Genomic DNA, 57,671 nt, shown 5'->3' with positions numbered 1-57,671 from the left:
ATACGCATCCAGTCCAACCGCTTTCCTTATATAATTCACAGCCGCGTACGGTGCAAGTCTGCTTATCCTCTCCAGATCGTTCTCAAGGACATTTATGTTGTTGACTATCCTATACTTATCCTTATAATTCTGCCTCAGCTCCTCAAAGTTCACCACCGGCGAATCAAATGCATCCCTGCTTATATACCTGTTCGGCTTATTGATGATCCTGAGGACCGTTCTCCTGTCCCTGCTGCCCCTTGCAAGCCTTATATAGTCAAATATGTTCTCAGCTAGGAAGTGCGTGAAGATATTTGGTATGTTATCCTTCATCAAAAATGGTATGCCATTTTCCATGAGCTTTGAAGCCAGCGCCCTCGGCTCGGTATTCGTCCTGAATATGATCGCCATTTCACGGTATGGAATACCAGCCCGGTTAAGCTCTGCTATCCTGTCTATAATCTTCTTATTCTGCTCCGTCATGCTGTCCGTCTTAACTATATGGACTCTGTCGCTCTGTCCCGCGGCAAATGCCGACCTGAGCTGCTTCTCATATCTGTCCCGGTTGTTCTGTATTATCCGCTTCGAGCACTCAACTATATCGTAGCTGCAGCGGTAATTGACATTCAGGTATTCTATGACCGTACCATGGAAATCCCCCGGGAACTTCTTCATTATAGCCGGAGCAGCCCCCCTGAAGCCATACACCGACTGATCATCGTCACCCACGGCAAATACGTTCTGGTCCTCTCCGGCCAGCAGCTTCACAATGTCATACTGGATCATATTTATATCCTGGAACTCATCTATGAGTATGTACCGAAACTTGTTCTGCCACATCTTAAGTATGTCTGGTCTCTCCGACAATAGCTCATATGTGAACACCAGCATATCGTCAAAATCTATCTTCCCGCATCTTCTCAGGAAATTCTCATACTCATCGTACACAACTCGGAAATCCTCAGGCTTCATCGTTGTGCTCTCATAGTTCTCAAGACTCACTCTCCCGCTCTTGACATTGCCTATCTCCCCGACAACATTCTTGGCAAAATCCTCCTGACTGTCATACCTAAAGCCGTGCCTGTCTATGCTGTCCCTTATGACTCCATACTTTTCTGAATCCGTGACGATATTCGCCGCTGTGTAATTATATGCATTTCTGAGCATCCAGAAAAATACAGAGTGAAACGTGCCAAAGGTTACCCCGCGGACGCCCGGACACAGCTCCTGAAACCGCCCCTTCATCTCATTTGCCGCAGCCTTCGTGAAGGTTATGACCAGAATATTGTCAGGTCTCACACCATGTTCTTCTGTAATGTATTTTATCCTGTGGGTGATGACCGTAGTCTTACCTGAACCAGGCCCCGCTAGCAGCAGCATCGGCCCATCGCAGTGTCTCACCGCTCTCTTCTGGGATTCATTAAATTCCATCTGTATATCCTTTCACGCAAATATAAAAGGCGGTCAAAAGTTTACCCTTTAACCGCCTTCTCATATCTGCCAGTTATATCAGCATGATATATATCATTACTTACCGCAGCACTTCTTGTACTTAAGTCCGCTTCCACATGGACATGGATCGTTTCTTCCAACCTTTGGTGCCTTGATGATAGTCTTAGATGACTTCTGTATCTTGTAGAGCTCGTCTCTCTTTGCCTTGGAGAATATTCCATCCCACTGAGGAAGAGTGTAAAGCCACTCTGCATTGCACTCAACCATGTTCATATAAAGCTTCTCATAATCTATAGGAAGCTTAACCTCTGAGTCCTCTGTCACATCATCAAGATTGTTTGATTCTGCAAGACTGTCATCTATTCCGTCGAGGAATCCGATCATATACTGAATAGTGAGTCCGTACTTCTCAGCAAGCTCTTTTACAGTTCCATGTACAGGGTCTGCAAGAGGATTAGCAAGAAGCTGCTCATATACGCCCTTCTCTGCCTGGAAATAACTAACCCAGAATTCCTTTCCCTCAGGTGTTCTGTCATCTAATCCGTATGCGTAATCACGCCATTCTTTTAATAAACTCATTTCATCTACCTCTTAAGTATTTTTTGAACTTTAAAGAGTATATCAAATTATGTAATTTTTTTCAACATATTTGTACTGTTCTACTTGTTCTGATCTCTCATATCTTCGCCCTTGCGTCTGAGCACCCTGGCGATGAGCCATATTCCCCAGCACACAACAGGAATGACCACATCAAGGAATATCATACCCATCAGATTATCACTTCCGGTTATTCCCATTATAAATGTCGCAACATACATTCCGATGAGCACAAGTACAAGCACTATAGCTCCAATTCTCTTCAATATATCCATATCAGTCTCTCTTCTTTATCTTATCAAAATACGCCTTGATATCTCTCTCATAACCATTGTCCGACGGCTCATAGAATACCCTGCCTGCAATCTTATCAGGAAGATACTGCTGGTCAACGTAATTATTCGGATAATCATGAGCGTATTTGTATCCTGAGTGTCCAAGCTTTGCTGCACCGCCGTAATGTGCATCTCTGAGATACACCGGAACCTGACCCGTGTCCTCATGCTTTACCGCATCCATAGCCGCAAATATCGCATTCACCACAGAATTGCTCTTCGGTGCACACGCAACGTAGGAAGCCGCATGGGCAAGTATTATCTGTGCCTCAGGCATTCCGACTCTCTCCACAGCCTGTGCACATGCCGACGCCACCACGATAGCATTCGGATCAGCATTGCCCACATCCTCACTGGCACATATCATGATCCTTCTGGCAATAAACTTTATATCCTCACCTCCGTAAAGCATCTTTGCAAGGTAGAATATCGCCGCATCAGGATCTGATCCACGCATGCTCTTTATAAATGCGGATATTATATCATAATGATTATCTCCGTCCTTGTCATATCTTATAGCTCTCTTCTGGATACATTCCTCCGCCACTTCAAGTGTTATGTGTATCCTGCCATCCTCGCTTCTCTCCGTCGACAGAACTCCGAGCTCTATGGCATTTAACGCACTTCGCGCATCTCCCGACGCCATGTCTGCAAGAAAGTCCTCGGCATCCTCATCAATGTCTGCATCAAATGCACCCATGCCATTTTCTGAGTACACTGCCTTGTGGATGAGCTTCTTGATGTCCTCCCTGGACAATGGATTGAGCTGGAATATATGGGATCTGGATATGAGAGCCCCGTTAACCTCAAAATAAGGATTCTCCGTGGTCGCTCCTATGAGTACCACCGTTCCATCCTCAACAAATGGCAGGAGATAATCCTGCTGTGACTTGTTGAATCTGTGGATCTCATCGATGAACAGTATAGTCCGTCTGCCATACATAGCCTTGGTATTCTTCGCCTCTTCCACAACCTTTTCCATGTCCTTCTTGCCCGCCGTTGTGGCGTTGAGCTGTCTGAACTCCGCTTTGGTTGTATTGGCTATGACCATGGCAAGCGTAGTCTTGCCGGTCCCCGGAGGGCCATAAAATATAAGCGAACTTATCTTATCCGCTTTTATCGCCCTGTACAAAAGCTTGTCCTTGCCTATAATATGTTCCTGTCCAACCACGTCATCAAGGCTGGTCGGTCTCATTCTTTTTGCCAGAGGAGAATCATCCTCCGAGAAATTCTCCCTCATATATTCAAATAAATCCATCTTTATGTCCCTGCCATCTAATATTCAGTGTCATAAGACACTTCGAAGCCCGATATCTTACAATAACGGGCTTCGCATGTATCAATATCATATCATCTACTTGATAATGTCCAGTTTCTTCAGCATGTCATTAAACTTCATGATATCAATCGGCTTACATATGTAATCATCATAATCATCGCTGGCGAGATTGCTGTCAAAGCTTGCCTCGTCAAGTGCGCTGGTCATTATGACCTTCGATCTGAGCATCCTTGACACTCCGTGCTTTCTCTCTGCACTTCTTATGGATGCCAGGACTTTATACCCATCTATCTTTGGCATCATGATATCAAGACACACTAGCTCGAACAGTTCGCCCTTCTCAAGAGCATTTACAAATTCATCAACCGCTGCGATTCCATCAGGTGTTATGACCACATCACCAAACTTACTCAAATACTTGGATAAAAATTTTGCATTTGCAACATCATCCTCAGCTATTAATATTTTCATGACAATTCCTCCCTAATTTTACAACCTAAGTACTTTCTCAAGATGACTGAGCATCTCCTTGATCTCAACCCTGAAACTCTTCCTTGAGTATTGGTTTCTCCGTTCAAGCAATCCCTCTGTAAAAATTCCGTTGAACATGAGCGTAAGTTCCTTCGGTGAGAAAACCGCTCGTATCTCCTTGCTGTCAATCGCACTCTGAAATAATGTGCACACAAAATCATTACGCTTCAACATACACTCAGAGATGATCTCTCTCGTCTCTGACATATGAAGCAATTCTTCATAATGCAGCATTATCGCACCCATACCAATATAGTTATCATAATATGTTGCATATGTATCTGCATAATACTTGATCTTATCCAGGTATGTCCCGTCAAGTCTCTCAACAGTCCTCTGGATATTGACATCAAATGCCGCATATTCGTTCACAACCGCTATAAGTACCTCATCTATACCCCCAAAATACTTATATATCAGCGTATCAGATATATTCTGCTTTCGTGCAAGGTTCTTCGGTGTAAGAGCATGTAATCCCAAATCTCCAATTAGTTCGATAGCTGAAGCGACAATTTTATCTCTGCACGAAATATAACTATCCTCCAATGTCTGTTCCTCCCATTAAACATAATTTTTGCCCTTAGAACACTGGTTTTATTCTATGTCATGGGATATATTTTGTCAACATTTTAGACTATCAAGAGTTTTCCTTTTTCCCTGCTGTACATATACAGACTGTCAGACAGATAATCCATGGCAGGCACTGTTACCTTGTTCGCCTCTCTTATGAGATCCTTGTAATAATCCTCTGTGTAATCCGCACTTGCCCTGATAAACAGCAGCTCATGCACACTGGATGGCAGGATATATATGTCATCACCCACCATATTCGCACACTCCTCAAGCATTCCATCATACAGTACGGCCGTGGCCCCATTGATACCGTGCGTGTTTGACAACATGTACAGTTCGTCCACATTGTCACAGTCGTCATCGAAATCTATCCCTTCATATCTGCCCTTCAGCGCATCAAAAAGGTTCTGCCTTACACACGGAAACATTCTCTGGGTGTTCTTAAGTGCATTCTTATACAATGTATCCAGACTGACTCTCCACCTCTTCACATCATTATTGTTGACTATCGTGGTTGCCAGGCCGTCGTTATCCAGACTCAGCACCCTTCTGAAAGTTATCGCAAGATCATTAAACTCTATAAATGGTGCACTCTCAAGCAGCCGGCTATTTCGCTCCCTGTTGACAAGCCGCACTATTATGTTGTCCATAACCTTCGTCTCATCCACCACATCGCGTATATCAAGCTTCCTGCACCTGCAGTTCGCTTCTCTGAGCCTGCATATATCTTCCATGACAACATCAAAATCCATCCCCTGCTCATAATCCCTGTAAAACGGATCAAGATATATCGTAGGACACACCTCTTCAGAGCTCTTGCACACATTCATCGCAGTGAGCTCCACCCCATTATTCTTCAAAACCTTATTGACCCGGATGTCTGATCCATCTCCCTGTCTGAGAAGTCTGCTTCTCATTTCATCCACTACTCTGGCTATAAATTCATCAAAATTCATTCAATTCTCCTTTTACAAACAAAATCAAACGAAACGTCCCGATATTTTTTCCTGAAATATTTCATGGGTGAATTCTATAGAAAAACTCTGCCAAATTCAATAGTTTTGGTGCGCTTTATAGTGGAATCCTGCGCTTTATAGTGGAATCCTGGCACAGTTGTTGCCGCCATATCAAGAAAAAACCGCCATGCCTTTGGCACAGCGGTCTGTTTATTATCTCTCCTGTATATAATTTGTAAGGAACTCTGTGAATTTATCCATCTCTTCATCCGTACCAATGGATATCCTCAGATAATTGTCTATACGTGGTTTGTCAAAATATCTGACATATATATGGGCATCCTTCGCAGCCTGGAATATCTCCTTTGCCGGAATATCCTTATGCGTTGCAAATACAAAGTTTGCAGACGAAGGAAGACATGTAAAATCAAGTGGCTTTATAGCTTCCACGAATCTCTCTCTCGTGGCGACCACCTTTGAAACAGTCTCCTTAAAATACTCATCGTCCTTAACTGACTCTGTTCCCATTATCAGTGATGGTCTGTTCATTGTATATGAGTTGTATGAATACTTTACGTCATTGAGGGCCTTTATCAGAACCGGGTCGCTTATTGCATATCCTATCCTGAGTCCCGCCATGGATCTCGACTTTGAGAACGTTCTTACAACCACAAGATTGTCATATTTGTCTATAAGACCAAGTGCCGACTCGCCGCCGAAATCTATATACGCCTCGTCTACTATGACTATCGAATCTTTGTTGTGGCTGACTATATCCTCCACATTCTTTATGTCCTCGTATATTCCTGTAGGGGCATTTGGATTAGGGAATACGATTCCCCCGTTCTCTCTGTAGTAATTCTCCTTCACCAGCCTGAAGTTTTCGTCAAGTGCCGGTCTCTCGTAAGGGATACTGAAAAGCTCTGCCCACACATCATAGAAGGAATATGTAATGTCAGGGAACAATATTGGTTTGTCAGAGTTGAAAAATGTAAGAAACGACATGGCAAGCACATCATCCGAACCCACTCCCACAAATACCTGTGAAGGATCAACTCCGTGATACTCTGCAAGCACATCGACAAGTGCCGATGCTGTTGGATCCGGATATAATCTGAGTGTATCGATATCCATCATTACATTCTTCACTCTCTGTGACGGGCCGTACGGATTCTCATTCGTATTGAGCTTTATCACATCTGTATCCTTAGGCTGTTCACCCGGAACATAAGGTTCTACTTTTCTTATATTGTCACTCCACGCTGCCATATTATTCCTCCTCATTCACCTGTGCCAGCTTTGCTGTCTGGTCAGCCGCTATAAGACTGTCTATAAGTTCATTCAGATCTCCGTTCATGATCTGGTCAAGCTTGTATAATGTGAGCTTGATCCTGTGATCTGTAACTCTTCCCTCAGGGAAATTGTATGTTCTGATCTTCTCTGATCTGTCTCCTGTTCCTATCTGGCTTCTTCTGTCCGCAGCCTCTGCGTCATGCTGCTTCTGGAGCTCCATGTCGTACAGCTTTGATCTCAGAAGGGCAAATGCCTTTGCCTTGTTCTGGAGCTGTGATTTCTCTGTCTGGCTGTAGATCACTATTCCTGTAGGTATATGTGTAAGACGTACTGCCGAATCGGTTGTATTGACACACTGTCCACCGTTTCCTGATGCTCGCATTACATCTATCCTTATATCATTCTCATTTATCTCTACATCAACTTCCTCAGCCTCAGGCATAACCGCAACTGTTATGGTCGATGTATGGATTCTTCCGCCTGACTCTGTCTTAGGTATACGCTGTACTCTGTGTACACCACTCTCGTACTTCATCTTGGAGTACGCACCGTCTCCGGTGATCATGAACACAGCCTCCTTGAATCCTCCGATACCGTTCTCGTTGACACTCATAAGTTCAACCTTCCACTTGAACTGGTCAACATATTTCTGGTACATTCTGTACACCTCATATGCGAACAGAGCAGCCTCATCTCCGCCTGCACCGGCACGGATCTCCACGATTACGTTCTTGGAATCGTTAGGGTCCTTTGGAAGCAGAAGAATCTTGAGTTCCTGCTCTATGGTCTCGAGATTCGCCTTTGCCTCATTCATCTCTTCCTTTGCCATCTCGCGGAGCTCCTCGTCGCTCTCCTCCTCAAGAATCTCAAGACTGTCCTCTATGGTAGTCTTTGCATCCTTGTACTCATGGTACTTCTCAACTATAGGTGAGAGATCGCTCTGCTCCTTCATGAGCTTTCTGAATTTGTTCTGATCTGACACAACATCAGGATCGGTGAGCTGATTATTTATCGTATCAAGCTTATCTACAAGTTCTTCTAATCTGTCAAACATATCTATACCTCTCTATATTCATTCTGTCACGCTGTCTCCTGCAGCGTTAAATCTACCGGTTATCTTCTCTGTCATATCTGCCGTACACCACCCGGTCATTACCACTCAGATCCTGTACAACATGTATATCGTCATAACCTGAATCTACAAGGAGGTACTGTACATCTTCTGCCTGATCATTGCCAATCTCGAATACAACATATCCTTCATCCTTTATATATTCTCTCGCCTTATCGGCTATTATTCTATAAAAATACAATCCATCCGCCGTTCCGTCAAGTGCCAGATGTGGTTCATGCTCCCTGACCTCCGGCATGAGTGTCTCTATGACATCACTTCTTATATATGGAGGATTCGACAGTATGAGGTCATATTTCCCGGATATCTGCTCAAAGAGATCCGTCCTGACCACTTCAAATCTATCATCCCCTGCACACAGTTTCGCTACATTTCTCCTTGCAAGACCGATCGCTGCCTCAGATACATCGGCAAGTACGATCCTGCTGTTCTTGTTCCAGAGTCCAAACGATACTCCTATGCAGCCCGAACCGCAGCACATGTCCAAAACATCAACGTTATGGTCAGCGTCCTTTACAAGCTTCAATGCCGTCTCAACAAGAGTCTCTGTGTCCATCCTTGGAATGAGCACATCTTCTGCGGTATCAAAATCATATCCCATGAAATTCTGCTCACCTGTGATATACTGAAGCGGAATCCTTGTGCTCCTCTTTTCTATGAGCTTCATGTAGGCTTCCGATTTATCATCATCCACGTCATCTTCTCTGGCCATGATCATATCCATACGGTTCATACCCGACAGGTACTGCCACAATATATCAGCGTCTATATCCGCATCAGGAACATCACTTTTCTCCAGCCTGTCCCGTCCCATTCTCAAAAGTTCACACAGCTTCATCTCTATCGAAATCCTTTAATCTTCTATCTCGCCCTTGTGCATGGCGTCCTGGTATGCCTCCCAGTCTATAACTGCCTCCACGGACTTTATCGCAACTGCTATCATGTCAAGATCCGGCTCCCTTGTGGTGAGTCTCTGAACCCACATTCCCGGAACTGACAGCGCATTTGCAAGCTTTGAATCACTCTTGCCAGCAAACATTATAAATTCGTATGATATACCGGCGATTACCGGAACCAGCAGCAGTCTTATGACAAGTCTGAGCCATGCCGTATCTGCGCTTATAAACATGAAAACAATTATGCTTATTATCATTACGATGAACAGAAAGCTTGTTCCGCATCTCTTATGATATCTTGAATACTTCTTCACGTTCTCCGGAGTCAGTGGCACCCCAGCCTCAAAACAGTTGATCGTCTTGTGCTCTGCCCCATGGTACATGAACACTCTCTGTATATCCTTCATAAGCGATATGAGTGCCACATATCCCAGGAATATTCCAAGTCTTATAACTCCCTCTATGGCAGACATTATGATCCTGTTATCTATAACCTTGTCTATGAGTTCCCCGATAAATGCAGGAAGCATCATGAATAACGCGATGGCAAATACAAGTGAAAATAACACTGTACCTATCATCGCCGCATCGTCCGCTCTTTTCTGCTGCTCAGGTGTCCTCTCTTTTTTCTTTTCTTTTTTCTCTTTCTCCGCCTTCTCAGGCTCCTCGTCATCGTAAAACGATGCTGAGTATGTGAGGGTCTTCACTCCTATCACGAGGGATTCCACGAAATTGACAACTCCCCTGATTATAGGAACTCTGAAAAATACACTTCTCGATGCCATGGACACATAATCCACAACTTTCACTTCTATATCTTTATCCGGTTTTCTGACTGCCACCGCATATCTGTCGCCATTTTTCATCATGACACCTTCCATGACAGCCTGACCGCCTATTCTTACTCTCTTCACGCCAATCTCCTATCGGTATATTTAACTGGATAATAAAAAAACAGCTTGAGATTATTGTAAAATAACCTCAAGCTATCAACGTTTTTATTAGTTGGCCTGAACGCCATACTTCTTATTAAACATATCAATTCTACCACGTGCTTTGATTGCCTTCTGCTGACCTGTGTAGAATGAATGACACTTTGAGCAAATTTCTACGTGAATCTCTTCCTTTGTTGATCCTGTAACGAACTCGTTACCACAGTTACATACAACCTTTGCCTGATAGTAATCTGGATGTATTCCTTTACGCATTCTTTTTCACCTCTTTACATATATATTTATATATGAGAACAGGCATAAAGCCAGGGTTCTTCATAACACAACTTCTGTATTCTAACATAGTGACCAGTACAATGCAAGCAGTTTTTTGATTTTTTTGACAAAATCATCTCAACAATCCTGCTGTTATTTTCTGAGAAGTGACTGCTTTACATAGTGGATAAATTCTTTGTTGTTTCTGGTACGAACAAACAGCTTTCTGACATCCTCAAGAATATCCTCTGATTTACTTCCCATGAGCTCCTTGTGAATGGCTGTGACAACCTCCTGCTCTTCCTTGTTGAGCAGAAGATCATCTCTTCTGGTGCCGGATTTTGCTATATCTATGGCAGGGAATATCCTCTTCTCTGAGAGCTTTCTGTCAAGCACAAGCTCCATGTTACCGGTTCCCTTGAACTCCTCAAATACAACGTCATCCATCTTGCTGCCCGTGTCGACCAGCGCTGTGGCAAGGATCGTAAGGCTTCCTCCCTCACGCATGTTTCTGGCGGCACCAAAGAATCTCTTTGGCATGTGAAGCGCTGCAGGATCAAGACCACCTGACAGAGTTCTTCCGCTAGGAGCGACCGTGAGGTTATACGCTCTTGCCAGACGTGTGATACTGTCGAGCAGGATCACGACATCCTTCTTGGACTCCACAAGTCTCTTTGCTCTCTCAATGACCATCTCTGACACTCTCTTATGATGCTCTGGAAGCTCATCAAATGTTGAATAGATAACCTCCACATTAGGGCCCTCTATGGACTCTCTTATGTCTGTTACCTCCTCAGGTCTCTCATCTATGAGAAGGACGAGCAGGTGCATATCCTCATATCTTCTGCTGATCTGCTTTGCGATCTGCTTGAGAAGAGTCGTCTTTCCTGTCTTAGGTGGTGAAACGATCATGCCTCTCTGTCCCTTACCTATAGGGGCAAGAAGATTGATCATCCTGATAGGGATAGGAGCACCGTCTCCGTCAAGCTCTATCCTCTCATTAGGGAAGATAGGGGTCATCTCCTCAAAGCTCTTGCGGGCCGCTATGACCACAGGATCCTCATCGTTCACGCTTGCCACATATAAAAGGGCACTGAACTTTTCTCCCTGTGTCTTGTTTCTTATATTACCTGTGACTATATCTCCTGTCTTGAGACCAAATCTTCTGATCTGTGCCGGTGACACATATATATCCTGATCTCCCGGAAGATAGTTTGCACTTCTTATGAAGCCATATCCCTCAGGCATGACCTCAAGTATTCCGTGAGCCTGTCTTCCACTGTCGAGCTCCGGCAGATACTCGTTCACGTTCTGTGCCGCCTGATTTGACTGGACTCTGTCCTGATTCTGGCCTCTGTCCTGGTATCTCTCCTGGCTCTGACCTCTGTCCTGATACCTTTCCTGGTTTCTGTCCTGATTCTGACCTCTATCCTGGTATCTCTCCTGATTCTGGCTGTGATCCTGATATGTAGCCATTCTTCTCATACGTCTCTGTCCATTGTTCTCCCTGAAATCATCACCTCTTGAGCCCTCAGAGTGATGTACTATCCTGGTTTTTCTGTATTCTGTGTCTCCGGCTGTCTCTCTGACCACATGCTCGGTCTTAGGCTCTGACACATTTTTCTTATTTTCCACTGAAACCGCTGTCACATGCTCCTCCACATATTTTATGAGGAACTGCGCAAGCTCCGCCTTCTTCATTCCCGAGCAGCCTTTTATACCATTATCCTTGGTAAACTGACGCAACTCTGCAAGAGAAGCTTTACTAAAATCCATATATAATTGTCTCCTTTCACTGAAACCAATGATTAACAAATAAATTAAGTATTATGGGAATATAAACACTCTAAGAAATAAGTAGTGTCTCTCAATGATACATCAAATTCAATTACGGTAAAAAAATAAAAATGCGCTAAGCACGCATATTATTCTCGCTTATTATAACATAAATAGAACAATTGTAAATATATTGATTTTAAATTTTACTAATGTTATCATATGAATGTTGTCCGTTCATCAGCACGGACAAACATTTTAACAAAGGATACACGATATGGGAACCGAATCTATTGTATTATATAAACTCATAGTGCTCTATATGCTTGACAGAGTTAACTTCACTCTGACCAATTCACAGATTTCAGACTTTGTTCTGGAGAAGGGCTACACCAATTATTTCACTCTTCAGGAAGCCATAAACGGACTTATAGAAAGCGAATTTGTATATGTATCAAGCATAAGAGGCGCATCCCATTATAAGATAACCTACAAAGGTGAGGAAGCCCTGAGCATGTTCGAGAACAGGATCCCATATGCCATCAAACAGGATATACTGGATTTCTTTGAGAAACAGCAGATCAACCTCAAAAAGGAAACTGAGATACAGTCTGACTACTACCTCAACGATTCCAATGAATATACCGTCTCCTGCGTCATCAACGACAGGAACGAGCCGCTGCTGGATATAAAGTTCAGCGTGCCTACCCAGGCCGTGGCTGTTGCCATATGTGACAACTGGCGTCAGAAAAGCACTGAGATATATGATATACTCGTAAAACAGTTATGGGCATCCAACACATCCAGCTAATATCAGCATAAAAATGACTGAGAATACCGAAAAGAATTATACTCCTCGATATTCTCAGTCATTTTTTTGTCTATTTATCTGACTATATGTTCATATTACTTTACTGCTGCTCCTGTGCCAGTGTCTCCTCTATGAGATTCCAGATCTCATCTCTTCCCTGCTTTGTCTGTGCGGAGAACGGTATCATCGTTGTTCCAGGAACAAGATCCAGTTTCTCACGTATGAGCTTCAAGTTCTTCTGAACCTGGCTTCTCTTGATCTTGTCCAGTTTTGTGCAAATGATCACCGGCTCATAGCCATTGTCCACGATCCAGTCATACATCATGCAGTCATTCTCCGATGGCACATGTCTTATGTCTATCAGCAGGAATACCTTTTTGAGCTGCGGAGAACCGTGAAGGTATCTCTCGATCATCTTGCCCCATTTTGCTCTTATCTCCACCGATACTTTTGCATATCCATATCCCGGCAGATCCACAAAGTACAGATTTTTATTTACATTATAGAAATTGATCGTCTGTGTCTTACCTGGCTGCGCGGATGTTCTGGCAAGCGACTTCCTGTTAAGCAGCCCATTTATCAGAGATGATTTTCCTACATTTGACTTGCCGGCAAATGCGATCTCCGGGAGATCGTTATCAGGTAATTTACTTGTAATTCCACACACAGTCTCAAGCTCAGCGCTCTTTACTATCATACACTTCTCCTTATCTGACAAGGGCAAGGTCAAGCACCTGCCTCATGTCTTCCACTAAATGAATATTGACTCCCGATGTTATCTCTTCATCCAGCTCCAGATAATCGCTCTCATTTTTCGCCGGTATCAGTATATCTTTAACACCGATCATCTTGGCTGCAAGGAGCTTCTCCTTCAGGCCTCCAATAGGAAGCACCTCTCCTCTGAGAGTTATCTCTCCTGTCATCGCTATTCTGCCATTAACCGGCACGTTAAATATGGCTGAATACAACGCTGTCGCCATGGTTATTCCGGCAGACGGACCATCCTTTGGAACTGCCCCCTCCGGTATATGGATATGGAAATCGTGCTTTGCAAAGTAATCGTCTCCAAGCGCCAGTGATTCCTTGAGGGATCTGATATAACTCATTCCCGCATAAGCGGATTCCTTCATAACATCGCCCATCTTACCTGTGAGCTGAAGAGTTCCTGTCCCCGGAAGCACATTGACCTCTATCTCCAGAGTGACACCGCCAACCGCCGTCCAAGCAAGGCCTCTGACAGCGCCAATTTTATTCTTCAGATTTCCATTCTCATCTTTATATTTGTATGGGCCAAGGAAATCCTGGATATTCTTCTTTGTGACTTTGACCACATCCATCTCACCGGTGAGTATCTTGCGGCAGGCCTTCCGACACACCTTGTCTATATTCCTCTCAAGACTTCTGACTCCCGCCTCTCTCGTGTAGTGGCTTATGATCTCCCTTATGGCACCGGCATCTATCTTGAACTGAGATTTTGTCAGTCCGTTCTTCTCACGGGTCTTCTCCACAAGGTACAGCTTTGCTATATGATACTTCTCATTCTCCGTGTATCCCGATATATTTATGACTTCCATTCTGTCGAGGAGCGGCCCCGGTATACCGGAGATGTCGTTCGCCGTTGCTATGAACAGCACATTGCTCAGATCCACCGGCACTCCAAAATAGTGATCATTGAACTCTTTGTTCTGCTCACCATCAAGCACCTCGAGAAGTGCCGATGACACGTCTCCCTTGTAATCACTGCTCACCTTGTCTATCTCATCGAGAAGCATGAGCGGGTTGTTCGTCTTTGCCTTTATCATGGATTGTACAATCTTTCCAGGCATAGCTCCCACATATGTTTTCCTGTGACCTCGGATCTCCGCCTCATCGTGGACTCCGCCCAGTGATAAGCGGACATATTTCCTCGATGTTGCACGGGCTATCGACCTTGCTATGGATGTCTTTCCTGTTCCCGGAGGTCCCACAAGACAAATGATCGGAAGGTCCCCCTTATTGCTCAATATATGAACAGCAAGATAATCAACGATCCTCTCTTTGACCTCCTCAAGGCCATAGTGATCTTTGTCAAGTATGTCTATGGCTGACTGCAGATCATTATTATCTTCCGTTGACACATTCCACGGATAGCTGAGCATCACATCGATATAGTTTGCCGACACACTGCTCTCAACTGCATTCTGAGGTATGCCCTTATAGTAATTTATCTCTTTTTCTATCTTATCGTATACTTCCTGGCTGCAGCCCGCCTCATCGAGTCTCTTCTGAAATTCTCTGACATTTGCATCTACGCCGTCGTCACCAAGCTCCTTACGGATAACGGACATCTGCTCTCTGAGCACATACTTTCTCTGATTCTCAGCGGTCTCCTGATTGACCTTTTCCATGATCTCTTTCTTGATCTTGCCGATTCCGAGAACTTCCTCCATTATCTGTATCAACCTCATAGCGCGGCTTCTGACATCTAGCATCTCCAGAAGCTCCTGCCTGTTGTCATCAGATATATTCACATAGTCGGCCATGCTGTCAACCAGCTTTCTGACAGACTTGAATGAACGTATCTCCCTGTACAGAACGTTGTTCTTCACTATACCCTCGTCAAATGCTTCCTTAAGCTTTTCCTTGAGTATGCTCTGTATAGCCTTCTCCTCATCCTCGCTGATGTCGTTAGTCTCCTCCACATCTGTCACGTGGCACACATAATATTTATCCTTGCTGTAATCCACAAGGCGCGCTCTCTTCTCAGTCTGTATGAGAACTCTCATGCCTTTGTTCTGAAGTCTGACAAACTGCTTTATCCTGGCTATGACACCTATCTCATAAAACGAAACTGTCTTATCGCCGTTCTTATGAACAGGATTTGCCAGAAATATACATTCCTCATTCTTGACTGCATGTCCCACCGCCTCGCAGGCTTCACGCGTTGTCGCATCAAGATAGAAGGACAATTCCGGCATAACCACGCCATCGTCAAGACTAATCATTGTCATCTCTAACATTTTCTCATTCATACCTGTTATCTCCGTATATATCATTAAAAAATAAGACGTTATCAACACTGCACATTTAAAGGCTTATAAGGGCGCAAATGTATGTCAGCGTTGTAACGTCTCATTTCGGCAATAATGACTATGCACTCTCGCCGTTATCTGTATTTGCCTTTTTCTTCCTTACCTTTTTCTTAGGAAGGTCTGTATCCTCTGATGGATCTCTGTAAGTCAGTACAGGTTCTTCATCGCCTGTTATGACACCCTTGGTAATAACACACTTCTCTATAGTTGGATCTGAAGGGATCTCGTACATAAGATTAAGTGTAGCATTCTCCATGATAGCTCGAAGTCCTCTAGCTCCGGTCTTACGCTCCATAGCTTCCTTTGCTATCTCTCTGAGTGCATCATCCTCTATCTCAAGCTGAACTCCATCAAGCTCAAAAAGCTTCTTATACTGCTTGCATATTGCACTCTTTGGCTCTGTCAGTATTCTCACAAGTGCATCCTCATCCAGAAGATCCAGAGTCACTGCAACAGGAACTCTTCCCACAAATTCAGGGATAAGTCCATACTTTACAAAGTCATGTGGCATAACCTGCTTGAGGAGCTGTCCAACGTCCTGCTCTGACTGCTCTATAACCTCTGCATTAAAGCCAATTGATTTCTGGCCAACTCTGTTCTCTATGATCTTCTCCAGTCCCTCGAACGCACCACCACATATGAATAATATGTTGGTCGTATCGATCTGGATAAGCTCCTGATGCGGATGCTTTCTTCCACCCTGAGGTGGAACTGAAGCCACAGTGCCCTCTATTATCTTTAACAAAGCCTGCTGAACGCCCTCACCCGACACGTCTCTGGTTATGGATACGTTCTCGCTCTTCTTTGTGATCTTGTCTATCTCATCAATATAGATTATTCCATGCTCAGCTCTCTCTATGTCATAATCAGCGGCCTGTATAAGCTTCAGGAGAATGTTCTCAACATCCTCTCCTACATATCCAGCCTCTGTGAGAGTTGTAGCATCTGCTATTGCAAAAGGAACGTTTAACAATTTTGCAAGGGTCTGGGCAAGATATGTCTTACCTGATCCCGTTGGGCCAACCATGAGGATATTACTCTTCTGTAATTCAACCTCAAAATCCTTCTGCGCAAGTATTCTCTTATAATGGTTGTACACGGCAACCGCCAGTACCTTTTTTGCCTCTTCCTGACCTATTACATACTCATCAAGAAATTCTTTTATTTCCTTTGGCTTTAACAGATTGATATCACCATCTGAATCAAGTCCTGCGTCAACCAGTTCTTCTTCTATTATCTCTGAGCATATCTCTACGCATTCATCACATATGTAAGCCCCAGGTCCGGCTATGAGTTTTCTAACCTGATCCTGTGTCTTATTACAGAAAGAACATCTGAGCTGTTTTCTCTCGTCACTACGATCTGCCATTACAATACCTCGATTATTCACTATTTATAATTGTCTGGAGCCAGTCTTTTCCAGAATCTGCGAATACACCGCCGGTTCTGCAGGCTGGCTCCAACCAACTGATACATCTTCTACATATCAGATATCTCTATCTGTATTATCTGTTTGTTATAACGCTGTCGATAAGGCCGTATGCACAAGCCTCCTCAGCAGTCATCCAGTTATCACGATCTGTATCTGCCGCGATAACATCAAGTGGTTTTCCTGTATTCTCACTCAGCATTTTGTTGAGTTTCTCTTTTGTCTTTAATATATGTCTGGCTGCGATCTCTATCTCTGTTGCCTGCCCCTGAGTTCCACCAAGTGGCTGATGTATCATGATCTCCGAGTTTGGAAGCGCATATCTCTTGCCCTTTGTTCCTCCTGCAAGAAGGAATGCTCCCATGCTCGCTGCCATTCCACAGCATATTGTTGAAACATCACACTTGATATATCTCATTGTGTCATATATTCCCATTCCGGCTGTAACTGATCCACCCGGGCTGTTGATATATAACGAGATATCCTTTGAAGGATCCTCTGACTCAAGGAATAACAACTGTGCTATAACAAGGCTTGCAGTTGCATCATTTACCTCATCTCCAAGAAAGATGATTCTGTCTTTCAGCAATCTAGAATAAATATCGTATGTTCGCTCTCCGCGGCTAGTCTGTTCTACAACGTATGGTACCAATGCCATGTTATCTACCTCCAATACATATCAAGCCAATCTGTCTGTTAAAATATTAAACTTCCTTTGACTCATCTACAAGAAGCTTTGCAGCCTTCTTAACTGCTACATCCTTCTTGATGCTGTCCTTCTCTGCGTCGCCCATGAATCCCTTGATATCCTCAAGCTTCATCTGGTACTGAGCTGCCATCTTTGAAAGCTCCTCGTCAACTTCCTCGTCAGTAGCCTCAATGTTCTCAGCCTTTACTACAGCCTCAAGAACTGCTCTCTGCTGGATTCTCTTGAGTGCGTCCGGCTTGATTCTCTCCATGAGAGACTCCTCTGTAACGTTTACGATCTGCATATACTGCTCAAGGCTGATTCCCTGATACTGAAGTGTCTGAGCGAACTCATCCTTCATTCTCTTCTGCATATCCTCAACCTGTGCATCTGCAATATCCATAGTTGCGTTCTCGATAACCTTGTCAAGAACCTTTGCTTCCTTCTCGTTTGCAGCGTCTCTGTTCTTCTTTGCAAGTATCTTCTGCTTTACCTCTTCCTTGTACTGGTCAAGTGTATCGCATCCGCCTACCTCGCTTGCGAACTCATCATTGAGCTCTGGAAGCTGTGACTCTGTGATAGAGTTGATCTTGCACTTGAATACTGCCGGCTTTCCTGCAAGCTCCTCAGCCTGGTAATCCTCTGGGAATGTTACGTTAACCTCAACATCCTCTCCGATGTTCTTACCAACAAGCTGATCCTCAAATGTATCGATGAATGAATGTGAGCCAAGAACGAGCTTGTAGTTCTCACCCTTTCCACCATCAAATGGAACACCATCAACAAAACCCTCGAAGTCAAGAGTAACCTCGTCGTCAAGCTGTGCTGCTCTTCCCTCTACGAGTACCTTTCTTGCGTTCTGAAGCTGCTCCTTCTTGATGTCCTCAAGAACCTCATCATCTGTTACTTCAACGTCGATCTTCTCAACTTCGATTCCCTTGTAATCGCCAAGTGTAACCTCAGGCTTTACAGCAACCTCTGCTGTGAATACGAAATCCTTGCCCTTGCCCATCTCTATTACGTCAATAACTGGCTGTGATGCGATCTCAAGCTCTGAAGCTACAGCCTCTTTTGGATAATACTCGTTGATCATTGCATTTGCAGCATCCTCATAGAATACTTCCGGGCCATACATCTTCTCGATGAATGCCATTGGCACCTTGCCCTTACGGAAGCCTGGAACATTGAATCTGTTCTTTGTCTTGTTGTAAGCTGCTGTCATTGCCTTGTCAAAATCTGCTGCAGGTACTGTGATTGTAAGCTTTGCCATGCTGTGCTCAAGCTTTTCTACTGTGAAACTCATCTTTTTATTTCCTCCTTGAAATGTGCAAATGGTGCCTTAAGCCCTACAATTAAGGCACTCAGATAGCATCCATTTATCTTTTTCTTGTTTATATGTGTGGACAAAGTCCACATCAATCATCGATTATATCATAATGTGCAAATGATTGTCCAGTCCATTATACTATTATTATAATACAAAGTTTTCACGACACAAAAGACCTGATGTATGGATCATACACCAGGTCTTCTTTTTGTTCGTAGATCTAACGGAGATTATAAGCCAGGCTTATCTTCCTGACATCTGCTCTTCCTGTCTCTTGATCATCTGACGAACCATCTCGCCACCGATTGAACCTGACTGAGCTGATGTTAAATCTCCATTGTAGCCATCCTTAAGATCAACACCGATCTCCTTGGCTACCTCCATCTTGAACTTGTTCATAGCACTCTTTGCCTCTGGAACACTTGTCTTGTTAGAGTTTGAACTTGCCATAACCCTGTACCTCCATATTGAAATAATTATTTAAGACTTTCGTCTTGTTAGTATTATTAACAATACGGCTTATGTTATAATGGCAATTTCTGTTATATGCCATGAACTTTTTATCTGAAAATCACTTTTCTCTTAATACTTCATTGGCTCCTCTTCGCCATTCATGACTCTGAGTGCGCCCTGAGCAAGTGCAAGAAGCTCATCCTCTCCTGCATATACTGTAAATGGAGCGATAAATCCTGCTCTCTTCTCAAGCTCTTCGCATGTGTGCTTTGAATATGCGATTCCACCTGTGAGGATTATCTGATCAACCTTTCCTCTGAGAACTGTTGCCATACCACCTATATCCTTGGCAACCTGCTGATAGAATGCATCCTGAACAAGCTTTGCATGCTCATCGCCCTCATTGACAAGCTTCTCAAGATCTCTTGCATCGTTGCTTCCGATGTAAGCGTTGAAGCCGCCCTTTCCAACGAGCTTCTTCATAACCTCAGCCTGTGTATACTCGCCTGAGAAGCACATCTTTACAAGTGCTCCTGAAGGAACGCCACCTGCTCTCTCTGGTGAGAATGCACCGTCACCGTCAAGTGCGTTGTATACATCTACTACCTTACCGTGATCATGGGCACCAACTGATACACCGCCACCCATATGTACTACGATGAGGTTCAGGTCTGTGTACTTCTTGCCAACTTCCTTTGCATATCTCTTGGCTACTGCCTTCTGGTTGAGTGCATGGAACACGCTTATTCTTGGAAGCTCAGGTACTCCTGAAAGTCTTGATGATGGCATAAGCTCATCAACAACGACTGGATCTACGATGTATGAAGGAACTCCGAGCTCATCACCGATCTCTCTTGCGAGGATACCACCAAGGTTTGATGCATGCTGGCCCTGCTTACCGATCTTAAGATCCTCAAGAAGGTCATCGCTTACTGCGTATGTACCGCCTGGGATTGGCTTGAGCATTCCACCACGTCCTACACATACATCAAGTGTCTTGATGTCAAAGTTCTTCTCAGCAAGGACATCAAGAATAACCTTCTTTCTGAAGTCCTTCTGATCTACTATCATATTGAAGCCTGCAAGCTCCTCTGTTGTATGTCTGAGTGTCTCCTCAAACAGAAGTGTCTCGTCCTCGAACACACCGATCTTTGTCGATGTTGAACCTGGGTTTATTATAAGAATCTTATATGACATTTTTTAAACCTCCAAATGTTTTTTATGTATGGCTTATTTGTTTGCCTTAAGTGACTCTGCAACAACTGCTGCAAGTGCTATTGAGTTGAGCTTAACCTCAAATGTATCTGATCTTGATGTAAGGATTACAGGAGCATCTGTACCTGTTATGATACATCCGTTCTTACACTTTGTTGTATGAACAAGTGTCTTGTATACAAGGTTACCTGCATGTATGTCTGGGAACAGAAGGATATCGGCATCTCCAACGATCTTTCTGTCTGTAGCTCCCTTATGGATAGCTGCCTCTGGCTCGATCGCAAGATCCATTGAAAGAGGTCCGTCAACTATACAGCCTGTGATCTCACCGTTCTCGTTCATCTTTGTGAGCTCAGCAGCCTCTACTGTTACAGGCATCTTAGGATTTACAACCTCTACTGCTGCAAGTGGAGCAACCTTTGGACAAGGTATTCCGCACGCATGAGCAACCTCTACAGAGTTCTCTATGATCGACTTCTTCTCCTCAAGTGAAGGATAAGTCATGAACGCAACATCTGTAAGGTACAGGAGTCTGTCAATACCAGGGATCTCAAATACACATACATGTGAAAGTGGCTTACCATTTCTGAGGCCAACCTCTTTGTTGAGGACACTCTTCAGGAAATCCTTTGTTGAGAGAAGTCCCTTCATATACATGTCAGCCTTATGATCATGAACAAGTTTCACTGCCTTAAGTGAAGCCTCAATATCATCCGGCTCATTTATGATCTCATAACCTGTAAGATCCATACCTATCTGATCTGCGATCTCTCTGATCTTAGCCTCGTCACCTACAAGTATAGCGTCTGCGATTTCCTTCTCCTTTGCAGCCTTTATAGCCTCAAGAATAGGCGCATCCTGTGCTACTGCAACTGAAACTGTCTTTCTGCTGCACTGTGAAACCTTTGCCAATAAATCATCAAAACTTTTACTCATCTTTCGCACCTCACGTGATATTTATTATTTATACAAGTCCATTTTGTATGTTATCACTTATAAATCTAAAGGTCAACCACATTGTCCCATGTTATTATTACTGTCATTTTGATTCTCCGGTAAATTTTTTCCTGTAAAATACGATTCCCGCAACCGAAACTACGGCAAAGCACATAAGCAGTATGACCTTCGAAACAGGATCCCGATCTCCGGTGTCCGGCGTATCAGGAGTATTTGGCGTGTCGGGTGATGGATGTTCTTTTATTTTATGATTTGTTATGATCACCGGATCATCCATGGTATATTCACTTTTTGATGTGTCTATCTGAATTTTTTTGTCTGTTTTTTCGTACCCCTCCGGGGCAGCTAACTCCTCTATGCTATACGTGCCTCTGGAAAGTCCGTAAAATACAGCCTGTCCATTTTCTTCCGATTCAGCTTTTGCGATCAGAGCACCCCGGTCATCATATATGCCAAACACAGCCCCGGCAAGCGGACTGCCATCCTCCTGATCCGTCTTGAGTATATGCACCATGCCATAGTGATTTTTGACATTTATCACCGGTGGCTCATCTGCACTCTCCGGCACGCTCACCGGTATAGAATTTACCCCCGGGTCGGCAATATAACCCTTGGGAGTTCTGGTCTCCTTTATATAATACTCTCCCGGCTCGAGTCCGGTGAATTCTACACTGCCGGCTTTGTCAGTCTTTTTTGTCATGAGCTTTTCATGATCAGATGCCCTGTACAATGTGAACTCCGCATCCGCAAGAGGTGTCTCCAGAATATCATCCGTCTTGTGGACACTTATGCTCCCTCTGATCTTCTCTTTTTCTTTTGTATAAACTGTCTGTGAAGCAAGGTTCACATCCTCATGTGAAGCTACGACCTCGCCATCATAATCCTCATCCGTAAGCACCTCATAGCAGACAAGAGCCGAACCACTTATGCTGTCAGCCGAAAAACTGAAATTCACATCCACAGTCATCTCCTCTGCATCTGCGGTAAAACATTTATCTGACGTTGATCCATCTGCCCCAAGCGGTCTGCCCGACTCCTGTGAGACAACGCTTCCGCTCAGTTTATATCTGTGCCCGATATCCAGCCCTTTCATACTCACCGTGTCCGTGATATCTGCAGTTTCCGCATCCGGATCAATGAACTTCGATCCGTCTTCACTGTTCTTCGCCACAGATTCTATCTCCGGCATCCTCTCATCAACTATGTCCCCAAGATCAAACACGCACTCATCTGAATCTATTTTGAATTTTATCGGAGCAATGCTCTTATACTTTCCCCTATTTGCATCACAACGAAGCTCTGTCAATGTGTACTCTCCATACGGCAGTGATCCTTTGGTCTTGTCCGGCTTTCCATCCCCAAACCAGATATCATCCGTAGAACTGGAGTATTCGCCATTGGCATCAGTTGTTATCTCCGCAGACTGGGTGCCATCGGAGTTCTCGACGAGGAATCTCACATTTGCGATCGCTGTCCCATCCTCGGCATCCGCTTTTTTGAATTTGAAGTCACCTCTTACGACATGGTTCCCGACCACAAGCTCGTAGCCATTTACCAGACGAACAGTGTCGCCATCCTGTTCTATTCTGTCCAGATATATTCCATCTGAACTATCCTTTATAATATTGCCATCCTTTGCGCTTTTAAATATTGAATTCACAAGCGTGTACCCTTCTGGGGCTTTTGTCTCCTGAACCGTGATTGTTCCCGTCTGCAAAACCACATCCTCAAGGCCGCACTTACCGCTGTCATCCGTCTTAAGCGTCCAGCTCTGATTCGGCTTCTCTGGGAGCTCGTCCACGGAATTATAAAAATTCCTGTAATAATTGACTGTAAACTCAGCCCCTGACAAGACAGCATCTCCCTGAGATTTATCTCCCGTCTCCGCATCCTGTTTGTATATGCTCAGATCAATCTTGCCTGAGATCACCTTGTCCCAAGTCTCCCAGCTTATTTCAAGCTCCGTGGATGTACTGACCTCCTTGCCATCCACGGACAGGAATTCTCCTTCTTCGTTTATAACGAGCTGTGCCACAGCACTGTTTCTCTCATAGTTGTACGGAGCCCTTTCCTCATATATCCTGTATGTTCCGAACGGCATATCTGTGATCTCATAGGTTCCAAGTCCGCCATATTCTGACATCACAACTATACCATGTCCATTCTCATCAGTCTCTATCTGAGCCACCAGAGTGCGCAGACTCTGTGTGCCGTTTTTCACTTCCATCTCAATATTGTACAGAGCTTCTCCCACACCGACGCCGGAATCTCTGTCGGTCTTGTGCAGACTGAACTTTCCAAGAACAGGCTTCTCTCCCGTCCATTCAATATCCATAGAAATACTGCTTGAAGCTACCGTTCCAAATAACAACTGCTGGTCATCATCTACCTGAGTGGAATCTACAGTATACACTGTAACTCCAGGGATCCCTTTACCAGACTTTACTGTGCCCGTTCCCTTATAAGCCTTCTCAGCACTGAAAAAGAATCTGTCGCCTCCCATTATAGTTACCTTACCTGTCTTGTGGATGGTGAACTCCTTTTCTCCGCTTTTCCTGATATGGAGCCATGTATCCGCCGGTACCGAGATCCTCACTCCATTCTCAGCATCTGCCTTACACCTCATTATCCTGGTTCTTCTTCTCTTCTCACCAGTCTTCTTATCCACATAACCGGTATAATCCTTAAGACTTACATAATTACCGTAATTCTCTTTGCTTCCATCATCTATTATCTCTATATCTGCCTGATCTCCCTGAAGGACGATCTCATCTCGCTTTGTCTCCGATATGTATTTATAGAATTCGTCTATAACGTCAAAATACTGTCCATGTCTTATATAATTCAAAGTCAGTGTCATGATGAGCTGTCTGTGATCTGCGGACACCCCCTTAAAACCAGACCACGCATATTCACTTCCCGGTCCATACAGAAACGCTTTCTGAAGCAGTCTGTTATTTGTCACGGAAAATGCCACCTTGTCCGTGCTCTTAACTTCATTTTTCTTATGATCGCCGCAGTATGCCCTGTACTCTACACCATCCTTATGCACCGTGTAATGCCTCGTGTATGGCATCCCATTGTAAAACACCACATCGCCGCTTAGGATGCAGTCCACATCTTCATAACTTATCTCATATCCGGCCATAGCCGCAATTCCATCCGTTGAGGTGGCCATAACATCAGTATGCCTGCTTTTCTCCCCGGCATACAGTTCGTCAGCACTTGACCTTGTACTGAACCTATGATAAAAAACCACACCGGCCACACATACGGCCAGAAGAACAGCCAGCAGAATCTTATATACATACAATCTTTTCATAATCTCTTCCTTTCTGTTTGAGTTTCAGCCCATTCATAACCGTATCCGGTAAGAGCCGTCTTCATGAATCTGTTTAGCTGTTTTATGTGCACAAAAAAAGCTTACGTGCATTAAAAAGCACGCAAGCTTCATTGTCAATAGAATGGCAAACATTCCTCAACAAAGCGAATTTCCACTGAAAATCACCCGTTTTTTACATGGTCTGTATATTTTGATCTCATTTGTAAATTGGAATTTAACCCTCTGGATAATTAAGTCTGCTGTCATCTATATCATACAGAACCTGTGACAGGAATTTCTCTGCAAGATAGTTCGCCATACCGAGATTCATATCCAGGTAATTGCCGCACTCTCTTGGATTTGCTCCAGGGATCGGATCGTGATAATGTCTTATGAATTCGAACATTGATATCATAAGCTCCACTATATCCTTCGACTCATAATCGCCTGCGAGTATGAGATAAAATCCCGTCCTGCAGCCCATAGGTCCAAAGTATATGACCCTGTCCTTATACTCTTCATTATTTCTCAAGAATGTCGCACCGAGATGCTCTATGGTATGAACCTCCGCAGTGTTCATAACCGGCTCATAATTCGGCTTTGTCATCCTTATGTCAAATGTTGTGAGGATCTGATCCCCAGCCTTATCCTTTCTCGACACATAAATGCCCGGATTCAGGAGAAGATGATTTATCTGAAAACTTGCTATCTTATCCATGTCTACTTCACCTCATATCTCTTTATTATCTCTGTCATCATGTTTACACTGTTCTCTATAGCCTTTGCCGCAAATGTAGGATAATCCATCTCTGCACTGTCATCAGCCTTGTCCGATATGGCCCGGACAACAAGGTACGGAACCTTATTCAGCACTGCAACATGTCCTATGGCCGCGCCCTCCATCTCTGCACATCTTCCACCAAATGTCTCCACAAGCCATTTCTTCTTGTCCTTGCTCCAGATAAACTGATCGCCGCTCACCACTCTTCCAGTGAACACCTTGACTCCTATATTTGCTGCATCCACTGAGTCCTGTGCTATCTTAAGCAGCTCATCGCTGGTCTTGAACACGCTCAGCTCTGTATCAGGGATCACACCCGGCTCATATCCAAGGGCGGATACATCCATATCGTGCTCCACGGTATCCGTAGCCAGAACGATGTCTCCTATATCTATGTCAGCATCCAGTGATCCGGCTATTCCGGTGTTGATGATAGCTGACACTCCATACATGTCGATCAGCGACTGGGTACACATGGCCGCATTGACCTTGCCGACACCGCACTTTACGACCACGACATCCGTTCCTTCTATCTGTCCTTTGTAGAAGCTCATGCCACACTTGTCTGTGACCTGGAGCCCATCTATCATCTCTTTCAGTCTTGCGACTTCCTCGTCCATCGCACCTATGATTCCAAGCATCTCTTATACCTCCATTATCCATTGCTACCTGTCAACTATACTACAACATTCGGAATATGTATATCCTCTTCATAAAAGGAACCTGTCTCCTAAAGCTCCTGAACAGCACCCGAAGTTCTCCCATACGCTGTACATATTCGTTCCCGGACACCTCGCCGCCATAGCTTATGCCTTCCATATATGCCGCAAGGTCCTCAGTCTCCGCCGGATCTGCGCCCTTACAGAAATATTCAAGCTGCTGCCTGTGATTTCCCGCCTTCGAAAAATCATCCGACGCAAGTCTTGCATAATCACACATATACCTATAGTAAGCTATCACATTTCCAGTCTTATCTCTCCTGTGATAACCCACAAAACGAACTATCTTCCTGACTGCTATACGCCCCACAAACAAGAGCACTGCAAATGCTATACATCCCGCCAGAACATATATTATCCACACGGCATTTCCAAGTGAAAATGCTGTGCCGGTCGTATCTGTTCCGGTATCTCCGCTGTCATCACCTACTAGCCATCTTCCAAATCTGGACCAGAAATCATCCTGGATCTCATCCTCATCTTCACTCGACGGAGGTGTCAGCTCCACGACCTGCCATCTGCCACGTATGAACGCCTCTATCCACGCATGAGCTCCGCCATCGTCCACATCCACCTGAACAACAGCCGTTCTTCCAAGCTCTGATGAGCCTGAATAATAATCATCGTAACTGAACTGTTCTTCATCGAGCATTGTTCCGTCAAGGATCTCGGTGTAATCCACGGCATACCCCTCCACATATCTTGTGGGTATCCCCATGTATCTCAGGATCAGTGCCCCCGCAGTGGCATAATTGGCACACAGGCCCTTCTTCGTGGTATCAAGGAAATAATTGACATAATCCTCATCCCTCGGCGTGGCTCCCGGATGCAGTGTGTACGGATAATTCTCCAGGAAGTATATATACACCTTCTGCAGCACATTATCCACACTGTCTTTTTCCGTGATTCCTGCGCTCTCACAGAATCTTCGTATTGAATCCATATTCTCCTCTGGAATCTCAAGATACTTGTCATCCACCGACGACATAACCGGCTCAGCCAGAGCGGATGGACTGTACTCCACACTGTACAATGAATCGCCCTCTTTGTAAGTATTCATGGCTTCTATATCAGTGTAGTAAGGGTAATATTTTAGATCTCCGGCGCCATCTATGTTCTGTATATCCATTCGTCCTCTGGCATGTCCTTCAGAATTGACCGGTGACGGATAGTCGCCATCCTTATCTCTGTCCCAATGATCCCAGCTATACTCATCACCAACGAACGCTTTCAGATAGATCCTGTTTGTGCTATATGGTGCAAATGTGATTACCAGATCCGTCTGTCCATCAAGTGTGACATCCGACACGCCACCAAGCTTTCCATTCGCAAGTCCTCCGGTATTCGCCGAATTCCTTAGGGATTCAAATCCATACATGATGAAGTTTCCAAGCGGGCCTTCGATCTTGTTCTTCGCCGAGCTATCACGATACCTGTACAGATAAGTCTGCTGCGGCTTGACAAGAATAACCGCACTTCCCACCAATATACATACAGCCGCCACACCGACCGCAAGCTGCAGAGACGCCCTGTCACTATGCCTGTAACTGAATCTTCGCTTCTTCTCATCATATTCAAACGTACTGTCCTTGTCAGTTATACGGAAGTGACCATTTCCCTTAAGGCAGATAACTCCCAAAAGTCCTGTGGATACCATGAACATGTAAATAACATCCGGCTCAAGCCTGAAAAACAATGGTAATATAAACACAGGAAGTGAAAACCACACTGCCCAGAACACACTCATATTCGTGTTAAGGAAAATGTTGAGGATTATTATCTCTACACAGCCTATAGCGATGGCTGCCACAGGAACAGTGAGCATCCTGTTGGACAAAGTCTCGGAGAATACCTTAACCTCCTGGGCTCCATAATAATCAGTCACATGATCCAGAAACTCATTTACGATAGCATAAAATCCACTGTTTATATAACGTCTGAGAAGCATGATGAACAGGACAAAAGCGACAAGAAATATGACATATCCAACATCTCTCACCCACACCTTGCCTGATTTGAACAGACCACAGAAGTACATGGCCAGCAGCGCATACGCCAGAAATATAACGGGAACACCGTACGCCATATCTATACACGACAAAAAGCCGCACATTGAACCACCTATGATAAATATCTCCAGCAGGCATTTTGTAGCAATACCTCTGCTGTCCGATTTTCTTCTGCGCAGCTTTCTTTTTCTGTAATCCGCGCCTTCTCTGCCTCCATCTGTGATCTCCGGATCGTTGAGCAGCCTTACACCTTCACAGAATTCTACCGCTTTCCTGTCTTCAGTTTTCTTTTTTTTACCAAAGATTCTACCCAATTATGTATCCTTTCACACGATCTCCATATGTAAACACTACATTGCCATCCGCTCTCATATCGCCGGAAACAACTATGATCCTTCTGTCAGAATCCAGATTCTTCTCAAGCATCGATAACCCATAGCCAAAATCTGCATACGCCTGCTCATAAAAGATCTTCTCCATCCATTCAGCGAGATCATCCCTGCTGTCTATCGAAGTCCTGACTATATCGCCCTGCGCGCCGCTCCAGTAATAGAATGTAAACGGCAGTTGTTCATCCAACAAACTTACAGCCATGCCGTAGGCGGATTTCAGTACATCATTCAATATATGTGTCTCATCATCGGCAAGCTCTACCAATATCATGAGCTGGCTTGACGACATGCTCTCTCTGTCCTTTACCATCAGCACGTCTTTTTTTGCTGACAGCTTCCAATGTATATTCTGAAGCTTATCCCCCGGCTGGTATTCTCTCACATCCACAACCTCGGAGAAATCATGACCTTTTTTCCGGCTCTCCTCAGCCTCGTTCATCCCCTGTGAAACCGCGGTCATATCCGCCTCCACATCAACCTTTCCGGAAGGGAAAACCTTGTACTCTTTTACCGAGTTGCATTTGCTCTTTATCCTCACAAATCCAAGCCAGTCAGTAACACATATTTTGTCCGCTTTCACCTCCAGTGCACCTACATACGACTGGGCTATCTGGTAGTCCACCACATTCGCACTGCGCGAATATGCAGGTATGCACAGCGTATGCCTGCCATTTGTATGGAAAAGATCATTCTCCATGCTTATCTCTATCTCTGTGTTCATATTCGGAATAATGCTACTGTTGTCGAGCACAACCGATACGAGAAATGGCGAGTCCACCGTAAGGTTCTGCTCCCCGCCGCCAAACTTTACAGTCAAATGCCTTGAAAGCACAAAGGTGCATACTATTGACACGACCGGCAGAACTATCATCAGTATCATAACTATGAAATTAAAATATGAATGCACAAAAAGAAGGATCAACAGATTTATAACAAACACGAGAATGTATTTGAATACATGCCATGCGTACTTCATCCGCTGATCCTCCTTTACTTATATCTCTTATGTTCTCAGTTCTAAGTCCTTGGAACCTTAACCTGACTTCTCACTTCATCCAGAGCCTCTGCGACAGTCATTCCATTAGCTCTGGCACGGGCTGCAAGCTTTACCCTGTGCCCAAGCACGTCGTTGAACACCTCTGCTATGTCTCCCGGCACAACATATTCTCTTCCAGAGAGCACCGCCATTGCTCTGCTCATCCGCAGAAGTGCATTTGCGCCTCGCGGACTTGCTCCCATCGAGAAGAGCTCACTCTCCCTGGTAGCCTCAACCAGAGTCACTATGTAATCAAATATTGAATCATGCACACTCAAAGTTCTCGCCTTATCCTGAAGACCTATCAGTTCATCTCTCGTCACTATTCTCTCTACACTGTCCATAGGTACAAATTCCTGACCTTTAAGTATCTGCACTGCAGCCTCGTGGGATGGGTATCCCATGGAAAGTCTCACCATGAATCTGTCAAGCTGGGACTCCGGAAGCATCTGCGTTCCCGACGAACCAACCGGATTCTGGGTTGCCATGACCGTGAAAGGCTGTGGAAGTTCCCTTGTAACAGCATCGACTGTCACATGTTTTTCCTCCATGATCTCAAGGAGTGCCGACTGAGTCTTAGGCGATGTTCGGTTTATCTCATCCGCAAGGAACAGATTACAGAACGCTGAACCCTCTCTGTACTCAAACTCACCGCTTTTTGCATTGTACATGGAAAATCCCATTATGTCACTCGGCAGAACATCCGGTGTAAACTGGACTCTGTTATATTTCATATCCAGAGTTCTGGCAAATGCCGTTGCAAGAGTGGTCTTGCCCACACCCGGGATATCCTCAAGCAGTATATGTCCACCCGCAAGTATGGCAGCATAGACCTTGATTATTATATCTCTTTTTCCCTTTACGACCTTCTCTACCTCATCAACGACCCGGTTCTCTATATCTGTCATACGCCGTCCTTTCTCTTAGCTCTGGTTAACTCTCTTCACCTCTGATATGAACTTATCCTGTGGCAATGGTCTTGAGAAATAATAGCCCTGAATGTAATCCACTCCAAGATTGCTGAACTCCCTGAGGGATTCCTCCGTCTCCACGCCTTCCACTACGATCTTCATATTCATATCCTTAACCATGCTTATGGTGTTCTTGACAACCTTCATCATCTTGTCATCTGTGTCTATATCCGCAAATGTCTTGTCCAGCTTAACTATCGCAAACGGCATGGATGCTATCCTCTTCATATTGGAATAACCTGTTCCAAAATCGTCAAGTGAGAATGCAATACCATAATCTGTGAGACTGTTGATATTGTCCATTATTGTCGTCTGAGCATAGGCAGCCGCAGTCTCAGTAATCTCAAGATTTATCTGCTCATTGCTGACTCCGTAACGCTCCATCACCGCCCGCACGTCTTCTGATAACTCACTGCTCATGCACTGGATGACCGACAGATTCACCTCAACATATTCCAGTCCGAGATTCTTGAATTTCTCTCCAGTTATGAAACGGCACACCTCTTCAAGAACGAACTTACCTATCTTATGGATCATTCCATTCTCCTCCGCAGCAGGGATAAATATCTCCGGCGAAATGTATCCATACATATCATCATTTAATCTCAGAAGTGCCTCAGCACTGTTATATTTTCCAGAATCTATGCTGTATATCGGCTGATAGTAAACCTCAAACCTGTTCTCGGCAAATGCCTTTTCAAGTATCATGTCCATGTCCCGCATCAGATCATATCTTTCCTTGTTATAGATATCTCTGGCATAGAGAACACGGCCTGTATACTCGTGCTCAGCAAGCTCACCGCCAAACCGCATCACACTGTCAACATCCTCTATATCCTGAGGACATCTGGTGATACATATTATCGGCAATAGATTTATAAACATATCATTATACTTATATCCCTTCTTCAGCTTCTCGTTTATCCGCTCCGCAAAATCCTCAGCCTGATCCTTGATACGCTGATTCATGACACATCTGAACATTCCGGTTCCCAGATAATACCACTCAACATCATATCCGTATGGTCTGCTCCACTCTAAAAAGTCTTCAGAGATCTCCCTGAGCAGCTTATGATATTCCTCAACTCCCAGAATCCCGCGAAGAGTCTTGTCATTCTCCATAGTTATCATAACTACCGTTATATCAAGGCCATTATCCAGAGAATTTCTCACGTCGTCCATGTATCTTGTGATCTTGTTCAGGCCCGTGGCACTGCTTATAACCTGCTCCGGACTCTGTATCAGCAACGCAACGAACAGTAATCCAATCGCATTTGCAAACATCTCAATCGGAATATCCGGGTTAAACATCTGAAATACGGCCGCAACAACAACCAATGGGAATATCGCTATGGTTGATACAAATCTTCCTCTTGTAAGTCTCCTGTGATATCTCGTAACAACCATGAAGCCCAGAATCATATAAAATATTCCGGCAGCATACAGAAATGTCATGAAAAACTCTCTTCTGTACTCTCCCTGTCCGCCTATACTGAATACACACGGAGTGAAAAAATTAACTCCGAGCATGGTCATGCACAGCAACGTTGGAAGTGCCAGTATGAAACTCTTCACTTTACCTCTGAATATATGTATGGCATCCACTATGTTCACCACATAAGCGGCATACATAGCCGATGAAACGACATGGAAAAAGAGATATCCCGTATGGAATATGTATTGGGTGACTACATGCCTTTCACCCATATTGTCAAATGCGATGGCGCCTATATCAAACGCTGTGGCAACCATTGCAATGGTCAGAACAAATTGAAACTGCCTGTTTAATTTGCCTCTGGTCATCTTCTTCATGATGACTGAGACCATGATAAGAGTAAACACGCAGAATGCCGCGTAATCAAAGTATAGTACTTTGCTCATATTATCCTCCTATGTCCAACTCCTCCACCTATAAAATAATATAACAAATATTTCTAGGTCTTTCAACGCATTATATCCGGGCGGTCTGTTATCACTGCATCTACGCCCAGTCTGCACATACGTCTCATCCAGTGTGGATCATTCACAGTCCACACATATACCGGTATGTGCTTGCGCTTCATTCTCTTCACAAATTTCTTCGTGCAGAGAAGATAATTCGGCGATATAAAATCCGCTTTACACCGTCTCATTCTTCTCTCAGGAAAATACTCATTCAATCTGACACCGAGCTTAGCCTTTTTCTTACCGACGAGCAGTCCGGTCTTTATCCTCGGGTCTATGGCCTTCACATTGTACGACACTTTGTCCTTGAAGGATTTTATCGAGAACTCACCGTATCCAAATCTCCCCTTGACAAGATCTATGACACGCCTCTCGTATCCGCTCTCCTTTAATTCTATATCAAGACATATCTTTCCGCTGCAGAGTTCCAGGACTTCGTCAAGCGTAGGCACTCTGTAGCCTTCTTTTGATGCAATATCGTTGATCCTGTTGTATGTCATATCTCCTATCTTTCTGCCGTCTATAGTTCCATCATGAAATACTATGAGTATATTATCACTGGTTTTCCTCACATCGAACTCCGCCATATCCGCCTTCAGATCTATAGCTATCTGAAACGCTTCAAGTGTATTCTCATGAGGCGCAAGGGCACTCGCTCCTCTGTGTGCTATCACCATAGTCTCTCTATTCATGCAAATATACATCTCCATTCTGATCAATATTTAAATCATATATATCATCTATCGGTATCTCGGTTCTGTCTTCCATAACTATCTTTTTCCCATATACGTCAACATTGCGTATATATCCCGACACATGTTCGTATCTTCCACCAGCTTTTCTGTCATCCTTTACAAAATACTCTATACTCACACATTTTTTGTCTGCATTATGCATTATATTCAACAGTTTCTGATCAAGAACCATTTTCTGACTCTCATCCAGCTCCAACTTCTCATCGGTGAGCCTTGCAGTCTCCGCTATGGCTGCTCCATGTCCTGTGAGTGCGGCAAATGGGGCAAACTGTGCTGCTCTGTCATGGATAGACATGTGCGGATGAACAGAGGACACGTGATGTGTAAGCTGTATTATGTCATCGTAATTATCTTCCATAAGCCCCTCCTAAGCCTTGTGACCGCCTATCTGTCCGTTCCTCTCTATCGTCGTACCGCCCTCCTCAAGATTCATTCCCTTAAGGACTGCATTTTTGCCAAATTTCTTCTTGAGCTCTATCATCGCTTTCTGCATGCTCTGCTCCCGCTTCATATCCTGCTGCTTTTTCTCCGTCTCTGCTGCCCCGTCTCCAAAATCATCAAACAGACTGAGCTGCCTTGCTGACTGTTTCTCATGTGCCGCAGTATTCGATATGATATTGTTCGCCGTGACATATATCCTTCTGACATACAATAAAGGATCTACGATCTCTTCAAACAATCCGGTCACCGCATCCATGATGACCTGTGTAGATGATGTATACTCTCCAAGATTCACCGTTCCATGGGCACTTTTCGGTATCTTTCTCCCATACATATCTGTCTGTATCTCTCCGGAAAATTTCGCTCCCGCAGCGTTCTTTTTGAGATTATCTATATCATACCCCACTGTTATGACCATCTGATCTGTCTTGACATTCTTATCCACAAGATCCAGCACGAGCAGATCCGTCATCTCACGGATAATAAGTCTGGCTTTTTCATATTCGTATGGGCATGACAACACCTGTCCTGAACCTATGCTGTTCCTCTCCGGCTTGTAAGCCTTGATATCTGCAATGGTACAAGGCTCCCAGCCCCATGCATGATCTATGAGCAGCTCTGCATTTATACCAAATAATCTGTACAGCAGATCTTCGTTGTAATACTCATCGTCATGTCCCAGTGAGCATCTGGCGATATCCCCCATTGTATAAAGTCCATGACTCTCAAGTTTTCTCGCATATCCTTTTCCCACCCTCCAGAAATCTGTGAGCGGTCTGTGATTCCACAGCTTCTGTCTGTACGACATTTCATCAAGACTTGCTATCCTGACTCCATCCTTATCCGGGGCTATATGCTTTGCCTCAACATCCATCGCTATCTTACACAGGTAGAGGTTCGTTCCTATCCCTGCTGTTGCTGTTATACCGGTCTGTGCAAGCACATCCTGTATGATCGTCATGGCAAGATCGTGCGGACTCATCTTATATATCCCAAGATAATCCGTCACATCCATGAACACCTCATCTATGGAATACACATGCATATCCTCTGGTGCTACATACTTCTGATAGATGTTATATATATCCGTACTGTACTTCATGTAATATGCCATACGTGGCGGAGCGGCTATATACGAAACCGCAAATTCATTATGCTCCGCAAGCTCATTGGAATCGCAGCTCTCCCCGGAAAAGTTTCCACCGGGTGAAAGTGTTCTCCTGCTGGCATTGACCTCCTTAAGCCTCTGCACCACCTCGAACAGTCTGGCTCTTCCAGGTATACCATAGCTCTTCAGCGACGGGGAAACAGCAAGACATATGGTCTTCTCTGTTCTCGACGCATCTGCCACTACCAGATTGGTGGTCAGTGGATCAAGTCCGCGCTCAACACATTCAACCGATGCAAAGAAGGATTTCAGATCTATCGCAATATACGTTCTATCTTTCTTATCCCTATCCACAGCCAATCCCCCTGTCACTTCTTGCTCAGTCTTAATCTTCTCTTTCTGATGCTTATGTGCCTTGGGTCACATACTATACAGCAGCCGTCTCAGCAGCTTTCCCGCCGGCCCGTGTATGCCCCAGCACTTTCCTCGATACGAGTATGTAGGCGATTATCATCGCCGTACCTGTTATTATCCATGAAACTATATACACGTTCAAAAGCATGCCAAAAGAATGATATCGCGCAAACACCGTATATATCCATATGATCCTGAACACTACTGAACCCACAACTGTTATAATAGCCGGCAGCATGGATCTGCCAAGGCCTCTGAGTGCCGCAGCTGTCATCTCATATGTTCCTGTCATCGCCTCAAGGAGCATGACATGCTTCATTCTTATAAGTGCATACTTTATAACCTCTGTATCTGTTGTATAAAATCTCACAAGAAAATCCCCTGAAAGCATCATGACACTGCTGAACACAGCCGTCATAAGCATGCCCTCTAACATGGCAATCCTGAGAGCTTTTCTGCATCTCTCCTTCTCACCTGCACCATAATTCTGGCTCACAAATGTCACTGCTGCCTGTGCGTATGCGGATATGACAAAATATGCAAAATATTCAAAATTAAGACCCGTGGATGAGCCTGCCACAGCATCAGGACCAAAGCTGTTGATTCCGCCCTGTATCAGCACATTTGACAATGAGAAAACTGCCGTCTGTATCGCTGATGGAGCTCCTATCCTGAGTATCTTTCCCAGGCGCACTTTATCTATTCGTATATTCTTTATATCGAGTCTGAGTGGACCTTCCTCATGCATCAATATATACATGACTATTCCCGTACTGACAACATTTGATATGACCGTTGCCATGCCGACGCCTGCCACTCCAAGTTTACACACACACACGAAGAACAGGTTGAGTACAACATTGAGTACACCTGAAACTATCAGGCAGTAAAGCGGACGCCTTGTATCACCTATAGCTCTGAGCACAGCCGCTCCAAAATTATAAAGTATGATAAACGGCATTCCCACAAAGTATATCCTCAAATAAAGTACAGCCTGATCCAGCACCCTCTCAGGGGTATCTATGGCCTCAAGAATCGGTCTTGCCACAAACATTCCCGCAACAAGCATAACTATTCCGCATATAAGGGCAAACTTCACGCTGGTATGCACACACCTGCTTATGGAATCTTTTTTGTTCTGGCCTATATAATGGGCCACAAGAACATTCACACCCACTGAAAGCCCCACGAACACATTCACAAACAGGGCAACAACCGCCGCATTGCTTCCAACGGCCGCCAGGGCATCACTTCCTGCAAATCTTCCTGCCACAGCTACATCTGCCGAATTGAAAAGCTGCTGCAGTATACTGCTGGCGGCAAGTGGCATGGCAAATATAAGCATCTTAAGCGCCAGTGAACCATTTAACATATCCATCTCGTGCGATTTTTTTCTATAATCGGTGTTCTTTTCTGTATTCGTTTCTTTGCCTTTTTCTTTGCCTTTTTCTATGCTTTTTTCTATGCTTCTTTCTTTACTCTTTTCTGCGCTCATTCTGATGTCAGTCTCTTTTTCGTCATTGTGCTTCATTCTGATGTCCGTCTCTTTTCCGTCATTGTGTTTCATCCTGATATGATCTCCGTTTTCTTATCTAGTGGGCACCCTCATACTTCTGAAGATAGTTGAAAAGTGCTCCTATGAGATTGGAATCGTTGCCAAATTTGCACAGTCCAACCTGCATCTCATTATAGATCACTGAAAATTTTGCAAGCTTATCCACGTACTTCTTCACGCCCTGTATGAACCTCGGTTCCGCACTGATTCCACCTCCAAGGAGTATGATGTCCGGTGCAAGAATGACATGTATATTCATGCAGTGCTTCGCGATGTTCAGATACCAGTCCTCAAGCACATCTATGACCGCCTTATCACCGGCAGTCTCCCACTCATATATCATCTCACCTGACACTTCATCTTCCCTCATGCCCTTGACTGCTGCCACCTCTCTTCTGAGTGAGCTTACCGATGCCTGCATCGTCCAGGTGACATTGTCCGGAAGTTTTACATGTTTCTTTGTATTCTTGAGATTCGCCTCAAGCGGTACAAGTTTGTCTATATTATCCCTGTTCACATCCTCAAACAGGTACGACATCTCACCGGCAACCATACCTCTGCCGTGGAGTATCTTTCTGTCTATGACTATTCCTCCACCGACACCTGTGCCAAATACCAATACAACTGCGCTGCTATAGTCCTTTGCATTTCCCTGCCATATCTCCGACAATGCTGCACATTTGCCGTCGTTCTCAAGCGCTACCTTAAGTCCATCGCATCTCTCGCTTACAAGCTCGCCTACATGTGCTTTGTCAAGGTATGGCAACGCTCCGCCGGCATAACAGATTCCGTTATCCACATCCACCTGTCCAGGAAGTGAAATAGCTATTCCCTGTATATCATATTTTATCTTATAGTCATCATATATGCCCTGAATTACGTCAAGAAATGCATCGAGTCCCTGCTGTATATTATCTAAACCATTCCCAAATCTTCCGGGAGTCGGAACCTTGTTCTTCTCCATAATCTCAGCATCTCTGTCCATCACACAATGCTTTATAAATGTTCCGCCTACGTCTATCACAAGGTACATAACTTCTCCTCCATACCGAATATGTTTTATTACTATATATTTTTCTTCAAGCTAAAAAATAGCAGTCTCAAATGTATATACAGTATATATTATACTATGTCGAACATACATTCGGAAACTACTATTTTTATGTTAGCATATTTTTTTGTTATCAACAACTACTTTTGTAGCGCAACTTTTTGTTATATATAACAGGGACGTTCCTTATTACTACTTTTCTTTAGGCAGTATAATATTAAGCAGAATTGCAACCATTGCCGCAGGAACAATTCCTGAGCCTCCAAAAACAAGCTGGAGCAGCTGAGGAGCATTTGCTAGAATACCAGGATTGGCTCCCATTCCATAGCCCACGCCCAGTGCTACCGAAACTATGGACAGGTTGCGTGCGCTTAATGGTTCCTTTGTTATGAGCTGAATACCACTGATAACTATCGAAGAAAACATCATAACCGCAGCTCCGCCAAGCACTGACTGAGGCATGATCGATACCAGTGCTGCAAGTTTAGGGCAAAGGCCACATAATATCAGGAATATCGCTCCTGTTGCAAGCGCAAATCTGTTGACGACCTTAGTCATGGCTACAAGTCCCACATTCTGGCTGAACGATGTATTTGGAAGGACTCCAAACACAGCTGCAAGAGATGAACCCAGACCGTCACACATCACACCACCTGAAAGTTCCTTGTCTGTGGCTTCCCTTCCAAGACCACCTTCCATAACACCTGATATATCGCCTACAGTCTCCACCGCTGTAACAATAAACATTATGAGCACAGGAAGGATTGCGCGCACATCAAACACCGGTTTTACAGGCATGAGCTGTGGAATCGCAAACCAGGAAGCATCTTTCACCTTGTCCCAGTTCAGCACCCAGGCTTTTGTATATTCCACACCATCAGCAGTTATACCTGTTCTCGGAAGAACAAGTCCCATTATGATCGCTGCGATATAACCTGCGATTATTCCAAAAAGAATCGATGATGAGCTCAAAAATCCTTTTGTCCAGTGCTTAAAGAAAAGAATAACCACAAGGACAAATACTGCAAGCAGAAGGTTCTCCATGGAGCCAAAGTCTGCGGCATTATTTCCACCTCCAAATGAATTTATTCCCACCGATATAAGGCTGAGTCCAATGGATAAAACCACTGTACCTGTTACAACAGCCGGGAAAAACCTGCGCAATGGCTTCAGGAAAAAGCCAAGCACAGTCTCAAACAGGCCACCGATAATGGATGCCCCCATAATCGCACCATACGCAAGCACTCCACCGCCCATGGTTGCCGCCACGCTGTTGAATACTCCTATAAAACCTGAAGATGTACCCATAATGATCGGCACCTTTCCTCCAACAGGTCCTATTGAGAAAAGCTGTATCAGGGTGACAACTCCCGCGATAAGCATTGCGTTCTGAAGCAGTGAAAGCTGAAGATCAGCAAATTCACCACCGACCAGTCCGCATGCTCCTGTGATAATCAATAATGGTGTCAAATTTCCGACAAACATTGCAAGGACATGCTGAAGTCCAAGAGGTATCGCCTGGGAAAGAGGCATCCTTCCATCAAGCTGGAATGCTGTTTCTGAAAGTTTAAACTTATTTTTCATCTGTTGTTTTCTCCTGTATATTTTTTTCATATTACAGATTTTGTTATTCTGCTTATGTTATCTCCAATCACTCTTCCGGCATGGACATAAGAATCTTCTCCGGTGTGATTGGCAGTTCTCTGTGCCATACACCTGTCGCCCTGTATATGGCATGTGCAATAGCAGGTGCCGGAGTGTTGATAACTATTTCCCCTATCGATTTGGCTCCAAAAGGACCTGTAGGCTCATAGCTGTTTTCAAATTCCACTCTCAAATGTCCCATATCCAGACGGGTTGGTATCTTGTATTGCATGAAACTCGACTCTATCGGGCATCCCTTCGCATTGTAGGTGATGTTCTCAAACAGAGTGTGTCCGATTCCCTGAACTATGCCTCCCTCCGCCTGAACACGTGCCAGTGCCGGATTTATGGCTATGCCACAATCCACGACTGCAGCATAATCCAATATCTTCACTTCTCCTGTATATCTGTCAAGTTCTATCTCAACCATTCCGACCATATATGGAGGAGGCGAAACCGGAGATGAATGAGAGACTGTAGCTACAGCGGCAATATCATTTGCGACCTGATCCTTAACACTTATATCAGCCAAGGAAACGCTTTGATCTGTTCCTGTCCGATATGCCCTGCCATTTTCGAAATACATTTCATCCTGTTCACATCCAAGCATTCCTGCTGCAATTGCGCACAGCTTCTTCTTCAATTTATCACAGGCAAGCTCCACAGCCTTTCCTGTTACATACGTAGTGGATGAAGCATATGAGCCGGAATCATACGGTGAAGCATCTGTGTCTGCTCCAAATACCGCCACGTCATCAACCGAGCAGTCCATGCACTCCGCAACCATCTGTGCAAGGATAGTATCACATCCGGTTCCCATATCTGCAGCACCGATTATCAGGTTAAATGTACCATCATCCGCAAGCTTGACCGTTGCAGATCCCACATCCACATTCGATATACAAGAACCCTGCATGGCCATTGCCACTCCTGCAGCCCTGACTTTTCCGTTTCCCATGTCCCTGACAGGGTATTTATCATCCCAGTTAAATATCTCCTTGCATCTGGCCATACATCTGTCAAGAGCACACGCATTTGCAGTTTCACCATAATACGCAGGCATCTTCATTCCCTCGCGCAGCATATTCTGCTCACGGATCACGGTCGGATCTATCCCCAGTTTCTCCGCAAGTTCATTCACCGCAGACTCAAGTGCGAAGATTCCCTGTGTAGCCCCATAGCCTCTGTATGCACCAGCCGCCATAGTGTTCGTATATACAACATCATATCCAAACCTATATGCCTCAAGACCTCCCGTATATAATGGAATTGACTTATGCCCGCTAAGTCCGACTGTTGTAGGTCCATGCTCCCCATACGCTCCTGTGTTGGACAGCGTATACAGATCAAGTCCCCTTATATGTCCATCGCGGTCTGCTCCCAGACGAACACTCACCTCCATCTCATGGCGCGGTGAACCTGCGATCTGACTTTCCTGTCTCGTAAATATGATCTTGGCCGCACGTCCTGTCTTCATGGTCACAAATGCAGGATACACCTCACTTACCGCTGTCTGCTTTGCTCCAAATCCGCCTCCTATACGTGGTTTTTCCACTCTGATCCTGCTCTTTGGAATGCCAAGCGCTCTTGACAAAATACGACGTACATGAAACACGATCTGTGTAGAAGAAATTACATGAAGCCTTCCATAACGGTCAAGGTGTGTATACGTTCGAAAAGTCTCCATCATAGCCTGGTTAAAGGCTCTCATATGATATCTGTTCTCCAGTACCTCATCACAGTCAGCTATAACAGCATCAACATCGCCATCACCGCCTACATCGCTTGCTATCAGGTTGCGTTTCGGATCGCCTCCTACCTGAACCGGCGGGAACCAGTCGTCCTCAGGATGAACCAATATATCATTATCCTTTGCCTTGCGGAAATCCAGAACAGGTTCTAAGATTTTATATTTTACCTTTATGAGTTTCATAGCCTTGATTGCTGACTTTTCATCCTCAGCTGCTATGATTGCAACCACATCGCCCACACACCTCACATGGCGGTCCATAATAAGTCTGTCATACGGTGACGGCTCAGGATATGTCTGTCCTGCTATTGCAAACCGGCTATTTGGCACATCCTGCCATGTGTAAATATCTACTATTCCGGGTATTTTTTTTGCTATGGAGACATTTATATCCTCCACAATAGCATTCGCATGTGGACTGCGAAGCAGTTTCACAACAAGTGCATCACCGGGAGTGATATCATCCACATATACCGGTTTGCCAAGAAGTAACTGCATAGAATCTTTTTTTCTAACGGATTTATTAACTACATTATATTTTTTATGTTCCATGAGTTCACCCCTTTACTGTCTGTCATCTGCAGGAATTCTACTGTCTAAGTAATTTCGGATTCCTCTCAGTTGTCCCTCATATCCAGAACATCTGCACAGATTCCCGGCAAGATATGCCCTGATCTCATCATCCGATGGGTCAGGATTTTCTCTGAGAAGAGCTATTGTATTCATCACAAAACCCGGGTTGCAGAAACCACATTGATCAGCACCCTGATCAGCAATGAACCCGGCAAATTCTGCCGCCTCATCCTGAAGGCCCTCAAGGGTCTGCACCTCGTGTCCATCTGCCCTGGCAGCAAGCATCGAACAGGAAAGGACAGGGGTCTGATCCATAAGCACTGTACATAGACCGCAATTTGACGTCTCACAGCCGCGTTTCACACTATAACAGCCATGATCGCGCAGAAAATCTATAAGGAGCATATCAGGAGCTATATTTCCCGAGACGAATTTCCCATTTAATTTAACTTTTATTTCCACTGCTGCTCCTCCTCAATCTTTTTCAATAATCTCTGCCCAAGCACACGTATCAGACGGCTTCTGTATTCTGCACCAGCACGATGATTGCTTCCAACCGGAACCTTGTCAGAAACCCAATTGGCAAATGCTTTCTCTGTATCATCAGAAAGTCCCCCTGTGAGCAAGCCTTCTTCATCCAGAACAAGCATCGCCCTTCCAGGCCTTGCTCCCACAGCCAGACGGTATTCTCCATCCACGCATGATGCCGAACATGCAATGACAGGAAAATCTGTTCTCTGATTGCGGACTGATGCATAAGCAAAAACTCCCGGAGTTTTCCTGATGATCAGATGTACAATCACGTCCCTGTCCTGTTTCATGCCAACAAATTCCCTGAGAGGAATCATACCACCATGATAAAGCTCCACAAATGCATCCATAGCTAAAAAAACTGTCAGAATGTCCGAAAATCCGAAACGTCCCCATATGCTTCCGCCAATCGTGGCGAGATTCCGAAACTGAACTCCCACAATATCCTTCACAGCTTCACATACTGCACCATGTGTATATTTGTTTAATCCGTCATGCATCTCTATCTGACGGAGTGATGCCATTGCACCAATAATGAATTCGTCTTCTTTTTCTTCAATCTTATCAAGTCCCAGATCACACATATCTATGGCTGTCTGTATCAGGCGATCCTGCATTTTTGTCCAGAGCATTCCTCCGATAATACAGCTTCCCTTTTTCTGATTCAGTTCATATGCCTCATCAATACTTTGTGCGCGTACATAATTCTGTATTGTTACCATAAAAGCTCCTTTTAACATATAAACACAATTTTTCAAAATATATTATATTAAAACAGCTTGTCTTTGAAAAGATGCTTTGTTACAATACCGTTGTATTATTTCAAGAATAACGAAAGGAACATTGAATTCATGAAAACAACTTTTAAAAAGCAACTATCTATCATACTTATCTGTACTATGCTGGCAGTACTTACAGCCTGTGGTACAGACAGTGCTACGACAACACAGAGTAATACGGAAAGCACCACAGCTGCTTCAGTATCAGAATCAGCTTCCAGCGAAGAAGCATCTGAAGAATTATCTTCTGAAGAGTCTTCCACTGAAGCAGATGCTGAACAGACTGTCTACCCTGTAACAGTTACTGACCAGGCCGGCCGTGAAGTTACAATTGAAAAAGAGCCATCTTCTATCGTGAGCGGCTACTATATTTCTTCAAGCCTTCTGATCGCTCTTGGTCTCAAGGATAAGGTTGTCGGTATTGAGGCAAAAGCAGACAAGCGCCCTATTTATAAGCTTGCTGCACCAGAACTGACAGAGTTGCCAAATGTTGGAACTGCCAAAGAGTTCAACCTTGAGACATGCGCTGCTCTTTCCCCTGATCTGGTTATTCTGCCAATGAAGCTGAAGGATGCAGCCCAGAGCCTGACGGACCTCGGTATCACGGTACTGCTCGTCAATCCTGAAAGTCAGGATCTCCTGACAGAAATGATCAACACCATAGCTACGGCAACTAACACCAATTCAGAGGCTGCAAAGCTGCTCGCATATATAGATTCTCAGAAGGATATGCTTACTTCGGCTCTGTCTGGCGTAGAACCTGAAAGTGTATACCTTGCCGGCAACTCATCATTCCTGTCCACTGCCGGTCCTTCTATGTATCAGTCAAGCATCATAGAGCTTGCCGGTGGAAAAAATGCAGCTGATTCTATCACAGACACCTACTGGGCCGAGATAAGCTATGAGCAGCTTCTTGCATGGGATCCTTCTTATATAATAATCGCATCGGATGCCGAATATACAGTAGATGACATAATGAACGATCCAAACCTTGCAGAATGCACTGCTGTAAAAAACAGTCACGTATATGCTATCCCTGGAGACGTGGAAGCATTGGACAGCCCGGTACCTGCAGGAATCCTGGCATCTGTATGGCTTGCAGGGATCCTTCATCCTGATCAGGTATCAACTGACACATATACAACTGAAATGACAAATTATTATGAAACATTCTATGGAATCAACAATTAATAACAAGCGTAAAAATAAAAACAAAGCAACAATAACTATTATACTGGGAGCTGTCATTCTGGCAGCTCTCAGTATATTTTCTTTTTTTGTCGGAAAATATCCTCTTACACTTAATGGATTGCTGCAAGGTGATGACATGCAGTGGCGTGTATTTCTCACGCTTCGCGCAAGCCGCGGAATCATCGGCTGTATAGGGGGATTTGTTCTCGGCATAGCAGGATTTGTATATCAGACTGTCTTTAAGAACCCATTGGCTTCTCCAGACATCATAGGTGTATCCTCAGGTGCAAGCGCCGGTGCCGCATTTGGCATTCTGTTTTTGTCCGGGACAATGTCTGTAACCATATCTGCTTTTGCCGGAGCCATATGCTGTGTGATACTGGTTCTGCTTCTGTCATCGCTGACATATGAGCGTGATGGAAAAAGCATAGTACTGGCAGGCATAGCAGTACACAGTCTTGCCCAGACCGCTCTTGTATGTCTGAAGCTGACTGCCGACCCTGAAAAACAATTATCATCAATTGAATACTGGATCATGGGAAGCCTTAATGGCATAAGTATATATTCCATTGGTTCAAATGTAATACTGTGCGCTGTCTGCCTGCTGATAATGTTCCTATTGTACAGGCAGATCATAATGCTCTCCCTTGATGACGCAGAGGGCAAAATGCTTGGTGTGAATGTTAACCAGATACGAATGCTGGTTCTTTTGATCGCAACCCTGGCAACTTCAAGTGTGATCAGCATGACGGGACTTATCAGCTTTATCTCTCTGCTTGCTCCGCACGGAGCCAGAATGCTGCTCAAAAATAACCGCTTATCAACTATGCTTCTAAGTGGTCTTATAGGTGGATGCCTTCTCACTTTCGGTGATATACTTGCCCGCAGTGTATGTTCCACAGAACTACCGGTCAGTATATTCACAAGTATCATAGGAGCACCATTTCTTATCTATCTATGCATAAGGAGGAAACCTGTAAAATGAGTATATTAAACATACGCAATCTGTCAGCCGGCTACCACCACAGCAGCCGCACCAGCACCACAGATGTGCAAAATGTGATAAATAATATCAGCTTTTCTGCAGAAGAAGGTACAATTGTTGGTATACTTGGCGAGAATGGCTGTGGCAAAACAACCCTTATCAAAGCAATCGCCAATTTGATTCCGCATAGTGGCTGCTGCGAGTTAGATAATCTCCAGCTGGAACATATGCCTCACAAAAAACTAGCACAGCTATGTGGATATATCCCTCAAAAAAGCGGCATATCCATAGACATATCTCTCTTAGATGTTGTCATGATGGGATTTAACCCAGAGCTTAAGCTTCTTCAACCCCATACTGAGGCCATGAAAGAAAAGGCTTATAAAGTTCTTGCAATGGTCGGACTTGATTCACGGATAAACGATAATTTTCAGACATTGAGTGAGGGTCAAAAACAGCTTGCCCTGCTGGCACGTACATTTGTGGCAAAACGGAAGCTTTTACTCCTGGACGAACCGGAAAGTGCACTGGACTTCAGGCTGCGTTACCAGATCATGAACCTTCTGTGCAGCTATGTTGAACAAAACCTCGCGGTGTCTCTGGTAACGCTTCACGATTCATCACTTGCATTAAATTACTGCAACACTCTTCTGGTTTTATCTGAATCCAAACTGATCGGTGAAATATATCCTGATAAAACACCCATTGAGGAAATGGAAATGCTTCTGTCCAAAGTTTATGGTACAATCAGTATCAGAGAACTTCGCAACCGTCAGGGAAAGCGCCAGCTTGTCATGATGAAGGAGGATGATATGCATTGAGAGCTGCTATTAAAATAACATTTTTTGATGATAATGATGAGAAATTCTTTGGTGAAGGTCCATACCGCCTTCTTTTGGCTATAGAAAAAACCGGTTCTCTCCGCTCCGCATCCCAGTCCATGGGGCTTGCCTACAGCAAAGCATTCCGCATGATAAAAAACGCTGAAGAGGCGCTGGGATTTTCACTTACAAGCCGCCAAGCAGGTGGCAGGTCAGGTGGGGGGAGCACGATAACACCAGAGGGAAAGGAATGGCTGAAAAAATATGAACAATATAGAGAAGCCTGTATTCAGGCCGGAAGCAAATTGTATATGGAGATCTTTTCTGACTAGCAAAAAGAAACATATCGTTATTACCGGTGACAGGAAAAGTGGCAAATCAACACTTCTCTCTTCACTTTTCGACAGACAAATGCCCGGAATTACATCATGGGCCGTCCCAAAAGAAGGCGTGTACATGAAAAATAACTCTAGCGGTGAAGTTGTACGTATCGGCAAATTCTGCTCTGATGCCACAGGTTGCGAGAACCTCATGCAACCCATTAAAGATGCCTTTAACAGCACATGTATTGCATTTTTAGAAAGCTTAGCAGACACAACAGCACCATGGATTACTGTAGACGAAATTGGATATCTTGAAAACACATCATACGATTATCAAAAAGCTTTCGAAAGGCTCATGAATAAAAAGCGGATCATTATGGTTGTTCGAAAACAGGATCTCTCATTTCTGAACCGGCTGTGCAGCCATAAGGATGTGTTCCTTGTTGACCTTGACAGACCATTTGGCAATTCCGGATGTATCATCATGGCTTCAGGGCAGGGAAAACGCTTTGGCAGCAATAAGCTCATGGCTGAATATCACGGACAGCCGCTCATAAAGTGGATACTTGATATAACAAAAGATTTGTTTTCCAGGCGACTCGTTGTCACCATACACCAGGATATTGAAAAGCTTTGCACAGAATATAGTATACCGGTAATCCTTCACTCCTCACCATATCGGAATGATATGATCCGTCTTGGTCTGGATACAATTGGTTCCTATATTGACCGCTGTGCTTTTATTCCTTCCGATCAGCCACTCATAAAGACGGAATCTATAGCATCACTATTATTATGTGCAAAAAATGAGACATCATATATATGGAGAACGTGTTATGACAAAACTCCAGGATCACCTGTGATATTTCCAAAAGAATATTTTGATGAGCTTATGTCTCTCCCACATGGAAAAGGCGGGAATGTCGTTGTCCACAGTCACGAATCTCAGGTAATGCAGCTACCCGTCACCAACAAAACTGAATTGATGGACATTGACACACCAGCAGATATGGCGCGGCTGTAGGGACGTTCCTTCTGTCACCAAGAGTGTCCCTCTGTCTTATTCGTTACAGGGGGACACTCTTGGTGACAGAAGGAACGTCCCTGATTATTCTTGGATTTGACTCAAATCAAATGCACCGTTCTCAATCAACTTCAAAATTGTGTCTACCAAGTTGTTTTTTACAGTTTCACTTTCATTTTCAACGCCAGAATACTCTACATAAATAGTGTTCTCTCCCATATCAAAGGTTGCATAATATATTACGGTTTTGATACCTTGACTATTTGACTTTGTTACGAAATATCCTGCATTGATATCAACGCCGTCTACACTTGAAGTGATTGTATTTCCATCAATGATAGTATCTAATAGATTTACACCCTGTTTAGATACTACCATTCTTGTATCACCAATTTTTCCCTCAAGACCCAGAATATTATGATTGTCAGCATCAAAGTAAGCATCTGCGGTAACAGGCAAGTCTGCAAAAAGCATTTCAATCTCAGCATCGCTCAAGGGCCTTGTTGTTACATTTAAGTTAATTGAAGATTGTGATAAGTCATTTTTAACAAAAGTAATTGTTTCTCCACCATCCAGCGTGGCAATATCGTTTTTTGTACCAAACAGATTGCTTTGAAAAACTCCCACTCCAATCACAGCAACGAGTACGAAGCAAGCAGCAACAGACACCCATTTTTGCCGATTAGTTATTTTACTTGTTTTTTTCATAGGTTCAGCCTCCTTAATATACTGATTATCGACATTTCCCAATGCCCTTAAAAGTTTCTTTTCTTTCATACAGAGATACCTTCTTTCTCTAACAATTTTTTAAGTTCGTTCCTTGAACGAAATAATGACATCTTGATTTTGCTCTCGCTCATATCATATTCCGTTGCAATTTCTTTAATGGGCGATAAGTACCAATATCTTCTCATAAAGATTTTTCGCTGTTCTAATGACAGGGAAGAAAGAAAGCAGTTGAGAATATCCGTTAGAGCAATTTCTTCAACAATGTTTTCTGTACTATCCAACGATGGTATGCACTCTTGTATTTCATCAAGAATCAATGGCATTTGCCCGCCATTACGTTTCTTTGCATTGAGCAGTTCGTACCTGTCCAAAGATAAGTTGCGAGTAATCTTCCCTAAAAAAGTTTTTAGGACAGATGGACGGTTAGGCGGTATGCTGTTCCAAGCTCTTAAATAAGTATCATTTACACATTCCTCGCTGTCTTCGTCATTGTGAAGAATATTAAAGGCTATGTATCTGCAATACTTTCCGTATTTTTTTGAAGTTTCGGATATAGCAGCTTCGGAGCGCTCCCAATATAAATCTAATATCTGCTTATCATCCATAGGCTTCTCCTCCTCCTTTGTATTAAGGCCTTTCACTCTAATAGACGGGGAAAATGTGTCAAGCGTCACTTAAATTCAAAAGATATTTATTCAAAGATTAGCTTTCATTTTTTGAAAGAATATAATAAAACAGCAAAAGACATACACCAACAAGTCTCTTAATATTCAATGCGGAAAATTACAATTCATACAATCTTTTTGAAATCAATTTTATCCCTCATTTTTTCATGCTTTTCCTTTGGCTTAGATAAGGGAACACAATACTTATGTTCATTACAAATAACAAGCACTCCAAGAAAAGGTCGCTCGTCCTTACCAATCTGAGGAGATACCGATAAAACTCTGTCATCTATATTATGTAAGTTTCTGATGTATTTCATATCAATACGATATACTTCTAATGGTGCTTGAATCATTCATTTCTTCTTTAAAATATTTCAAGGACTATGTTTCCATAGTCCTTGAATGTAGTGTCACCGTAGCGACCCTAACGCTTTTTGAACGTCCACTTATCGGCAGGACCCTCCTTCAATATTATTGAACCAAATGCCATTCTTTTGTCAATGAATTTCTAAAAATTCATAATCTTTTTATATTTAGCACAAATCATTTTTCAGCCTCGTAGAGCGAAATACACCCACCGCACAAATCTTCGATTTGTACTCTGTGTATTTCGACTAATTATTCTTTTGAATGCCTTCTTTTATCTTATAAATACGTATCTTCCAAATCAAATATTGTACTATCCAAACTACAACAAATATTGCAACAAAAATAGCAAAATAGCTTAATACACCTTTAACAGAATGCTCCATCCATTCGCAAATATATGCAACTGTCATCATAAGTACAGATACAATTCCAAAATAAATGCTTGTTTGTTTTAATAAACTCCACTTATCTATTTCCCAGATAACAGATGCTCCTGCAAATCCTGCTCCAAGAACGGCACTTAAAACAGTCTGTATGATAATCGCTGTTACCTCATTGCCAAATCGTTCAATCAAACTCGGAACACATGAATAGTAACTACCATCACCGATTGCAAGTGAAATTCCAATTGTAATCAAATAACTAATTACAATTCCACCCAATAATCCAACAAATATTCTAGAAAATAATTCTTTTTTCATTTTTAGTCACCTCATAATCCTAATACTTTTTTGATCTTTGAAACATATCTTCTGGAAACATAACTTACAGTCCCATTCGATAATTCCATACAAATTGTTCCTACAAAGCTTAAATCAAGGCTTTTAACCTTCTTAAGATTCACAATTTCTGAATTTGATATCCTTACAAACTTACTGTTATCCAATCTTTCTTCCGCTTCATATAGTCTCAATCTAATTTGATACGTACCATTGTCTGTTTGGGTAAAAACTTTACTGTCTTCTGCGTAAATCTTTACTATGTGATCCGGATCTAATAGTTCGACCTTATCCTCTCTGATACCGGAAATAATTGTTGGAGCATCATCTAATCTGCTTACAAAATCAACAACTCTGTTAACTTCTTCCGTCATCTGTGCTGTTGTAATCATAATTTCAGGTTCTTTAGCTTCCGCATCGATATTAATATTCAGTTTCATGATTTTCCTCCTTTCTTGCTTTGTAGTATATCTGGATTAGGATTATTATCTATACTTTATCAATAGGTGGTAATTTTTTCTACCTAACTGGTCAAAAACAATGTTTTCGCAGTTGATTCCTTCCCTTGTTTTTTCCCTTATGAGGGTTCATAAACAAGGGTAAAACGATATAACACAATACAAGATGTGACGGGGAGGACACCCACGAAAATTTTAGTATTTTCAAGGGTTTGCCGAGATTTCTATAACCAAATATAACAGTTATTAAATTTCTTAAAATACCTCAAGTGAGAATTCAAATTTATCGCTCTGATTTTTAATACATGTAGGGACGTTCCTTCTGTCACCAAGAGTGTCCCCCTGTCTTATTCGTTACAGGGGGACACTCTTGGTGACAGAAGGAACGTCCCCGATTTCCCCGATTTCCGGTCAATTTCATCTAAAGTGTCCATTAGCGGATCCGGCATATTGAATCCTCATCTTTCTTATGATAACTTTTCCCACAGCGTATCAGAACATCAGGAGGAGTAAATTATGCCAAGAAAATATTATCCATTAACACCTTCACAAAAGATACATTTCAAACCAATTATTGAATTTGGCACTCAGCAAGTAGCAAATATAAGCATTTGTATGACTCTGCAGGCGCCGCTTGATTTTGGTCTGCTGAAAAAATGCATACAACTGGAATACGAGAGATACGAATGCCTGCGAATCCGTTTTACAAAAGTTGACCCAAATGGAGAGGTACGGCAATATGTTGTTTCTCACGATGACAGAGATATTGATTACGAAAACCTTTCATGGCTTTCCGGTGATGACGCTTATCACCGCATGGAAGAATGGTCCAGAATTCCGTTTGACGGGGACAATATTCCAATGAACGTGATAAAAATGATCTCACTTCCGGGTGGCTACAATGGGCTGTACATCAAGATCGATCACAGACTCATGGATTCATGTGGAGCTATCGTCATGGTGAATGACATCATGGAACTGTACTGTCATTACAAATTTGGCACGCCTTATCCCGAGGACATGGCAAGTTTCACTGACATGGTCGAACGTGATCTTAAAAAAAGCACAGACGAAAAACGTGTCTCAAAAGACCGCATGTACTGGCAAAATGTGCTGGAGGAAAATGGAGAACCTATTTACTCCGATATACAGGGACAACGGATACTTCAGGAAAGCAGGCGCCTTCACAATGACAAGTCACTCCGCGCTGCAGATCAGGAGACCAACAACCTGTCTGTCGCTACAAAGAACTATCATCTGGATGCTGAGCCAACCCAGAATCTTCTGGATTTTTGTATGAACAATCACATATCCATGACCAACCTCATTCTCATGGGAATACGAACTTATCTCTCCAAGGCAAATGGCGGACAGACTGACATTTCCATAAGGAATTATGTTTCAAGACGTTCCACACATGCCGAGTGGGTATCAGGTGGCTCTCGCGCAATGGCATATCCTTGCAGAACCATCATCGATCCGGACACAGAGTTTCTGGATGCAGTTTTCATGATTCAGGATGTTCAGAATCATGTATACCGACACTGCAATTATGACCCGGAACTTTTGTCTGACCAGATGAAAGAAATGTTCCACACTCCTCCACACACTACTTATGAGAGCGTGGGGCTTACTTACCAGCCTCTTCCTATCAGGCTTAAAAATCCGCATCTCAAAGACATTTCCGTAAGGAGCATGTGGATTCCAAATGGTACATCAAAACAAAAGATCTATCTCACTGTCATGCACAGTGCAAATGATCTGGGCCTGAATTTCTATTTCAGATACCAGACCGCAAGTCTCTCCGAACAGGACATTGAACTGTTCTACTACTACCTTATGAAGATAATCTTCAAAGGCATTGCCGAGCCAGAAATGACTGTGGGCGAAATCATCGAATGCATCTGACCATTTTGGGGGACGGAGGTTCCTGTCCCTTTTAATTAATTCAATAAGGAGATTTTTAATATGAATACTAATATAACTTTTTTGAACATTGTTGCCGAATACTGCAATACACCAGCTGATGAAATCACTAATGATATGCGATTCATAGAAGATTTGGGCTTTAGCTCCCTTGATTTCATGACTTTTCTCGGCGACCTTGAAGATACATTTGACGTGGAAATCGATGAAGATGAGATCATCAATATTCACACTATAGAAGACGCCATCAAGTACCTTGACAACCTGACAAGCTCCTCTGCATCGGTTTAACATTAAAAATCTGGGACGACGGAGTATGTCCCATTTTGCCTCACATAAAAGAAATGGAGATATGATATATGGAAGAAAATATTCTGGAAATTGTTGAAAAAAGCTGTCGGATACATAGAGATGTAATAGCTGTTAAATATCTGTCTCACAGAGAGATTGTCGAAAAGAGCTACGGAGATCTGTGGGATGACATTCGCAAAACTGCTGTCATTTTGCGAAATAATGGACTCTGCGAAACACATATTGCACTGGTGGGAAGCAGCTCTTATGAATGGATCTGCGCCTACATGGCTATACTTTTCACGGGAAATACTGCTGTACCGCTGGATGCAAACCTGTCTGCTCCGGAATTACATGAACTTCTGAATCGGTCAGAATCAACTGCATTATTCTGCGGAGCATCCAGAAAGGATGTGATAACAGAACTGACAGACGATTGTCCCGAAATGAATATTGTATTCACCATGGAAAAGAAAGTCGATATAGAGCATCTGGAGGGTGCAGATTCAAATCCACAATTAACAATTCTGTCATTTGAACAGCTCCTCAGCGAAATTACCATACCGGATGACTTTGCATTTGCCGATCAGGATAAGGATAAAATGTGTACGCTTATGTATACCTCTGGAACAACAGGCAAAAGCAAAGGCGTCATGCTGTCTCAATTCAATCTCGCACAAAATGTTGAAAATGTATATATAAATCTGGAACCTGGTGTAACTATTCTGAGCGTTCTGCCTATACATCACGCATTCTGCCTGACAATGGAATGGATGAAGGGCATTTCGCTGGGCGCCACTATCTGCATCAATGACTCGTTGCTCCACATGCTGAAAAACATGAAACGGTTCCAGCCGGTCGGCATGCTGATGGTTCCTCTCATGGTAGAAACCATTTACAAAAAACTCAAAGACGTCAACCCTCTCCTTCCTAAAAAGCTGGTTGCCAAGGAAGCATTTGGCGGTAAACTGGAATATATATTCTGCGGAGGGGCATATCTGGATCCTATGTATGTTACCGAATTCAAAAAATACGGAATAGACATACTCCAGGGATACGGCATGACTGAATGCTCCCCTGTAATTTGCTCCAACAATCACAGATACAACAGGCCCGGATCCGTTGGCAAACTCCTGGACAACTGTGCTGTTCGTTTTGTCGATGAGGAAATTCAGGTAAAAGGCACAAGCGTCATGTCCGGATACTACGACATGCCAGACGAGACCGCAGAAGCTTTTCAAGACGGCTGGCTCTGCACCGGAGATCTTGGTTATCTCGACTCCGATGGTTTCATGTATATAACCGGAAGGAAAAAGAACCTCATCATCCTGGCAAATGGTGAAAACATATCCCCTGAGGAACTGGAAGGAAAGCTTTCTATAGAGCCCCTTATTTCAGAAATAGTCATTACCGGCGACGGCAACCATCTCACTGCTCACATATATCCAGATCAGGATTTTGTAGATAAGAAACATATGGATGCAGCCAGGACTTCTGAAAAATTGCAAAAAATTATTGATACCTTCAACAAAAACCAGCCAACATACAAAAGGATCTCGGCACTGGATATAAGAAAAGAGCCGTTTGAAAAGAGTTCGACAAAAAAGATCAAAAGAAATCTCGTATAACAATAGACTCACACGCATTATTGTTGTAACATTGCTGTATTAGATAGCGACAAAACTGCAGCACCAAGCCAGGCAGCAGATAAAGGAGACAGCCATGATCAACTCAACCGATCCCCGATATGATAGAACTGAAAGTGACCTTCTAGATGCATTCAAGATACTTGCAGGTCAAAAGGCTCTGAACAAAATAAGCGTGTCCGAGATAACCAAACTCACAGGTGTGACCAGAAGCACATTTTACAACCACTACGAAGACATGCCTGCTTTCATCAATGCCATGGAAGACCGCATCGTCGATGAAATATTTCAGATCATGAATAGCTTCAAACCAGAAGGCAATCTTGAGATCTGCCACCAGTTCTTCAGGTCTCTATGCGAATACATGAAAGCAAATAAATTTCTCATGATCATCATTGCCACACCTGAGGCTTATGATTTCGTGGAAAAGGCACTGACAATGTTCCATAGATACGTGCGATTAATTCTGGAAAAATCCAGCAAGACCGGCCTGGCCCAGGAGAAATACTCATACGCCGTAGCATACGCAATAGGCGGCGTGGTTGGTATACTGCACAAGTTTGCGGTGGATAACTGCCAGGAAAGCAGCGACAAGATGTCTGCTTTCCTGACAGAAGCATTTCTGGATGGTATGAGACCGTATTTGGGGGTGTAGGTCTCCCATCATGGGGATCTCTCCAATATTACTCACATAATACAAGCACTACACAATTAAATGGCTAAAAATTTCATTATATCCATTGCCAATGAAATGAATGTCTTTATAATAAATGTTAGGGCACATACGTTCTTCTAATCTTCAACCTCTCCCATGATTATTTTTTCAATATTTTTCACAATATATTCCTGAGCATTTTTACCATATATCGTAACTATATAATCAATATCACGCATGTTTTTTCGCATTTCATATCGAATCCCTAATCGTTCACCTTTTTCAGTAGGAACATTAAACGCCCTGCCAAATTGCTCAAATAACCTTTCTTCTATATATCCATTTAATTTTAACCAATCCTGAATATTTTTATATTTAATCTTTTGGAATCTGTTTTCATCAATCCCCATATTTATTTGTTCAACCAATCTAGTTATCGGCTTATCTTCCTGATATACAAATGATTCTAGTGCCTCAACTGGGAATTCTGCTTTTTTTGATTTTCTTGTTTTTCTACCAATAACTCCATCGTTACGTTTTACTTCTTCCAATACCTCTTTTACAAAATACATGCACCTAATAACATTTGGATTATTTAATACCGAATCTTCTCCTGCTGGCATGTTATTTACCGGATTATTTCCGTCAGCTATTCTTTGCAAATATAATATTGCTATATCTAATTTCTTTGCATCTATGTCCATAATATAACCTCTTCTTCAAGATATTTTTTTAACTTTTTAAGCTTTCCCTCTGTTAAGCTATCTCTATAGTGCAACCCCTCATAAGTTGAATGAAGCACAGGATATTTTCCTTTGGTTTTAAGAATATAATGTTCTGCAATCATCCATTCAATAATACTTTGTATTATCTCTAATGGCATATCCTTAAGCGCACCAAATTCAGGGATTTTATTAAGTCCATTATCCAAAATCCTTTTACTGTCACTACCATGAAGGATTTCAGCAAGCATCGTTACACCATAAAAACGAACATGACTCATATTTTGCAATCCACGAACTATAGTATAAAACACCTGTCCCAGCTCCCACTTATCATATATGACAGGTTTGAGTTTAGCCTTGATTATTTCAACATAATCATCTGTTGAAGCAATATTTATGTAAGAATTATTGCCTATATCTGCATTTGCCGAGTGTTGTTGATCATTAACTGCATTTTCTGCTTTTTTCTGAGAGGGTACAACTACCGGGGCTTCTGATTCCATTTTATATCCCATAAGTTCATAATAGTTTTTCTTAGGGACCATATTGTTACAGCCAGTGCCATCTTTTTTATAATTCGTACATCCAAGGAAAAATCCATCGTACTTTCCAGCCTTGACAATCAGATAGCCATCTCTGCACTTATCACACTTTTGTATTGCCAGCTTACCAGCCCGGTAATCATTGGTCATAAATCCGCATATTTCCGGCTCGTTAGTACAAATATAAAGTCTTAGCCCATATGCTTTTTTATACTTTAACTGCATTGGATAGCCACATATCGGGCACACTTTTTTTGCAAAATTCTGTACCACGTCTTCATTCCAATTGCCATGCAGAACCACACTCTTATAATCCTGTTTTAGTTCAAGTAAAAACTCCGAAGGATTTTGCTCTGGAGCAACAAAGAACACTCTATTTTTTGTCCTTGTCATAGCTACATAGAAAAGCCGCCTTTCCTCTGCATAGTCAATAGAACTGTCACCCTTTATTACAAAACCCAATACCGGATCATCTTCTATTTTAGATGGGAAACCATATGTTTCATTCTTTCCATTAACTATGATCACATCATCAAAACCGAGTCCCTTAGAAGAATGTGCTGTCATAAATGTGATGTCAAGCTTCGGGTATCTAACACTCTTGATCTTGTTACCACGATTTATGTATTCGAAAAGACCTGATTTTTCGAGATGATCACCATCAAATGCATATCTTCCCAATAGGAGAATTGTTCCCGGCACTTTTTCCTCTTGTTTTTTATATTCCAACAACTGGGTAAGTGCTACTTCAACAGCGTGGGCAACTGCATAATTTACCCCACTTCGTCTGTTACCATTTGGTCCTTTAGAAGTGCTGTCATATGTATAGATGATAACCGGATCCGTTATTCTTTTCTCCGATAAAA

General features: G+C 43.4%; 54 protein-coding genes (2 of these 54 running past the window's edge). 10 read left to right on the top strand and 44 right to left on the bottom strand.

Annotated features, from left to right (window positions below; genetic code table 11):
• From DXD11_RS02005 to rho, 13 genes are all read right to left on the bottom strand, one after another.
• Nucleotides 1-1,410: the 5' portion of an ATP-dependent helicase gene (locus tag DXD11_RS02005; protein WP_118016623.1), read on the bottom strand. 588 nt of this gene lie to the left of the window's left edge; 1,410 of the gene's 1,998 nt are visible here — the first part of the coding sequence; its start codon is at nucleotides 1,408-1,410; its stop codon lies off the left edge, out of view.
• A 96-nt stretch (nucleotides 1,411-1,506) separates the two neighbouring features.
• Nucleotides 1,507-2,010, bottom strand: coding sequence for an SEC-C metal-binding domain-containing protein (locus DXD11_RS02000; RefSeq protein ID WP_055144187.1), 504 nt, complete (start codon nucleotides 2,008-2,010; stop codon nucleotides 1,507-1,509).
• A gap of 80 nt (nucleotides 2,011-2,090) precedes the next feature.
• Nucleotides 2,091-2,303, bottom strand: a complete 213-nt coding sequence (locus DXD11_RS01995; protein WP_015534154.1) for a hypothetical protein — start codon at nucleotides 2,301-2,303, stop codon at nucleotides 2,091-2,093.
• A gap of 1 nt (nucleotide 2,304) precedes the next feature.
• Entirely contained in the window at nucleotides 2,305-3,621 is a 1,317-nt protein-coding gene (locus tag DXD11_RS01990; RefSeq protein WP_055144185.1) for a replication-associated recombination protein A, read from the bottom strand.
• A 96-nt stretch (nucleotides 3,622-3,717) separates the two neighbouring features.
• Complete coding sequence (locus tag DXD11_RS01985; protein ID WP_015534155.1) at nucleotides 3,718-4,113, bottom strand: response regulator; 396 nt, start codon at nucleotides 4,111-4,113, stop codon at nucleotides 3,718-3,720.
• A gap of 18 nt (nucleotides 4,114-4,131) precedes the next feature.
• Nucleotides 4,132-4,719: a TetR/AcrR family transcriptional regulator gene (locus DXD11_RS01980; RefSeq protein WP_117548821.1), complete on the bottom strand. Its 588-nt coding sequence runs from the start codon at nucleotides 4,717-4,719 to the stop codon at nucleotides 4,132-4,134.
• An 83-nt stretch (nucleotides 4,720-4,802) separates the two neighbouring features.
• Entirely contained in the window at nucleotides 4,803-5,702 is a 900-nt protein-coding gene (locus tag DXD11_RS01975) for a DUF5688 family protein (RefSeq protein ID WP_117548820.1), read from the bottom strand.
• Between the two features lie 213 nt (nucleotides 5,703-5,915).
• The gene (gene hisC / locus DXD11_RS01970) at nucleotides 5,916-6,971 is read right to left on the bottom strand and encodes a histidinol-phosphate transaminase (protein WP_118757662.1); all 1,056 of its coding nucleotides are present in this window, start codon (nucleotides 6,969-6,971) and stop codon (nucleotides 5,916-5,918) included.
• Between the two features lies 1 nt (nucleotide 6,972).
• Complete coding sequence (gene prfA / locus DXD11_RS01965; RefSeq protein WP_015534158.1) at nucleotides 6,973-8,049, bottom strand: peptide chain release factor 1; 1,077 nt, start codon at nucleotides 8,047-8,049, stop codon at nucleotides 6,973-6,975.
• A gap of 52 nt (nucleotides 8,050-8,101) precedes the next feature.
• Nucleotides 8,102-8,965 carry a peptide chain release factor N(5)-glutamine methyltransferase gene (prmC, locus tag DXD11_RS01960; RefSeq protein ID WP_015534159.1) on the bottom strand — a complete coding sequence of 288 codons (864 nt, stop codon included), beginning with the start codon at nucleotides 8,963-8,965 and terminating at the stop codon, nucleotides 8,102-8,104.
• 15 nt (nucleotides 8,966-8,980) lie between these two features.
• A complete protein-coding gene (locus DXD11_RS01955; RefSeq protein WP_022216026.1) occupies nucleotides 8,981-9,937 on the bottom strand; it encodes a DUF1385 domain-containing protein in 957 nt (318 codons plus the stop codon).
• Nucleotides 9,938-10,024: 87 nt separating this feature from the next.
• Nucleotides 10,025-10,231 carry a 50S ribosomal protein L31 gene (rpmE, locus tag DXD11_RS01950; protein ID WP_004853176.1) on the bottom strand — a complete coding sequence of 69 codons (207 nt, stop codon included), beginning with the start codon at nucleotides 10,229-10,231 and terminating at the stop codon, nucleotides 10,025-10,027.
• Nucleotides 10,232-10,384: 153 nt separating this feature from the next.
• Nucleotides 10,385-12,007 (bottom strand): transcription termination factor Rho, encoded by a 1,623-nt coding sequence (gene rho / locus DXD11_RS01945; protein ID WP_055144179.1) that lies wholly within the window; start codon nucleotides 12,005-12,007, stop codon nucleotides 10,385-10,387.
• 277 nt (nucleotides 12,008-12,284) lie between these two features.
• On the opposite strand from rho, the gene DXD11_RS01940 reads away from it, so the two are divergent.
• Entirely contained in the window at nucleotides 12,285-12,818 is a 534-nt protein-coding gene (locus DXD11_RS01940; RefSeq protein ID WP_015534160.1) for a DUF4364 family protein, read from the top strand.
• A 100-nt stretch (nucleotides 12,819-12,918) separates the two neighbouring features.
• On the opposite strand, the gene yihA is transcribed toward DXD11_RS01940, so the two are convergent.
• The 24 genes from yihA to DXD11_RS01820 form a co-directional block, all read right to left on the bottom strand.
• Nucleotides 12,919-13,515: a ribosome biogenesis GTP-binding protein YihA/YsxC gene (gene yihA / locus DXD11_RS01935; protein ID WP_015534161.1), complete on the bottom strand. Its 597-nt coding sequence runs from the start codon at nucleotides 13,513-13,515 to the stop codon at nucleotides 12,919-12,921.
• Nucleotides 13,516-13,525: 10 nt separating this feature from the next.
• The gene (lon, locus tag DXD11_RS01930) at nucleotides 13,526-15,829 is read right to left on the bottom strand and encodes an endopeptidase La (RefSeq protein ID WP_118016627.1); all 2,304 of its coding nucleotides are present in this window, start codon (nucleotides 15,827-15,829) and stop codon (nucleotides 13,526-13,528) included.
• A 118-nt stretch (nucleotides 15,830-15,947) separates the two neighbouring features.
• Nucleotides 15,948-17,258: an ATP-dependent Clp protease ATP-binding subunit ClpX gene (gene clpX, locus DXD11_RS01925; protein WP_022216030.1), complete on the bottom strand. Its 1,311-nt coding sequence runs from the start codon at nucleotides 17,256-17,258 to the stop codon at nucleotides 15,948-15,950.
• A gap of 136 nt (nucleotides 17,259-17,394) precedes the next feature.
• Nucleotides 17,395-17,976 (bottom strand): ATP-dependent Clp endopeptidase proteolytic subunit ClpP, encoded by a 582-nt coding sequence (clpP, locus tag DXD11_RS01920; RefSeq protein WP_015534163.1) that lies wholly within the window; start codon nucleotides 17,974-17,976, stop codon nucleotides 17,395-17,397.
• A gap of 46 nt (nucleotides 17,977-18,022) precedes the next feature.
• The gene (gene tig, locus DXD11_RS01915) at nucleotides 18,023-19,309 is read right to left on the bottom strand and encodes a trigger factor (protein ID WP_015534164.1); all 1,287 of its coding nucleotides are present in this window, start codon (nucleotides 19,307-19,309) and stop codon (nucleotides 18,023-18,025) included.
• A 267-nt stretch (nucleotides 19,310-19,576) separates the two neighbouring features.
• Nucleotides 19,577-19,783: an alpha/beta-type small acid-soluble spore protein gene (locus DXD11_RS01910; RefSeq protein ID WP_015534165.1), complete on the bottom strand. Its 207-nt coding sequence runs from the start codon at nucleotides 19,781-19,783 to the stop codon at nucleotides 19,577-19,579.
• A 132-nt stretch (nucleotides 19,784-19,915) separates the two neighbouring features.
• Entirely contained in the window at nucleotides 19,916-20,983 is a 1,068-nt protein-coding gene (gene buk / locus DXD11_RS01905; RefSeq protein ID WP_015534166.1) for a butyrate kinase, read from the bottom strand.
• A gap of 33 nt (nucleotides 20,984-21,016) precedes the next feature.
• Nucleotides 21,017-21,937 (bottom strand): phosphate butyryltransferase, encoded by a 921-nt coding sequence (gene ptb, locus DXD11_RS01900; RefSeq protein WP_118757661.1) that lies wholly within the window; start codon nucleotides 21,935-21,937, stop codon nucleotides 21,017-21,019.
• 103 nt (nucleotides 21,938-22,040) lie between these two features.
• Nucleotides 22,041-25,280 (bottom strand): SpaA isopeptide-forming pilin-related protein, encoded by a 3,240-nt coding sequence (locus DXD11_RS01895; RefSeq protein ID WP_118757660.1) that lies wholly within the window; start codon nucleotides 25,278-25,280, stop codon nucleotides 22,041-22,043.
• A gap of 235 nt (nucleotides 25,281-25,515) precedes the next feature.
• Nucleotides 25,516-25,998 (bottom strand): S-ribosylhomocysteine lyase, encoded by a 483-nt coding sequence (locus tag DXD11_RS01890; RefSeq protein WP_015534167.1) that lies wholly within the window; start codon nucleotides 25,996-25,998, stop codon nucleotides 25,516-25,518.
• A gap of 2 nt (nucleotides 25,999-26,000) precedes the next feature.
• Nucleotides 26,001-26,702: a 5'-methylthioadenosine/adenosylhomocysteine nucleosidase gene (locus tag DXD11_RS01885; protein WP_022216034.1), complete on the bottom strand. Its 702-nt coding sequence runs from the start codon at nucleotides 26,700-26,702 to the stop codon at nucleotides 26,001-26,003.
• A gap of 40 nt (nucleotides 26,703-26,742) precedes the next feature.
• Nucleotides 26,743-29,103 carry a transglutaminase-like domain-containing protein gene (locus DXD11_RS01880; RefSeq protein ID WP_118757659.1) on the bottom strand — a complete coding sequence of 787 codons (2,361 nt, stop codon included), beginning with the start codon at nucleotides 29,101-29,103 and terminating at the stop codon, nucleotides 26,743-26,745.
• Nucleotides 29,096-30,157, bottom strand: a complete 1,062-nt coding sequence (locus tag DXD11_RS01875) for a DUF58 domain-containing protein (RefSeq protein ID WP_055272783.1) — start codon at nucleotides 30,155-30,157, stop codon at nucleotides 29,096-29,098. Before DXD11_RS01875 ends, DXD11_RS01880 begins: the two co-directional genes overlap by 8 nt.
• Nucleotides 30,158-30,198: 41 nt before the next feature.
• A complete protein-coding gene (locus DXD11_RS01870; RefSeq protein ID WP_022216037.1) occupies nucleotides 30,199-31,125 on the bottom strand; it encodes an AAA family ATPase in 927 nt (308 codons plus the stop codon).
• 15 nt (nucleotides 31,126-31,140) lie between these two features.
• Entirely contained in the window at nucleotides 31,141-33,069 is a 1,929-nt protein-coding gene (locus DXD11_RS01865) for an EAL domain-containing protein (RefSeq protein ID WP_118757658.1), read from the bottom strand.
• Nucleotides 33,070-33,131: 62 nt separating this feature from the next.
• Nucleotides 33,132-33,824, bottom strand: a complete 693-nt coding sequence (locus tag DXD11_RS01860) for a glycerophosphodiester phosphodiesterase (protein ID WP_055222819.1) — start codon at nucleotides 33,822-33,824, stop codon at nucleotides 33,132-33,134.
• A complete protein-coding gene (locus tag DXD11_RS01855; protein WP_055222821.1) occupies nucleotides 33,817-34,245 on the bottom strand; it encodes a hypothetical protein in 429 nt (142 codons plus the stop codon). The genes DXD11_RS01860 and DXD11_RS01855 overlap by 8 nt, the downstream gene beginning before the upstream one ends.
• Nucleotides 34,246-34,254: 9 nt before the next feature.
• Nucleotides 34,255-35,790, bottom strand: a complete 1,536-nt coding sequence (locus DXD11_RS01850) for a Y-family DNA polymerase (protein WP_118757657.1) — start codon at nucleotides 35,788-35,790, stop codon at nucleotides 34,255-34,257.
• Nucleotides 35,791-35,863: 73 nt separating this feature from the next.
• On the bottom strand, nucleotides 35,864-37,417 hold the full coding sequence (locus DXD11_RS01845) for an MATE family efflux transporter (RefSeq protein ID WP_243105795.1): 1,554 nt from the start codon (nucleotides 37,415-37,417) through the stop codon (nucleotides 35,864-35,866).
• Nucleotides 37,418-37,442: 25 nt separating this feature from the next.
• Nucleotides 37,443-38,438, bottom strand: a complete 996-nt coding sequence (locus tag DXD11_RS01840; RefSeq protein ID WP_055272778.1) for an ROK family protein — start codon at nucleotides 38,436-38,438, stop codon at nucleotides 37,443-37,445.
• Between the two features lie 210 nt (nucleotides 38,439-38,648).
• A complete protein-coding gene (locus DXD11_RS01835) occupies nucleotides 38,649-40,040 on the bottom strand; it encodes a uracil-xanthine permease family protein (RefSeq protein ID WP_118757656.1) in 1,392 nt (463 codons plus the stop codon).
• Between the two features lie 67 nt (nucleotides 40,041-40,107).
• Nucleotides 40,108-42,402, bottom strand: a complete 2,295-nt coding sequence (locus tag DXD11_RS01830) for a xanthine dehydrogenase family protein molybdopterin-binding subunit (protein ID WP_118757655.1) — start codon at nucleotides 42,400-42,402, stop codon at nucleotides 40,108-40,110.
• A gap of 12 nt (nucleotides 42,403-42,414) precedes the next feature.
• Nucleotides 42,415-42,885 (bottom strand): (2Fe-2S)-binding protein, encoded by a 471-nt coding sequence (locus DXD11_RS01825; protein ID WP_055144146.1) that lies wholly within the window; start codon nucleotides 42,883-42,885, stop codon nucleotides 42,415-42,417.
• Entirely contained in the window at nucleotides 42,876-43,676 is an 801-nt protein-coding gene (locus DXD11_RS01820) for an FAD binding domain-containing protein (RefSeq protein ID WP_118757654.1), read from the bottom strand. The genes DXD11_RS01825 and DXD11_RS01820 overlap by 10 nt, the downstream gene beginning before the upstream one ends.
• Before the next feature lie 129 nt (nucleotides 43,677-43,805).
• On the opposite strand from DXD11_RS01820, the gene DXD11_RS01815 reads away from it, so the two are divergent.
• From DXD11_RS01815 to DXD11_RS01795, 5 genes are read left to right on the top strand one after another with little or no spacing between them, the layout of a single operon-like run.
• A complete protein-coding gene (locus tag DXD11_RS01815; RefSeq protein ID WP_118757653.1) occupies nucleotides 43,806-44,924 on the top strand; it encodes an ABC transporter substrate-binding protein in 1,119 nt (372 codons plus the stop codon).
• Nucleotides 44,908-45,909, top strand: a complete 1,002-nt coding sequence (locus tag DXD11_RS01810) for a FecCD family ABC transporter permease (protein ID WP_117548800.1) — start codon at nucleotides 44,908-44,910, stop codon at nucleotides 45,907-45,909. Before DXD11_RS01815 ends, DXD11_RS01810 begins: the two co-directional genes overlap by 17 nt.
• On the top strand, nucleotides 45,906-46,730 hold the full coding sequence (locus tag DXD11_RS01805; RefSeq protein WP_118757652.1) for an ABC transporter ATP-binding protein: 825 nt from the start codon (nucleotides 45,906-45,908) through the stop codon (nucleotides 46,728-46,730). The genes DXD11_RS01810 and DXD11_RS01805 overlap by 4 nt, the downstream gene beginning before the upstream one ends.
• Entirely contained in the window at nucleotides 46,727-47,062 is a 336-nt protein-coding gene (locus DXD11_RS01800) for a winged helix-turn-helix domain-containing protein (RefSeq protein WP_022216050.1), read from the top strand. The genes DXD11_RS01805 and DXD11_RS01800 overlap by 4 nt, the downstream gene beginning before the upstream one ends.
• Complete coding sequence (locus DXD11_RS01795) at nucleotides 46,995-48,077, top strand: NTP transferase domain-containing protein (protein WP_243105794.1); 1,083 nt, start codon at nucleotides 46,995-46,997, stop codon at nucleotides 48,075-48,077. Before DXD11_RS01800 ends, DXD11_RS01795 begins: the two co-directional genes overlap by 68 nt.
• 84 nt (nucleotides 48,078-48,161) lie before the next feature.
• Here the strand turns inward: DXD11_RS01795 and DXD11_RS01790 are convergent, their stop codons facing one another.
• The 5 genes from DXD11_RS01790 to DXD11_RS01770 all read right to left on the bottom strand — a co-directional run bounded on the left by DXD11_RS01790 (nucleotide 48,162) and on the right by DXD11_RS01770 (nucleotide 51,002).
• The gene (locus tag DXD11_RS01790; protein ID WP_004853247.1) at nucleotides 48,162-48,854 is read right to left on the bottom strand and encodes a hypothetical protein; all 693 of its coding nucleotides are present in this window, start codon (nucleotides 48,852-48,854) and stop codon (nucleotides 48,162-48,164) included.
• Nucleotides 48,851-49,411: an RNA polymerase sigma factor gene (locus DXD11_RS01785; protein WP_118757650.1), complete on the bottom strand. Its 561-nt coding sequence runs from the start codon at nucleotides 49,409-49,411 to the stop codon at nucleotides 48,851-48,853. Before DXD11_RS01785 ends, DXD11_RS01790 begins: the two co-directional genes overlap by 4 nt.
• Before the next feature lie 185 nt (nucleotides 49,412-49,596).
• Entirely contained in the window at nucleotides 49,597-49,827 is a 231-nt protein-coding gene (locus tag DXD11_RS01780; protein WP_015534180.1) for a type III toxin-antitoxin system ToxN/AbiQ family toxin, read from the bottom strand.
• Between the two features lie 261 nt (nucleotides 49,828-50,088).
• The gene (locus DXD11_RS01775) at nucleotides 50,089-50,544 is read right to left on the bottom strand and encodes a DUF3021 domain-containing protein (RefSeq protein ID WP_004853253.1); all 456 of its coding nucleotides are present in this window, start codon (nucleotides 50,542-50,544) and stop codon (nucleotides 50,089-50,091) included.
• Nucleotides 50,545-50,555: 11 nt separating this feature from the next.
• Nucleotides 50,556-51,002 carry a LytTR family DNA-binding domain-containing protein gene (locus tag DXD11_RS01770; RefSeq protein ID WP_004853256.1) on the bottom strand — a complete coding sequence of 149 codons (447 nt, stop codon included), beginning with the start codon at nucleotides 51,000-51,002 and terminating at the stop codon, nucleotides 50,556-50,558.
• A gap of 534 nt (nucleotides 51,003-51,536) precedes the next feature.
• Between DXD11_RS01770 and DXD11_RS01765 the strand changes: the two genes are divergently transcribed.
• The 4 genes from DXD11_RS01765 (at nucleotide 51,537) to DXD11_RS01750 (ending at nucleotide 55,538) form a co-directional block, all read left to right on the top strand.
• Nucleotides 51,537-52,928 (top strand): condensation domain-containing protein, encoded by a 1,392-nt coding sequence (locus DXD11_RS01765; protein WP_117874785.1) that lies wholly within the window; start codon nucleotides 51,537-51,539, stop codon nucleotides 52,926-52,928.
• A gap of 60 nt (nucleotides 52,929-52,988) precedes the next feature.
• Nucleotides 52,989-53,237 (top strand): acyl carrier protein, encoded by a 249-nt coding sequence (locus DXD11_RS01760; RefSeq protein WP_015534183.1) that lies wholly within the window; start codon nucleotides 52,989-52,991, stop codon nucleotides 53,235-53,237.
• 68 nt (nucleotides 53,238-53,305) lie between these two features.
• A complete protein-coding gene (locus DXD11_RS01755; protein WP_118757649.1) occupies nucleotides 53,306-54,865 on the top strand; it encodes an AMP-binding protein in 1,560 nt (519 codons plus the stop codon).
• Between the two features lie 94 nt (nucleotides 54,866-54,959).
• Entirely contained in the window at nucleotides 54,960-55,538 is a 579-nt protein-coding gene (locus DXD11_RS01750) for a TetR/AcrR family transcriptional regulator (RefSeq protein WP_117548794.1), read from the top strand.
• 137 nt (nucleotides 55,539-55,675) lie between these two features.
• Here DXD11_RS01750 and DXD11_RS01745 read toward each other — a convergent pair whose 3' ends face one another.
• On the bottom strand, nucleotides 55,676-56,242 hold the full coding sequence (locus DXD11_RS01745) for a hypothetical protein (RefSeq protein WP_117548793.1): 567 nt from the start codon (nucleotides 56,240-56,242) through the stop codon (nucleotides 55,676-55,678).
• Nucleotides 56,233-57,671: the final stretch of a UvrD-helicase domain-containing protein gene (locus DXD11_RS01740; RefSeq protein ID WP_118757648.1), read on the bottom strand. Its footprint extends 1,933 nt past the window's final position; 1,439 of the gene's 3,372 nt are visible here — the last part of the coding sequence; the start codon falls outside the window, past its right edge; the stop codon is at nucleotides 56,233-56,235. The genes DXD11_RS01745 and DXD11_RS01740 overlap by 10 nt, the downstream gene beginning before the upstream one ends.

Origin of the sequence: Coprococcus sp. TF11-13 (genome assembly GCF_003481085.1) — a bacterium.
Lineage (GTDB): Bacteria > Bacillota > Clostridia > Lachnospirales > Lachnospiraceae > Coprococcus > Coprococcus aceti.
This window is presented reverse-complemented; position numbering and strand designations above follow the sequence as displayed.

Bases quoted from the DNA above. Each gene is read 5' to 3' on its own strand.
- DXD11_RS02000 (WP_055144187.1), bottom strand. From the start codon at position 2,010: ATGAGTTTATTAAAAGAATGGCGTGATTACGCATACGGATTAGATGAC.
- DXD11_RS01995 (WP_015534154.1), bottom strand. From the start codon at position 2,303: ATGGATATATTGAAGAGAATTGGAGCTATAGTGCTTGTACTTGTGCTC.
- DXD11_RS01990 (WP_055144185.1), bottom strand. From the start codon at position 3,621: ATGGATTTATTTGAATATATGAGGGAGAATTTCTCGGAGGATGATTCT.
- DXD11_RS01985 (WP_015534155.1), bottom strand. From the start codon at position 4,113: ATGAAAATATTAATAGCTGAGGATGATGTTGCAAATGCAAAATTTTTA.
- DXD11_RS01975 (WP_117548820.1), bottom strand. From the start codon at position 5,702: ATGAATTTTGATGAATTTATAGCCAGAGTAGTGGATGAAATGAGAAGC.
- hisC (WP_118757662.1), bottom strand. From the start codon at position 6,971: ATGGCAGCGTGGAGTGACAATATAAGAAAAGTAGAACCTTATGTTCCG.
- prfA (WP_015534158.1), bottom strand. From the start codon at position 8,049: ATGTTTGACAGATTAGAAGAACTTGTAGATAAGCTTGATACGATAAAT.
- prmC (WP_015534159.1), bottom strand. From the start codon at position 8,965: ATGAAGCTGTGTGAACTTTTGAGAATGGGACGGGACAGGCTGGAGAAA.
- rpmE (WP_004853176.1), bottom strand. From the start codon at position 10,231: ATGCGTAAAGGAATACATCCAGATTACTATCAGGCAAAGGTTGTATGT.
- rho (WP_055144179.1), bottom strand. From the start codon at position 12,007: ATGGATTTTAGTAAAGCTTCTCTTGCAGAGTTGCGTCAGTTTACCAAG.
- DXD11_RS01940 (WP_015534160.1), top strand. From the start codon at position 12,285: ATGGGAACCGAATCTATTGTATTATATAAACTCATAGTGCTCTATATG.
- yihA (WP_015534161.1), bottom strand. From the start codon at position 13,515: ATGATAGTAAAGAGCGCTGAGCTTGAGACTGTGTGTGGAATTACAAGT.
- lon (WP_118016627.1), bottom strand. From the start codon at position 15,829: ATGAATGAGAAAATGTTAGAGATGACAATGATTAGTCTTGACGATGGC.
- clpX (WP_022216030.1), bottom strand. From the start codon at position 17,258: ATGGCAGATCGTAGTGACGAGAGAAAACAGCTCAGATGTTCTTTCTGT.
- clpP (WP_015534163.1), bottom strand. From the start codon at position 17,976: ATGGCATTGGTACCATACGTTGTAGAACAGACTAGCCGCGGAGAGCGA.
- tig (WP_015534164.1), bottom strand. From the start codon at position 19,309: ATGAGTTTCACAGTAGAAAAGCTTGAGCACAGCATGGCAAAGCTTACA.
- DXD11_RS01910 (WP_015534165.1), bottom strand. From the start codon at position 19,783: ATGGCAAGTTCAAACTCTAACAAGACAAGTGTTCCAGAGGCAAAGAGT.
- buk (WP_015534166.1), bottom strand. From the start codon at position 20,983: ATGTCATATAAGATTCTTATAATAAACCCAGGTTCAACATCGACAAAG.
- ptb (WP_118757661.1), bottom strand. From the start codon at position 21,937: ATGAGTAAAAGTTTTGATGATTTATTGGCAAAGGTTTCACAGTGCAGC.
- DXD11_RS01895 (WP_118757660.1), bottom strand. From the start codon at position 25,280: ATGAAAAGATTGTATGTATATAAGATTCTGCTGGCTGTTCTTCTGGCC.
- DXD11_RS01890 (WP_015534167.1), bottom strand. From the start codon at position 25,998: ATGGATAAGATAGCAAGTTTTCAGATAAATCATCTTCTCCTGAATCCG.
- DXD11_RS01885 (WP_022216034.1), bottom strand. From the start codon at position 26,702: ATGCTTGGAATCATAGGTGCGATGGACGAGGAAGTCGCAAGACTGAAA.
- DXD11_RS01875 (WP_055272783.1), bottom strand. From the start codon at position 30,157: ATGAAGTACGCATGGCATGTATTCAAATACATTCTCGTGTTTGTTATA.
- DXD11_RS01870 (WP_022216037.1), bottom strand. From the start codon at position 31,125: ATGACAGATATAGAGAACCGGGTCGTTGATGAGGTAGAGAAGGTCGTA.
- DXD11_RS01865 (WP_118757658.1), bottom strand. From the start codon at position 33,069: ATGAGCAAAGTACTATACTTTGATTACGCGGCATTCTGCGTGTTTACT.
- DXD11_RS01860 (WP_055222819.1), bottom strand. From the start codon at position 33,824: ATGAATAGAGAGACTATGGTGATAGCACACAGAGGAGCGAGTGCCCTT.
- DXD11_RS01855 (WP_055222821.1), bottom strand. From the start codon at position 34,245: ATGGAAGATAATTACGATGACATAATACAGCTTACACATCACGTGTCC.
- DXD11_RS01845 (WP_243105795.1), bottom strand. From the start codon at position 37,417: ATGAAACACAATGACGGAAAAGAGACGGACATCAGAATGAAGCACAAT.
- DXD11_RS01840 (WP_055272778.1), bottom strand. From the start codon at position 38,438: ATGTACCTTGTGATAGACGTAGGCGGAACATTTATAAAGCATTGTGTG.
- DXD11_RS01835 (WP_118757656.1), bottom strand. From the start codon at position 40,040: ATGAAAAATAAGTTTAAACTTTCAGAAACAGCATTCCAGCTTGATGGA.
- DXD11_RS01830 (WP_118757655.1), bottom strand. From the start codon at position 42,402: ATGGAACATAAAAAATATAATGTAGTTAATAAATCCGTTAGAAAAAAA.
- DXD11_RS01820 (WP_118757654.1), bottom strand. From the start codon at position 43,676: ATGGTAACAATACAGAATTATGTACGCGCACAAAGTATTGATGAGGCA.
- DXD11_RS01815 (WP_118757653.1), top strand. From the start codon at position 43,806: ATGAAAACAACTTTTAAAAAGCAACTATCTATCATACTTATCTGTACT.
- DXD11_RS01810 (WP_117548800.1), top strand. From the start codon at position 44,908: ATGGAATCAACAATTAATAACAAGCGTAAAAATAAAAACAAAGCAACA.
- DXD11_RS01805 (WP_118757652.1), top strand. From the start codon at position 45,906: ATGAGTATATTAAACATACGCAATCTGTCAGCCGGCTACCACCACAGC.
- DXD11_RS01795 (WP_243105794.1), top strand. From the start codon at position 46,995: ATGAACAATATAGAGAAGCCTGTATTCAGGCCGGAAGCAAATTGTATA.
- DXD11_RS01790 (WP_004853247.1), bottom strand. From the start codon at position 48,854: ATGAAAGAAAAGAAACTTTTAAGGGCATTGGGAAATGTCGATAATCAG.
- DXD11_RS01785 (WP_118757650.1), bottom strand. From the start codon at position 49,411: ATGGATGATAAGCAGATATTAGATTTATATTGGGAGCGCTCCGAAGCT.
- DXD11_RS01780 (WP_015534180.1), bottom strand. From the start codon at position 49,827: ATGATTCAAGCACCATTAGAAGTATATCGTATTGATATGAAATACATC.
- DXD11_RS01775 (WP_004853253.1), bottom strand. From the start codon at position 50,544: ATGAAAAAAGAATTATTTTCTAGAATATTTGTTGGATTATTGGGTGGA.
- DXD11_RS01770 (WP_004853256.1), bottom strand. From the start codon at position 51,002: ATGAAACTGAATATTAATATCGATGCGGAAGCTAAAGAACCTGAAATT.
- DXD11_RS01765 (WP_117874785.1), top strand. From the start codon at position 51,537: ATGCCAAGAAAATATTATCCATTAACACCTTCACAAAAGATACATTTC.
- DXD11_RS01760 (WP_015534183.1), top strand. From the start codon at position 52,989: ATGAATACTAATATAACTTTTTTGAACATTGTTGCCGAATACTGCAAT.
- DXD11_RS01755 (WP_118757649.1), top strand. From the start codon at position 53,306: ATGGAAGAAAATATTCTGGAAATTGTTGAAAAAAGCTGTCGGATACAT.
- DXD11_RS01750 (WP_117548794.1), top strand. From the start codon at position 54,960: ATGATCAACTCAACCGATCCCCGATATGATAGAACTGAAAGTGACCTT.
- DXD11_RS01745 (WP_117548793.1), bottom strand. From the start codon at position 56,242: ATGGACATAGATGCAAAGAAATTAGATATAGCAATATTATATTTGCAA.